Origin of the sequence: Exiguobacterium sibiricum 7-3 (genome assembly GCF_000620865.1) — a bacterium.
Taxonomy (GTDB): Bacteria; Bacillota; Bacilli; order Exiguobacteriales; family Exiguobacteriaceae; genus Exiguobacterium_A; species Exiguobacterium_A sibiricum_A.
The window spans coordinates 550,328-607,998 of the sequence record NZ_KK211190.1; the positions used below are offsets into that span (position 1 = coordinate 550,328).

General features: G+C 48.3%; 54 protein-coding genes (2 of these 54 running past the window's edge). 37 read left to right on the top strand and 17 right to left on the bottom strand.

Annotated features, from left to right (window positions below):
- Both bcp and P402_RS0103745 read right to left on the bottom strand, forming a co-directional pair.
- Nucleotides 1–90, bottom strand: the 5' portion of a protein-coding gene (bcp, locus tag P402_RS0103740) for a thioredoxin-dependent thiol peroxidase (protein ID WP_026827482.1). The gene continues 360 nt to the left of window position 1, outside the view; only the first 90 of its 450 coding nucleotides appear in the window; it begins with the start codon at nt 88–90; its stop codon lies beyond the left edge, outside the window.
- A 12-nt stretch (nt 91–102) separates the two neighbouring features.
- Entirely contained in the window at nt 103–969 is an 867-nt protein-coding gene (locus P402_RS0103745) for a hypothetical protein (protein WP_026827483.1), read from the bottom strand.
- 113 nt (nt 970–1,082) lie between these two features.
- Here P402_RS0103745 and P402_RS0103750 point away from each other — a divergent pair, with 113 nt between their 5' ends.
- The 9 genes from P402_RS0103750 (at nt 1,083) to rlmD (ending at nt 11,905) form a co-directional block, all read left to right on the top strand.
- Nucleotides 1,083–1,370, top strand: coding sequence for a HesB/YadR/YfhF family protein (locus P402_RS0103750; protein ID WP_012371380.1), 288 nt, complete (start codon nt 1,083–1,085; stop codon nt 1,368–1,370).
- Between the two features lie 127 nt (nt 1,371–1,497).
- Nucleotides 1,498–3,042, top strand: coding sequence for an L-glutamate gamma-semialdehyde dehydrogenase (pruA, locus tag P402_RS0103755; protein WP_026827484.1), 1,545 nt, complete (start codon nt 1,498–1,500; stop codon nt 3,040–3,042).
- A 72-nt stretch (nt 3,043–3,114) separates the two neighbouring features.
- Nucleotides 3,115–4,626 (top strand): sodium/proline symporter PutP, encoded by a 1,512-nt coding sequence (putP, locus tag P402_RS0103760; protein WP_026827485.1) that lies wholly within the window; start codon nt 3,115–3,117, stop codon nt 4,624–4,626.
- Between the two features lie 151 nt (nt 4,627–4,777).
- Nucleotides 4,778–5,998 carry an Nramp family divalent metal transporter gene (locus P402_RS0103765; protein ID WP_026827486.1) on the top strand — a complete coding sequence of 407 codons (1,221 nt, stop codon included), beginning with the start codon at nt 4,778–4,780 and terminating at the stop codon, nt 5,996–5,998.
- A gap of 201 nt (nt 5,999–6,199) precedes the next feature.
- Nucleotides 6,200–6,490 (top strand): Asp-tRNA(Asn)/Glu-tRNA(Gln) amidotransferase subunit GatC, encoded by a 291-nt coding sequence (gene gatC, locus P402_RS0103770; RefSeq protein ID WP_026827487.1) that lies wholly within the window; start codon nt 6,200–6,202, stop codon nt 6,488–6,490.
- Between the two features lie 16 nt (nt 6,491–6,506).
- Entirely contained in the window at nt 6,507–7,949 is a 1,443-nt protein-coding gene (gatA, locus tag P402_RS0103775; RefSeq protein ID WP_026827488.1) for an Asp-tRNA(Asn)/Glu-tRNA(Gln) amidotransferase subunit GatA, read from the top strand.
- 13 nt (nt 7,950–7,962) lie between these two features.
- Nucleotides 7,963–9,396: an Asp-tRNA(Asn)/Glu-tRNA(Gln) amidotransferase subunit GatB gene (gene gatB, locus P402_RS0103780; RefSeq protein ID WP_026827489.1), complete on the top strand. Its 1,434-nt coding sequence runs from the start codon at nt 7,963–7,965 to the stop codon at nt 9,394–9,396.
- Between the two features lie 146 nt (nt 9,397–9,542).
- Nucleotides 9,543–10,511, top strand: coding sequence for a diacylglycerol kinase (locus P402_RS0103785; RefSeq protein WP_012371373.1), 969 nt, complete (start codon nt 9,543–9,545; stop codon nt 10,509–10,511).
- 29 nt (nt 10,512–10,540) lie between these two features.
- Nucleotides 10,541–11,905 carry a 23S rRNA (uracil(1939)-C(5))-methyltransferase RlmD gene (gene rlmD / locus P402_RS0103790; RefSeq protein ID WP_026827490.1) on the top strand — a complete coding sequence of 455 codons (1,365 nt, stop codon included), beginning with the start codon at nt 10,541–10,543 and terminating at the stop codon, nt 11,903–11,905.
- A 79-nt stretch (nt 11,906–11,984) separates the two neighbouring features.
- Here rlmD and P402_RS0103795 read toward each other — a convergent pair whose 3' ends face one another.
- The 3 genes from P402_RS0103795 to P402_RS0103805 all read right to left on the bottom strand — a co-directional run bounded on the left by P402_RS0103795 (nt 11,985) and on the right by P402_RS0103805 (nt 16,766).
- A complete protein-coding gene (locus tag P402_RS0103795) occupies nt 11,985–13,178 on the bottom strand; it encodes a CDP-glycerol glycerophosphotransferase family protein (RefSeq protein ID WP_026827491.1) in 1,194 nt (397 codons plus the stop codon).
- Between the two features lie 21 nt (nt 13,179–13,199).
- The gene (locus P402_RS0103800) at nt 13,200–14,354 is read right to left on the bottom strand and encodes a helix-turn-helix domain-containing protein (RefSeq protein ID WP_026827492.1); all 1,155 of its coding nucleotides are present in this window, start codon (nt 14,352–14,354) and stop codon (nt 13,200–13,202) included.
- Between the two features lie 165 nt (nt 14,355–14,519).
- Complete coding sequence (locus P402_RS0103805; RefSeq protein WP_026827493.1) at nt 14,520–16,766, bottom strand: methyl-accepting chemotaxis protein; 2,247 nt, start codon at nt 16,764–16,766, stop codon at nt 14,520–14,522.
- Nucleotides 16,767–16,942: 176 nt separating this feature from the next.
- Between P402_RS0103805 and P402_RS0103810 the strand changes: the two genes are divergently transcribed.
- Both P402_RS0103810 and P402_RS0103815 read left to right on the top strand, forming a co-directional pair.
- Entirely contained in the window at nt 16,943–17,365 is a 423-nt protein-coding gene (locus P402_RS0103810; RefSeq protein ID WP_012371366.1) for a CBS domain-containing protein, read from the top strand.
- Between the two features lie 128 nt (nt 17,366–17,493).
- Nucleotides 17,494–20,295: a putative bifunctional diguanylate cyclase/phosphodiesterase gene (locus P402_RS0103815; RefSeq protein WP_026827494.1), complete on the top strand. Its 2,802-nt coding sequence runs from the start codon at nt 17,494–17,496 to the stop codon at nt 20,293–20,295.
- A 188-nt stretch (nt 20,296–20,483) separates the two neighbouring features.
- On the opposite strand, the gene P402_RS0103820 is transcribed toward P402_RS0103815, so the two are convergent.
- Entirely contained in the window at nt 20,484–22,190 is a 1,707-nt protein-coding gene (locus tag P402_RS0103820; RefSeq protein ID WP_026827495.1) for a M3 family oligoendopeptidase, read from the bottom strand.
- Between the two features lie 174 nt (nt 22,191–22,364).
- On the opposite strand from P402_RS0103820, the gene P402_RS0103825 reads away from it, so the two are divergent.
- From P402_RS0103825 to P402_RS0103860, 8 genes are all read left to right on the top strand, one after another.
- On the top strand, nt 22,365–22,868 hold the full coding sequence (locus P402_RS0103825; protein ID WP_026827496.1) for a PTS sugar transporter subunit IIA: 504 nt from the start codon (nt 22,365–22,367) through the stop codon (nt 22,866–22,868).
- A gap of 159 nt (nt 22,869–23,027) precedes the next feature.
- Nucleotides 23,028–23,792: an ABC transporter ATP-binding protein gene (locus P402_RS0103830; RefSeq protein WP_026827497.1), complete on the top strand. Its 765-nt coding sequence runs from the start codon at nt 23,028–23,030 to the stop codon at nt 23,790–23,792.
- Nucleotides 23,779–25,695, top strand: coding sequence for an FtsX-like permease family protein (locus P402_RS0103835; RefSeq protein WP_026827498.1), 1,917 nt, complete (start codon nt 23,779–23,781; stop codon nt 25,693–25,695). The genes P402_RS0103830 and P402_RS0103835 overlap by 14 nt, the downstream gene beginning before the upstream one ends.
- An 82-nt stretch (nt 25,696–25,777) precedes the next feature.
- Nucleotides 25,778–26,464, top strand: a complete 687-nt coding sequence (locus P402_RS0103840; RefSeq protein WP_026827499.1) for a response regulator transcription factor — start codon at nt 25,778–25,780, stop codon at nt 26,462–26,464.
- Entirely contained in the window at nt 26,461–27,453 is a 993-nt protein-coding gene (locus tag P402_RS0103845) for a sensor histidine kinase (RefSeq protein ID WP_026827500.1), read from the top strand. Before P402_RS0103840 ends, P402_RS0103845 begins: the two co-directional genes overlap by 4 nt.
- Nucleotides 27,446–28,210 (top strand): ABC transporter ATP-binding protein, encoded by a 765-nt coding sequence (locus P402_RS0103850; RefSeq protein WP_026827501.1) that lies wholly within the window; start codon nt 27,446–27,448, stop codon nt 28,208–28,210. The genes P402_RS0103845 and P402_RS0103850 overlap by 8 nt, the downstream gene beginning before the upstream one ends.
- Entirely contained in the window at nt 28,176–30,110 is a 1,935-nt protein-coding gene (locus tag P402_RS0103855; RefSeq protein ID WP_026827502.1) for an ABC transporter permease, read from the top strand. Before P402_RS0103850 ends, P402_RS0103855 begins: the two co-directional genes overlap by 35 nt.
- A gap of 25 nt (nt 30,111–30,135) precedes the next feature.
- Nucleotides 30,136–30,765 (top strand): helix-turn-helix domain-containing protein, encoded by a 630-nt coding sequence (locus P402_RS0103860; protein ID WP_026827503.1) that lies wholly within the window; start codon nt 30,136–30,138, stop codon nt 30,763–30,765.
- A 120-nt stretch (nt 30,766–30,885) separates the two neighbouring features.
- Here the strand turns inward: P402_RS0103860 and P402_RS0103865 are convergent, their stop codons facing one another.
- The 3 genes from P402_RS0103865 to P402_RS0103875 form a co-directional block, all read right to left on the bottom strand.
- Complete coding sequence (locus tag P402_RS0103865; RefSeq protein ID WP_026827504.1) at nt 30,886–31,317, bottom strand: hypothetical protein; 432 nt, start codon at nt 31,315–31,317, stop codon at nt 30,886–30,888.
- 66 nt (nt 31,318–31,383) lie between these two features.
- A complete protein-coding gene (locus tag P402_RS0103870) occupies nt 31,384–32,586 on the bottom strand; it encodes an ABC transporter permease (protein ID WP_026827505.1) in 1,203 nt (400 codons plus the stop codon).
- A complete protein-coding gene (locus P402_RS0103875; protein WP_026827506.1) occupies nt 32,576–33,469 on the bottom strand; it encodes an ABC transporter ATP-binding protein in 894 nt (297 codons plus the stop codon). Before P402_RS0103875 ends, P402_RS0103870 begins: the two co-directional genes overlap by 11 nt.
- Nucleotides 33,470–33,646: 177 nt before the next feature.
- Here P402_RS0103875 and P402_RS0103880 point away from each other — a divergent pair, with 177 nt between their 5' ends.
- Entirely contained in the window at nt 33,647–34,585 is a 939-nt protein-coding gene (locus tag P402_RS0103880; RefSeq protein WP_026827507.1) for a ring-cleaving dioxygenase, read from the top strand.
- Nucleotides 34,582–35,181 carry an alpha/beta hydrolase gene (locus P402_RS0103885; RefSeq protein WP_026827508.1) on the top strand — a complete coding sequence of 200 codons (600 nt, stop codon included), beginning with the start codon at nt 34,582–34,584 and terminating at the stop codon, nt 35,179–35,181. Before P402_RS0103880 ends, P402_RS0103885 begins: the two co-directional genes overlap by 4 nt.
- A 60-nt stretch (nt 35,182–35,241) precedes the next feature.
- Here P402_RS0103885 and P402_RS0103890 read toward each other — a convergent pair whose 3' ends face one another.
- The gene (locus P402_RS0103890; protein WP_026827509.1) at nt 35,242–35,715 is read right to left on the bottom strand and encodes a hypothetical protein; all 474 of its coding nucleotides are present in this window, start codon (nt 35,713–35,715) and stop codon (nt 35,242–35,244) included.
- A 363-nt stretch (nt 35,716–36,078) separates the two neighbouring features.
- A complete protein-coding gene (locus P402_RS0103900; protein ID WP_026827510.1) occupies nt 36,079–36,819 on the bottom strand; it encodes an SGNH/GDSL hydrolase family protein in 741 nt (246 codons plus the stop codon).
- A 43-nt stretch (nt 36,820–36,862) separates the two neighbouring features.
- Here P402_RS0103900 and P402_RS0103905 point away from each other — a divergent pair, with 43 nt between their 5' ends.
- Both P402_RS0103905 and P402_RS0103910 read left to right on the top strand, forming a co-directional pair.
- Nucleotides 36,863–37,930 carry an acyltransferase family protein gene (locus tag P402_RS0103905; RefSeq protein WP_026827511.1) on the top strand — a complete coding sequence of 356 codons (1,068 nt, stop codon included), beginning with the start codon at nt 36,863–36,865 and terminating at the stop codon, nt 37,928–37,930.
- 51 nt (nt 37,931–37,981) lie between these two features.
- Nucleotides 37,982–38,314 (top strand): Asp23/Gls24 family envelope stress response protein, encoded by a 333-nt coding sequence (locus P402_RS0103910; protein WP_235188816.1) that lies wholly within the window; start codon nt 37,982–37,984, stop codon nt 38,312–38,314.
- Nucleotides 38,315–38,364: 50 nt separating this feature from the next.
- Here P402_RS0103910 and P402_RS0103915 read toward each other — a convergent pair whose 3' ends face one another.
- Nucleotides 38,365–39,123 carry an SLAP domain-containing protein gene (locus P402_RS0103915; protein ID WP_026827513.1) on the bottom strand — a complete coding sequence of 253 codons (759 nt, stop codon included), beginning with the start codon at nt 39,121–39,123 and terminating at the stop codon, nt 38,365–38,367.
- Nucleotides 39,107–41,467 carry an accessory Sec system translocase SecA2 gene (secA2, locus tag P402_RS0103920; RefSeq protein WP_026827514.1) on the bottom strand — a complete coding sequence of 787 codons (2,361 nt, stop codon included), beginning with the start codon at nt 41,465–41,467 and terminating at the stop codon, nt 39,107–39,109. Before secA2 ends, P402_RS0103915 begins: the two co-directional genes overlap by 17 nt.
- 276 nt (nt 41,468–41,743) lie before the next feature.
- Here secA2 and pgmB point away from each other — a divergent pair, with 276 nt between their 5' ends.
- Nucleotides 41,744–42,406, top strand: a complete 663-nt coding sequence (pgmB, locus tag P402_RS0103925) for a beta-phosphoglucomutase (protein WP_026827515.1) — start codon at nt 41,744–41,746, stop codon at nt 42,404–42,406.
- Nucleotides 42,407–42,553: 147 nt separating this feature from the next.
- On the opposite strand, the gene P402_RS0103930 is transcribed toward pgmB, so the two are convergent.
- The gene (locus P402_RS0103930; protein ID WP_026827516.1) at nt 42,554–44,035 is read right to left on the bottom strand and encodes an N-acetylmuramoyl-L-alanine amidase; all 1,482 of its coding nucleotides are present in this window, start codon (nt 44,033–44,035) and stop codon (nt 42,554–42,556) included.
- Nucleotides 44,036–44,360: 325 nt separating this feature from the next.
- Here P402_RS0103930 and P402_RS0103935 point away from each other — a divergent pair, with 325 nt between their 5' ends.
- The 4 genes from P402_RS0103935 to chrA are packed head-to-tail and all read left to right on the top strand — an operon-like array spanning nt 44,361 to nt 48,222.
- The gene (locus P402_RS0103935; RefSeq protein ID WP_235188817.1) at nt 44,361–44,729 is read left to right on the top strand and encodes a Rok-like winged helix domain-containing protein; all 369 of its coding nucleotides are present in this window, start codon (nt 44,361–44,363) and stop codon (nt 44,727–44,729) included.
- Between the two features lie 57 nt (nt 44,730–44,786).
- Nucleotides 44,787–45,830, top strand: a complete 1,044-nt coding sequence (locus P402_RS0103940) for a glycosyltransferase family 4 protein (protein WP_026827518.1) — start codon at nt 44,787–44,789, stop codon at nt 45,828–45,830.
- Nucleotides 45,831–45,885: 55 nt separating this feature from the next.
- Nucleotides 45,886–47,007, top strand: coding sequence for a DUF418 domain-containing protein (locus tag P402_RS0103945; RefSeq protein ID WP_026827519.1), 1,122 nt, complete (start codon nt 45,886–45,888; stop codon nt 47,005–47,007).
- Between the two features lie 54 nt (nt 47,008–47,061).
- Entirely contained in the window at nt 47,062–48,222 is a 1,161-nt protein-coding gene (gene chrA, locus P402_RS0103950) for a chromate efflux transporter (protein ID WP_026827520.1), read from the top strand.
- A 127-nt stretch (nt 48,223–48,349) separates the two neighbouring features.
- Here the strand turns inward: chrA and P402_RS0103955 are convergent, their stop codons facing one another.
- The 3 genes from P402_RS0103955 to P402_RS0103965 form a co-directional block, all read right to left on the bottom strand.
- On the bottom strand, nt 48,350–48,766 hold the full coding sequence (locus P402_RS0103955; protein ID WP_026827521.1) for a GNAT family N-acetyltransferase: 417 nt from the start codon (nt 48,764–48,766) through the stop codon (nt 48,350–48,352).
- On the bottom strand, nt 48,741–49,772 hold the full coding sequence (locus P402_RS0103960; RefSeq protein ID WP_026827522.1) for an LCP family protein: 1,032 nt from the start codon (nt 49,770–49,772) through the stop codon (nt 48,741–48,743). Before P402_RS0103960 ends, P402_RS0103955 begins: the two co-directional genes overlap by 26 nt.
- A 68-nt stretch (nt 49,773–49,840) precedes the next feature.
- Nucleotides 49,841–50,482 carry a YigZ family protein gene (locus P402_RS0103965; protein WP_026827523.1) on the bottom strand — a complete coding sequence of 214 codons (642 nt, stop codon included), beginning with the start codon at nt 50,480–50,482 and terminating at the stop codon, nt 49,841–49,843.
- Nucleotides 50,483–50,580: 98 nt separating this feature from the next.
- On the opposite strand from P402_RS0103965, the gene P402_RS0103970 reads away from it, so the two are divergent.
- The 9 genes from P402_RS0103970 to flgK form a co-directional block, all read left to right on the top strand.
- The gene (locus tag P402_RS0103970) at nt 50,581–51,753 is read left to right on the top strand and encodes a sensor histidine kinase (protein WP_026827524.1); all 1,173 of its coding nucleotides are present in this window, start codon (nt 50,581–50,583) and stop codon (nt 51,751–51,753) included.
- Nucleotides 51,750–52,445, top strand: a complete 696-nt coding sequence (locus P402_RS0103975) for a response regulator (RefSeq protein WP_012371334.1) — start codon at nt 51,750–51,752, stop codon at nt 52,443–52,445. The genes P402_RS0103970 and P402_RS0103975 overlap by 4 nt, the downstream gene beginning before the upstream one ends.
- A 134-nt stretch (nt 52,446–52,579) precedes the next feature.
- Nucleotides 52,580–53,425: a DegV family protein gene (locus P402_RS0103980; RefSeq protein ID WP_026827525.1), complete on the top strand. Its 846-nt coding sequence runs from the start codon at nt 52,580–52,582 to the stop codon at nt 53,423–53,425.
- A 159-nt stretch (nt 53,426–53,584) separates the two neighbouring features.
- The gene (locus P402_RS16200; protein ID WP_051525115.1) at nt 53,585–54,799 is read left to right on the top strand and encodes a helicase-related protein; all 1,215 of its coding nucleotides are present in this window, start codon (nt 53,585–53,587) and stop codon (nt 54,797–54,799) included.
- A complete protein-coding gene (locus P402_RS0103995; RefSeq protein WP_026827526.1) occupies nt 54,796–55,443 on the top strand; it encodes a ComF family protein in 648 nt (215 codons plus the stop codon). The genes P402_RS16200 and P402_RS0103995 overlap by 4 nt, the downstream gene beginning before the upstream one ends.
- A gap of 201 nt (nt 55,444–55,644) precedes the next feature.
- Nucleotides 55,645–55,866 (top strand): hypothetical protein, encoded by a 222-nt coding sequence (locus tag P402_RS16900; protein ID WP_152538817.1) that lies wholly within the window; start codon nt 55,645–55,647, stop codon nt 55,864–55,866.
- 36 nt (nt 55,867–55,902) lie between these two features.
- On the top strand, nt 55,903–56,151 hold the full coding sequence (gene flgM / locus P402_RS0104005; protein ID WP_026827527.1) for a flagellar biosynthesis anti-sigma factor FlgM: 249 nt from the start codon (nt 55,903–55,905) through the stop codon (nt 56,149–56,151).
- 95 nt (nt 56,152–56,246) lie between these two features.
- Nucleotides 56,247–56,654, top strand: coding sequence for a flagellar protein FlgN (locus P402_RS0104010; protein ID WP_026827528.1), 408 nt, complete (start codon nt 56,247–56,249; stop codon nt 56,652–56,654).
- A 12-nt stretch (nt 56,655–56,666) separates the two neighbouring features.
- Nucleotides 56,667–57,671 carry the 5' portion of a flagellar hook-associated protein FlgK gene (flgK, locus tag P402_RS0104015; protein ID WP_026827529.1) on the top strand. The gene runs 525 nt beyond the window's last position, so only the first 1,005 of its 1,530 coding nucleotides appear in the window; it begins with the start codon at nt 56,667–56,669; the stop codon falls past the right edge of the window.

Below are 57,671 nucleotides of genomic sequence, written 5' to 3' on the forward strand. Positions count from 1 at the left end.
AAAGTAGACAATAACTTTTTTCCCATGGAAATCACTTAATGAGATCATGTCTCCCTGCGCATTCGGGAGTGTAAAATCGAGTGTGCTCATGAATAATCCTCCTCAACCGAGTTCCATATTTAACTGGTCGGCATATTTTTCAAGTTTCTTTTGTAAACTTTCCTTTAACGGGTCGAGAGCAATCAAATATTTTTCGAAGTCCGTCCCGGCTTTAGCCGTCTTCAGCAACAAGGCTTGTTCTTCACGGTACCAGTCGGCATAATCTTCATAATAATGGACGAGCGTTTCTGGATTGCCTTTGTTACCAAGAGCAGGACCGTAAATCATTAAGATATTACTGTTCATTTCGAGTGCCATGTAATCCGTCTGGGCATTGACGCGTGTAAAGACCTCATCTTGCTCGTCTTCTTTTGTATTACCGACCGCTTCCGCCGCTTTGGCGTTAACCCCATATTCATCGGCATTAAAGGACTCAAACAGGGAGGCGAGCGTCGTAAAGACTTTGGGATTGAATTTCGTCGGGACGATGACGACTTTCCATTCTCCGTCCTGTTTTAGGAACAGTTTTGAAGCGCGGTTCGGTAAAGGAGACCCGTCTTCATCGTTGAACTCGTGAATGATGTAGGCGACGTCACCTTTCTGAAAACTTTTGACGACTTTACCCGGTTTGATTTTTAAATTTTTGGCACCGAGCGTCGTGGCCCGTAATAACTTTTTATCACCTGTATATTCAATCGAGGCAAGTGCATCAGCATCAGCCGTACCTGATTGACCAATTGTCTTTTGATACGTTGCATAAACATCGAGGACATCTTGACTTGCCTGTTTTGTTTGTTTCGTTTCCGTTGACTTCGGGGATTGAGTATCAGTTGACTTCGGGGATTCAGTATCAGTAGACGGAGCAGAATCGTTTCCACATCCGACGAGGATGATACTAGTTGACGCGAGTACCGTCAATAATCGTTTCATATTCCAGTTCCTCCTATATGAACAACATCAATACTTTGTGTCTTCACCATACAGGAAATTCGCTTTTTTGAGTAGGGAATAGGTACACTATCATAAAGGAGAGTGGGTTCAAGATGAAAATTCACGTAACAGACGAAGCATTACAATACTTCAAAGAAGAGATGGAAGCAAAGGAAGGCGATACCATCCGATTTTTCGCTAAATACGGCGGATCAACCGATTTAACGCAAGGTTTCTCAGTCGGAGTCCACATGGAGACCGTCGACCGGGCAGCGGTTGAAGAAACCGTCGACGGGATTCATTTCGTCGTTTCCGATCAAGATGACTGGCTGTTCCAGGGGCAGGATGTCGAAGTATCCGTCCAAAACGAAGAAATTGTCTTTTCGCAGGCGAAGCAATAAGCAGGACATGAAGGGGACCGAATCGGTCTTCTTCATTTTTTTGTCTAGAATAATTGTAAGCGGCGACATGCTTCTGTACAATGGAGAATGTAAGCGATTAAAAGCAAGTATAAAAGGGGGAATAGAGATGATTCCGTACAAACACGAACCATTCACGGACTTCTCACAGGAAGCAAACAAGAAAGCGTTCGAAGAGGCGCTTGACCTTGTATCGAAAGAGCTTGGGAAAGATTATCCACTCGTCATCGGGGGAGAACGTGTGACGACAGAGGACAAAATCGTTTCTGTCAATCCGGCAAACAAAGAAGAAATCGTCGGACGCGTTTCGAAAGCGACACAAGCACACGCTGAAGATGCGATGCAAGCTGCAGTCAAAGCATTTGAGACGTGGAAATTCGTCAATCCGAGTGTTCGTGCGGACGTCTTATTCAAAGCAGCGAACATCATCCGCAAACGCAAACATGAATTCTCGGCTTATCTCGTCAAAGAAGCAGGTAAACCATGGAACGAAGCGGATGCGGATACAGCAGAAGCAATCGATTTCCTCGAATACTATGCGCGTCAGATGCTCGTCTTAAAAGAAGGTAAAAAAGTCGAGAGCCGTCCGGGTGAATACAACCGTTACGACTACATTCCACTCGGTGTCGGTGTCATCATCTCACCATGGAACTTCCCGCTTGCCATCATGGCAGGAACAGCGGTTGCTGCGATCGTGGCAGGTAACCCGATCCTCTTGAAACCAGCATCAACGACACCGGTCGTCGCTGCCAAATTCGTGGAAGTCATGGAACAGGCAGGTCTTCCGGCCGGCGTCTTGAACTTCATTCCGGGACCAGGCGCGGAAGTCGGCGATTACCTCGTCGATCATCCGAAAACGCGTTTCATCAGCTTCACGGGTTCACGCGATGTCGGACTCCGTATCAACGAACGGGCTTCGAAATTGAACGACGGTCAAATCTGGCTCAAACGCGTCATCGCGGAAATGGGCGGAAAAGACACGATGGTCATCGACGAGTCGGCTGATCTCGACTATGCGGCAGACATGATTACAAAAGCAGCATTTGGTTTCTCGGGACAAAAATGTTCAGCTTGTTCACGTGTCGTCGCACTTGATTCGGTTTATGACGAATTGCTCGCAAAAGTCGTCGAAAACACGAACAAACTCAGTATCGGTAACCCGGTCGACGTGACGAACAACGTTGGACCTGTCATCGATGCAGCAGCTTTCAAGAAAATCACATCGTACTTCGATGTCGCAAAACAAGAAGGCCGGATTGCAGCGGGTGGTACAGCGGATGATTCGACAGGATACTTCGTATCGCCGACAATCGTCGCTGACGTTCAACCGACTGATCGTTTGATGCAGGAAGAAATCTTCGGACCGGTCGTCGCTTTCACGAAAGCAAAAGACTTCAAAGAAGCGATCGATATCGCAAACAACACGGAGTACGGTTTGACGGGTGCGGTCATCACTCAAGATCGTACGAACCAGGAATACGCACGTGCGAACTTCCATGTCGGTAACCTATACTTCAACCGTGGTTGCACAGGCGCAATCGTTGGGTACCAGCCGTTTGGCGGATTCAACATGTCAGGGACGGATTCAAAAGCAGGCGGACCGGATTACTTGACTTTACACCTTCAAGCAAAAACTACTTCTGAAATGTTCTAAAATGATGTTTAATAGATGAAACGGGTATGCGACCTGCATACCCGTTTTTCTTTAGAAAAGGGGGAGCACGAGATGAACGGAATGTGGTTCGCAATTTTGTTGTATCTGGGTTTGATGGTCACACTAGGCGTCGTCGCGTATTATCGGACAAAAAACATGAACGATTATATGCTGGGAGGACGAACAATCGGACCTGTCGTCACAGCGCTCTCAGCCGGAGCGAGTGATATGAGTGGATGGTTATTGATGGGATTACCAGGCGCCATGTTTGCAACTGGTCTGTCCAGTGGATGGATTGTCATCGGGTTACTGCTCGGTGCGTATGCCAACTGGTTGCTCGTTGCACCACGTTTACGTGCTTATACGGCACATGCCGGGGATGCGATTACGATTCCCGACTACTTTGAAAAACGGTTCCATGATAAAAGTGGTGTTCTGCGTACAGTTTCAGCTGGAGTTATCTTAATATTCTTTATAATGTACGCTTCAAGTGGTTTTGTTGCCGGCGGTCGTTTGTTTGAATCCGTCTTCGGGCTTGAATATACAACCGGCTTATGGATTTTGGCAGGTGTCGTCATTGCCTATGTCTTCCTGGGCGGGTTCCTCGCAGTCAGTTGGACGGATGTCGTTCAAGGAATGATCATGGTCATCGCCTTGCTGATCGTTCCAGCCGTGACGCTTGCGCTCAGCGGTGGGATCAATGAGACGCTTGAGACGATTCGTTCGACGGATGGTTCGAAACTCGAGTTGTTCAAAGGGACAACCGTGATCGGCATCGTTTCCTTGCTTGCTTGGGGTCTCGGTTACTTTGGTCAACCGCACATCATCGTCCGTTTTATGGCGATTCGAAACCTGCATGAAATGAAATCGGCTCGTCGGGTCGGAATGATCTGGATGACGTTTTCGATTGTCGGAGCCATGGTAACGGGATTATTCGGATACGCCTATTTCACACAACAAGGCGGAACACTCGATAATCCGGAGAACGTCTTCATTCAACTGTCACGTGATCTGTTCCCGGGTTTCATCACAGGATTATTACTCGCAGCATTACTCGCGGCGATCATGTCGACGATCTCGACGCAACTGCTCGTCTCGTCGAGTGCTGCAACCAATGACTTCTATCAGCGTTTCCTAAAACGGAATGCGTCAGATAAAGAGTTAATGGTCATGGGGCGGATCATGGTTCTCGTCGTCGCACTGCTTGCGATTGCCCTGTCATTTGGTGCTCAAAAATCCATCTTGACGCTGGTCGGATATGCATGGGCGGGATTCGGTGCTGCGTTTGGACCAGTCGTCTTATTCAGCCTGTTATGGCGCCGGATGAACAAACATGGTGCACTTGCCTCGATGATTACGGGATCGGTCGTCGTCATCGCCTGGATTTTGGTGAAGATGTATGTCAAAGATCTTCCGTTTTACATCTCGGAGATGTATGAGATGATTCCTGCGTTCATCGCGTCTACCGTCGCACTCGTCGCCGGCAGTCTTTTGACGAAAGCACCAAGTCAAGCGATGTATGATGAATTCGATGAAGTGCAGGCTCAACTCAAAGGAGCGGAACAACAACGGAAAGTCGTTTGATGATCACAAAAAAGGATGTCCGGTGCCTCGTGCGCCGGGCATTGTTTTTCTATAGAAGAAACTAACTAAGTGAACATATCTTTATGTAAAGCACATATGTTGCCTATGCGCAAAAAAAGCGTATACTAACAACTAAAGAGAGGTGAGGCAAATGGCGAGTCAACCGATCGTTCCAGTGGAGCGTTTGAAAAAAAGGCACTATATCGGACCGGCATTCGTGGCTGCCGTCGCTTACCTCGACCCGGGGAATTTCGCGACGAACATGACAGCAGGAGCACAGTACGGATTTTTACTGCTATGGGTAATTGTCGCTGCCAACCTGATGGCTGTGATGATTCAGACACTGTCGGCGAAACTGGGTTTGATCAGCAATACGAGCCTTGCGGAAGTCATCCGGGATGAACTGTCGCCGGTCATGCGGATCATTTATTGGGCGCAGGCCGAACTCGTTGCCATGGCAACAGATTTGGCTGAATTTGTCGGAGCTGCACTCGGCTTTAATCTGTTGTTCAGCATTGATTTGAAAATCGCCGCCTTGCTGACAGCAGTTGCTTCGTTCGTCATCCTCGGATTCGAACGGAAAGGGTTACGGCATTTTGAAGCCGTCATCGGAGCATTGGTCCTTGTCATTGCTCTGGCATTTGCGATTCAGGTCATCGAAGTCAAACCGGTCCTGCGGGACGTCGCCGGGGGATTGATTCCCGGATTTTCCGGAACGTCGAGTATTGTCCTGGCAGCGGGGATGCTCGGGGCAACGGTCATGCCGCATGCGATTTACCTCCATTCCGATTTAACGAAACGCCGGATGGGAAACATTGCTGATAAAAAAGGTTTGTTACGGATTCAGAAAATGGACATTTGGGCGGCGATGCTGATTGCGGGAGCGGTCAATGCCGCGATGCTTGTCATTGCCGCGACAGTTTTCTTCGGGACGAGCCAACAGGCCGAGACGCTGGAAAGTATTTTTCATGGACTCGGGACGTCTCTCGGGGGCGCAGCACCTTATCTGTTTGGCGGAGCGCTGTTGATTTCCGGACTGGCTTCATCGAGTGTCGGCACGATGTCCGGGGATGCCATCATGCGCGGTTTCCTGAAGATGGAGATTCCGATCTTCCTCAGACGCAGTATCACGATGTTACCGGCGATTATCTTGCTGTTATCCGGATTTGATCCGACACGTGCCTTAATTTGGAGCCAGGTCGCATTATCGTTCGGGATTCCGTTTGCCTTGATCCCGTTAATTCGTGCGACATCAAGTGAACGGATCATGGGCAAATATAAAAACCGGACGCTGACGAAAGGTGTCGCTTGGACGATCGTTAGTATCGTTATCGTCTTCAACATCTATTTGTTAGTTGATCTTTTATTTTGAATAATCAGATTTCTTGTTTTGCTTATCGGTAGCCCGGGTAATTCATTACTAGAAGCTTTCTGCCCGGAAGCTTTGCTACCCCTATAAGGACGATGGTGCGGACCTCCCCCCGATGCACCATCGTCTTTTTTGTCTGGACAAAAAGTGCTATGATTAGAAATAGTGTAAAATATATTGAAAAAGTTCCGGAGGTGGAATCAGATGGCAAAGATTAATGAAGAACAAGTCCGCCATGTGGCGCATTTAGCACGTCTCGCCGTAACAGATGAAGAAGTCCAACAATTTACCGTTCAACTTGAGAAGATTCTCGGGTTTGCTGAACAATTAAATGAGCTCGATACGACAGGCGTCGAACCGACGACACACGTCCTCGATCTCAAAAACGTCTTGCGTAAAGACGAAGTACGTCCGTCGCTTCCGCGCACGGAAGTAGAACGACTCTCACCTGATTGGGAAGACGGACAAGTCCGTGTCCCGGCAGTATTCGAATAAGGAGGAGACCACCGATATGTCACTTTTTGAACATGGTGTAAAGAACTTACACACACTCGTCAAAGACGGAGAAGTCAAAGTATCCGAGCTTGTCCAGGAATCGTTTGACCGGATTGACCGCGTTGACGGAAACATCGGCGCATTTTTATCATTAAACGAAGATGCTTTCGAACAAGCAAAACGGATGGACGAGATTGCAAAGCACGAAGCGAACCCATTATTCGGGTTACCGATTGGTGTCAAAGACAACATCGTCACGAAAGGGATGACGACGACGTGTGGTTCGAAGTTCCTCGAAAACTTCGTTCCGGCGCATGATGCGACGGTCGTCGAGCGTCTGCATGAAGCAGGAGCCATTACAATCGGGAAACTCAACATGGACGAGTTCGCGATGGGCTCATCAAACGAAAACTCGGCCTACAAGCCGGTTCGTAACCCGTGGAACACAAAACACGTACCGGGCGGTTCGTCAGGCGGATCAGCAGCAGCTGTCGCGGCAGGCGAAGTCTTGTTCAGCCTTGGTTCTGATACGGGTGGTTCGATCCGTCAACCGGCTGCTTACTGTGGTGTCGTCGGCTTAAAACCGACATACGGTCTCGTCTCGCGTTACGGTCTCGTTGCCTTCGCCTCATCACTTGACCAAATCGGTCCATTGACACGGACGGTCGAAGACAATGCGTACTTATTGAGTGCGATTGCCGGACATTGTGACATGGATTCGACGTCAGCGAACGTCAACCCGACGGATTACACACAAGCACTGACAGGGGATATCAAAGGACTGAAGATTGCCGTTCCGAAAGAGTATTTCGGCGAAGGAATCAGTGAAGGCGTTAAGGAAAATATCCGTGCCGCAATCAAGAAACTTGAATCGCTTGGTGCGACGGTCGACGAAGTCTCACTTCCGAACTCGAAATATGCGCTCGCGACGTATTATTTGCTCGCTTCTTCAGAAGCATCATCGAACTTGGCACGTTTCGACGGAATCCGTTATGGTGTCCGCGCGGAAGCTGATGCACTCGAAGATGTCTTCAAGTATTCGCGCGCTCAAGGTTTCGGTGACGAAGTCAAACGCCGGATCATGCTTGGCACGTATGCCCTCAGCTCAGGCTATTACGATGCCTACTATAAAAAAGCACAACAAGCACGGACGTTGATTAAACAAGACTTTGACCAGGTCCTTGCCAACTACGATGTCATCATCGGACCAACTGCACCGACTCCAGCCTTTGAACTCGGGGCACAGAACGATGATCCGGTCACGATGTATGCTAACGATATCCTGACGATTCCAATCAACTTGGCAGGTGTCCCGGCGATTTCGGTTCCAGCCGGTCTCGTCGACGGATTGCCTGTCGGTCTGCAAATCATCGGAAAACACTTTGACGAGGCGACGATTTATCGTGCTGCGCATGCATTCGAGCTTGCGACCGGTGGATTCGCGCTTCCGAAGTTATAAAGGAGAATGCCTTATGAACTTTGAAACGGTCATCGGTATTGAGGTCCATGCCGAATTAAATACAAATACGAAGATGTTTTGCGGCTGTGCCCGGGAATACGGAGCGGAAACGAATACGAAGACGTGCCCGATCTGTCTCGGACATCCCGGTGTTCTGCCGAAAATTAATGAAAAAGCAGTCGAACTGGCCGTTCGTGCTGCCATGGCCTTGAACTGTCAGGTTGCCGATCAAACGAAATTCGACCGGAAAAACTATTTTTATCCGGATACACCAAAAGCGTATCAAATTTCGCAGTTTGATCAGCCGATCGGTTTTGATGGCTACATCGATGCGGAGGTCGACGGCGAAACAAAACGTTTCCGGATCGAACGCGTCCACCTCGAAGAAGATGCCGGGAAGATGAACCACACCGGTGCCAACCATTCGGTCGTCGACTTCAACCGGACCGGCGCACCGTTGATTGAGATCGTCAGTGAAGCCGACATGCGTTCAGCAAAAGAAGCGGTCGCGTACCTCGAACGTCTTAAAGAAGTGTTGCAGTATGCCGGCGTCTCGGACGTTAAGATGGAAGAGGGATCGTTACGGTGCGACTGTAACATCTCCGTCCGTCCCTACGGACAAGAGAAATTCGGTACAAAAACCGAGCTGAAGAACTTGAACTCGTTCGGAAACGTCTTAAAAGGTCTGGAATACGAAGAAGACCGTCACCGTAAGTTGTTGTTATCCGGCGGTGTCATGCGTCAGGAAACACTTCGTTTTGACGAAACGAAAAAACAAACGGTCTTGATGCGGGTTAAAGAAGGAGCATCTGATTACCGCTACTTCCCGGAACCGGATCTCGTTAAGTTGGTTCTTGATCATGACTGGAAAGAAGCAATCCGTGCCGGTATCCCGGAATTACCTGATGCCCGCCGTGTCCGCTACCAGGAAGCGCTTGGTCTGTCCGCCTATGATGCAAAACAATTAACTGTCACACGTGAGATGGCCGAATACTTCGAAGCGACGATTGCAGCCGGTGCTGAACCGAAAGCCGCTGCCAACTGGACAGTCGGGGAAGTCCAAGGTCACTTGAACAAATCGACGGAAACGTTTGACACGATCAAGTTGACACCAGCCCGTCTCGCGGAAATGATCGAATTGATTGCCGGCGGCACGATTTCATCAAAAATCGCGAAACAAGTCTTCACGGCCGTCATCGAGCAAGGCGTCGAGCCGCGTGCTTACGTCGAAGAACAAGGACTTGCACAAATCTCGGACGAAGGACTCCTTCGCGGACTGGTTGTCGAGATGTTTGAAGCAAATCCGGCGGTTGTCGAAGAACTCGTCAACGGCCGTGACCGGAAAAAAGGTTTCGTCATCGGTCAAATCATGAAAAAGACAAAAGGAATGGCGAATCCGGCATTGCTTGATCAACTGTTCTACGAAGAACTCGAAAAATTAAAATAAGTTCTGTTGAAGCACTGATTTCCTCTCTTAAATCAAGGGAAGGAAGCAGTGCTTCTTTTTTTGCCTTTGTAATGTGCCAGAACTTCATGTAAAATAAAACAGTTATGTATCAAATGGATCGGTTGAGTAAAAAAGGAGAAAATCTTATGAGACCTAGAGCGCGAGTGATTTATAACCCGACTTCCGGGAAAGAGATGGTAAAGCGTAATCTGCCGTATATCTTGGACCGGCTGGAAGCAGCGGGTTATGAGACTTCCGTCTATTCGACGAAAGCGGTCGGTGACGCGACATATGAAGCAGCACGGGCCTGTGAAGCCGAATTTGACCTTGTCGTTGCTGCAGGTGGAGATGGTACGTTAAACGAAGTGATCAGTGGCATGGCCTCGTATCCGGTTCGTCCGAAACTGGGTGTCTTACCGGTCGGAACGACCAATGACTTCGGTCGGGCGATGCGGATTCCTTTGACGATTGAGGGTGCGATGGATGTCATCTGTACCGGGTACACGATGCCCGTCGACATCGGGAAGATCGAAGGGACGACAGGTACCCACTACTTCATCAACATCGCAGGTGGTGGCATCATGACGGAACTCTCGTACGAAGTTCCATCAAAACTGAAGACGGCACTCGGACAGTTGGCGTATTACGTCAAAGGGATGGAAAAACTCCCGCAAATCCGTCCGACCTATGTCGAGCTCGAACACGAACGCGGGATTTTTAAAGGCGAAGTCATGTTATTTTTGACTTCGAACACCAATTCTGTAGGCGGTTTTGAAAAACTTTCACCGAATGCTTCCCTCAATGATGGACGCTTTGATTTATTCATTTTGAAAAAATGTAATCTCGTTGAGTTAATCCGTGTCATGCGGTTGGCGTTAAAGGGAGACCACTTCTCGGATCCATGTATTGAACATGTGACGACGTCGTTTGTCCGGATGCGAAATACATCCGAGATGAGCTTGAACATCGATGGCGAGTTTGGCGGAATTTGTGAAGGGGAGATGACGAATCTTCAATCACATTTCGACGTCATGACGCCGAAGTTCCGGATCGACGAGATGGAAACGATCAATTTACAGCTACAGGCACAAGAACAGGAAACGAATCTCGCGTAAGACGCGGGATTTTCTAGGAGGAAAATAATATGATTCCAGTACAAAAAAACGATGAGCACGTCGTCGATATCGTCGACTTGACGCACGACGGTTCAGGGGTTGCCCGGATTGACGGCTACACAGTCTTCATTCCCGGTGCCCTGCCGACGGAACAAGTCAAAATCAGAATTACGAAAACGACGAAATCATACGGCTTCGGACGGATTATCCGTCAAAAAACGAAGAGTGTCGATCGTGTCGAGCCGCCTTGTCCGGTCTATAACCAGTGCGGCGGTTGCCAACTGCAGCATCTCTCATATGACGCGGAACTGAAATTCAAACACAACCGTGTCCGTGACGCTTTCGCGCGTCTTGCCGGTCTTGAGATTCCGGTCCACGAAACGATGGGTATGGAAGATCCATGGGGTTACCGCAACAAGGCACAAGTGCCGGTCGCGTTCCAATCCAACAAGTTAATGGCCGGTTTTTATCAAAAACGCAGTCACCGGATCATCGACATGGATTACTGTCTGATCCAAAATAAAGAGAATGATGATGCAATTCAAGCCGTCCGGAAAGTACTGGCTGACCTGAAGGTTCCGGCTTACGATGAAAAGAAAAACAGCGGTGTCATCCGTCACATCATGGCACGCCACGGTTACCATACAAACGAATTGATGATCGTCCTCGTGACGAAGGTCAAACAATTGCGCGGTGCTGATAAAATCGTCGAAGGCATCTTAAAAGCTGTCCCGAACGTCACATCGATCCAGCAAAACATCAATCCGGATGAGACGAATGTCATCTTAGGAAAACGTAACATCGTCTTACATGGACCATCTGTCATCCGCGATCAAATTGCCGGATTGACGTATGAAATTTCACCGCATTCGTTCTTCCAGGTCAATCCGTTACAAACGGAAAAACTGTACGGAAAAGCGCTGGAATACGCTCAGTTAACTGGCGATGAAATCGTCGTTGATGCATACTGCGGAATCGGTTCGATCTCATTATCGCTCGCGCAACAGGCGAAACACGTCTACGGTATCGAAATGGTCCCACAAGCGATTGACGACGCACGCCGGAATGCAAAAGCAAACGGGATCGACAACGTATCGTTTGAGTACGGAACTGCAGAAACGGTCATGCCGGCACTCGTTAAAGGCGGCATCAAGCCTGACGTCATCGTCGTTGACCCGCCGCGTAAAGGCTGTGACGAAGAATTCCTCCGTGCTGCTGCTGAAGTCGCACCGAAGCGGATCGTCTACGTCTCTTGTAATGCATCGACACAAGCGCGTGACGCGAAGCTTTTGGCTGAACTCGGCTACAAGCTGATGGAAGTCACACCGGTCGATATGTTCCCACACACGACACACGTCGAGAGCGTTGCCTTGTTCGTACGTGAAGAAAACTAAGTGCCTCTAAACTAACAAAAAACGAGAATCACTTACCGGAAGAACGGTAGTGTGATTCTCGTTTTTTTATGTGAAATTTTTACTGGATCTTAGAAGCGAAAAGCGCATCAACAACCCGTTGACTGGATTTCCCGTCATCCAGGCTGCAAAAGCGTTCCTGGAACGCTGCGTATTTATCTTCGTACTGTTTGGATTGTATTTCGATGTTTTCAATATAGTCGATGACCTGGTCACTTTCTTTTAACAGAGGACCGGGAACGACCGCTTCAAAATCAAAATAGAATCCCCGGAGGACGGAAGCATACTTCTCTAAATCATACGTAAAGAATAACATCGGACGGTTCAAGTGAGCATAATCGAAGAAGACGGACGAGTAATCCGTAATCAACAGATCACTGATCAGATACAGCTCCGCGATATCACCGTAAGCGGACACGTCGTATGCAAAACCGTCAAACGCTGTCAAATCAAGGTATTCAGCAATCAAGTAGTGCATACGCAACAGAACGATATGGTCGTCACTCAAACGGGCTTGCATCTGTTCCAAATCCAGCTTGAGATTAAAACGGTATTGTCCCTTCGTCACGAATTCGTCGTCACGCCAAGTCGGTGCATATAAGATGACTTTTTTGTCAGGCGGCAATTGTAACGACTGCTTGATCTGTTCGGCTTGTTGCTGGCGGTCAGGCGCATACAACAGGTCATTTCGCGGATAACCGGTTTCAAGAAGCAGTCCCCGAAAATCAAAGGCCCGTTTGAAGATGGCGCTGGAATAGAGGTTGGGTGAAAGCAGATAGGTCCATTCCCGGGCCTGGGCAGAAAAGTTCTTTTTATACTGTTCGGTATTCGTACCCGGCATATGGACCTCGTCCATGTCGAGTCCCAGCCGTTTTAAAGGAGTGCCGTGCCAGGTCTGTAAATAAATCGTTTCCCGTCGTTTTTTTAAGCTGAGCGGCTGACGCGTATTGAAAATCCAGTACTGCGCCCGGGCCATCAGGTAATAGTATTTCGGGCTATTCCGCAATACCCAGTTCGGACAAACTGCCTTGACTGCAGCAGTCGGTTCTTTGGCAAAAATCCAGACGAGTTCAAGTTCCGGATGCTGTTTTTGGAGCGTCAGGTAAAGCGCCTTCGGATTATCGGAATAACCGCGTCCTAAAAAACTTTCAAACAGGACAAGGTTTTTTTGAACCGGAAGCTTTTGAAACAGTCGATAGAGAAGTAATCCTTTATGGATTTTCTTGCGACGGATCTTCGTAAGTAGCTGTGTCATGTCATACTCCTTTAAAAAAGATTAAAAATGATGTTGTCTGTAATGAGTCGGCGTCTCGCCCGTCGTCTGTTTGAACGCTTGACTGAAATGGCTTTGACTCGAGAAATGTAACTTGTTCGAGATGGTCAGCAAGGAATCATCCGTCGAACGCAACAGACGTTTCGCTTCACGGATCCGTTCACGAATGACATAGCGTGCAAGCGGAAGTCCCGTCTCTTCCTTGAACAGGACGGATAAATAATTCGACGAAACGTGAATCGCTTGGCTGATTGATGAGACCGACAACGGATCATAAAGATGTTGCTGGATGTAACGGATTGCGGCAAGTACATGCGGCGAATGGCGTAACTCCTGAATCTGTTTGACGGCTTCGGCAAAACTGACGGTAATCCGGACGTGACGGTTTCGCAGTTCGGAAATACTGGTTGCTGCCTCGATCGATTCAATCATCCGGTCACTGAGCATAAAGGCCTCATCCGGTTCCAGTCCGCCGTTAATGGCAGCCCGTGCGCTCAACAACACCGTGCCGAGTAGCAGATTTTTTTCAGCCCGCAATGGTTGATGACGTGCGAGTGATCCAAATTCGCCGTAAGCGGGTAGGGAATAGGTCGTCGCCAGGCGTTCGCTTTGTCCGGAAGAAATCCATTCGATGATCTGTTGCTCCCGCTCCCAGGCCTTGATGTAGGCGGTCGTTGCCGTATGCGGGGAAACATCGGCTATCAATGGAATTTCCTGATCCCCGCTTTCCGATTCGGTCCGGATGTCCCGTTTGGCGAGTTGCTGACCGGTCAATAGACGGTGGACTAAATGAGCACAGTCAATCAATCGGTTTTCCGTCGTCCGGGTCAACGTTTTATAAAATTGATGGAAGGTTTCATCCTGAATGTGCGCACGGAACAGGGCCGACTGGAGTAAGACCGGACCAATCCGGTACTGGCCTTGTTCCTCGACAGGAATAAACAGGTAAGCTGTGCCATCTTTTAAGGTATACAGGAGCGGTGTCTGATCCGGTTCCGGCCATTCCTGTTCAATCGATAAACGGCTCGGATGCGAAGGGGCAGCAGGACTGATGTCCAGTTCCTCACCGGTCAGGGACTGGTACGAAACAAAAAAACCAGTTGTCCCGTAAAGACTCTCTGCGATTTGAGTCAAATCTGCTGTTGATAAGGGCGACACTGGAATTCCTCCGTTCTTTGGAAACGTGTTGTTTTCAGTTTACGTCGTGTCTGGGTGATTGTATAGCAAGAATCAACTGGACACCGGGACATTCAAAAAATCAAAAGACATCAACGGCCTAAGTGCTCAGGCGGTTGATGTCTTTTCGGTCGTAAGGGAAATCGATTAACGGTGAGCGTCGTCATGCGAGTCTGAGTCGACTGGATCAGCCGATTCGCTATCAGTTGACACGGGCTCATTTTCAGACAGCTCATCAAGCGAGGCTGCAGCCACTTCGTCGTAAGACCTGTCAGGAACGATGGATTCCGGTCCTTCGGCAGGCGAGAGAAGCTCGTCCTCGACGGTCGTTTCATCGACTTGGAAATCGACCGTTAAGGCATGAAGTTCCGTTGCAATTTGAGCGAGATGAGCAGCGGCCGTCGTGACCGCTTCGATTGTTGCATTGGTTTCCTGGATGCTTGCGGCACTCGTCTCGATTCCCGCAGCATTCTCTTCCGTCAGGGCAAGGATGGTTCCCATCGCATCAGAGACTTCTTCGGTGGCAGTGGTCAGCGCGCTGATGTCACCCGTCAAGGACTCTGTTCGTTTCGAAACGTGCTGGACGGAACCGGCAATCTGCTCGAAATCGACACCGGTCGTCTTGACGGATTCCAGTGATTGTTTTAAGTCATCCATGACGCCGTTCATCGCACCCATCGCCGTCTGTGTTTCATGTTGGATATTATCGAGTAACTGTTTAATTTGTTTGGCGGACTGATCACTTTCTTCAGCAAGTTTACGTACTTCGCTCGCAACGACGGCAAACCCGCGTCCTTGTTCCCCGACACGTGCCGCTTCGATGGCAGCATTTAAGGCCAACAGATTAGTTTGACTCGAAATGGCCTGTAACGTTCCGAGTATCTTGCCGATTTCTTCAGACCGATTGCTGAGGAAATCGGACGTATTCTGGATTTCCTTCTCCAGCGAGTCGGAATGCTGTAATAAATCCGTGATGGTTTGTTTCGTTAAGCTGCTGCCGCGTGTCGCTGCTTCCGCGACAGAAGCGACCTCGGACAGCGTTTGGGCAGCGGTAGCCTGCATCGCAACAGACCGTTCTTTAACGCCATATACCGCATGGGAGGAGCGTTCTGCTTGTTTCGTTTGTGTCTCGCCGGCGGCAGCGATTTCTTCCATCGTCTGTCCGATTTGAACCGATGCATTTTGAACGTGGGTCGCATTTGATGACAAGTCTTGTGAAGCATCACGGACGGTTCCTGCTGACTGTGTCATCGCGGTAATCGTTTGACGAAGTTTTTGGCGCATGGCGTCAAAGTTGTCGCCGAGATCCGACAGCTCGTCGCGCATCCATCGTTTTGGACGGGTCGTTGCGCGTAAATCACCGTTTGCGATGGCTAACGTTTCACTGCGAAGACCGGCTAACGGACGATTGATGGAACGGCCGATGAGCCAGGCGATCAAAGTCGCCAAGGCGATCGCAATGACAAAGTTGATCAACGATTGTGTCAGCATTGCATCCTTAGGCGCATACAACGAGGCATAATCGAGAACGACAGCTAGTTTGAAGCCGGTCTTCGAGGACAGTTGCCAGATGACGACCGATTTTTTTCCGCCGACCTCCATGATCGTCGAACCGGATTCCTGGCTGATCATTTGTTTAGGTGCTTCAAAGTACGCTTTTCCATCTTCACGTAACTGGTCGACTTTCTTAAAGAAATAATTTTTGTTCGGATGCGTGACGATCTGACCGTCTTTTGTATAGCTGAAGACGAATCCTTCCTGACCGATTTCAATCCGTTTCATGTCTTCCGATAAACGGTCGACACTCTTGTAGACGGATAATACCCCTTTGATGTTCGCTTGCTCATCGAGCGTCGCTTTTGAAAAGCCGATGACCGATAGTTTAGTTGCTTGATCATAGTACGGTTCGCTCATCGCGACCGTACTCGAATTTTCCAACGCCTGTTTGTACCAGACGTCCTGGCGGGGATCGTACCCCGACGCGGCTTCCTGTTTCGGCCAGTTTAAATAACCGCCCTTGATATCGGCATACTGGACAAAGGAATTTTCGATTTTGGATGAACCGTATTTTTCAAGGACGCTGTAGATATCTTTCGCTTTTTGGGAGGGCAGTTCCGTCCCCGGTTCCGGCGTGTTGCGTATGTAATTCGGTAGTTGTCCGTTTGTCCGGTTGAACGGAAGACCTGCTAACAGCGTTGTATCTTTTTTCGTGTCATCGATGATGCGGGAAAATGATTGCTCAAGTTGTTTTAAGGCAGTTTGGGAGGTCGAATCGACCAGGCGTTCGACGGTCTGACTCGTCTGATCGTAGGAAAACCAGGTCGAGACTCCTAACGTGAGGGCCGGTAATAAAATCAACCCGACGAAAAGACGGCGTGTTATCGGAAGGCGCATATGTAATTCTCCTATCTTTTGAAATAGTCTTTAAAATCTGTCTATTCTGATTATCGGAAGGGTAGTACTAAATATGAAGGAATTGTGGGGAGATTTTCATGATTTGGGAACTGAACGTAACCGGAGTTCATGATAAAATAGAAGGGGTGTCTCAGAGTGGCTAGGGAGGAACAGAAATGAATATTGCTTTTTTCTTATTACCAAAAGACGAAGTTAAATACTTAGATCCGGAATCAACGGTCAGACAAGCACTTGAAAAGATGAAACATCATCGGTTCACGTCGGTCCCACTCGTTGATGACAAGGGAAAATATGCAGGAACCCTGACGGAAGGTGACGTCCTGTGGGCGCTTGAAAAAAATCTTGAACATGCGGATTATGATCATGTGCTGCAAACCCGGTTAACGGACATCAAACAGCGTGTCCGGTACAAGCCGGTCTCGATCACGGCACAGATGGAAGAGATGATTGAAGTCATCACCGATCAAAATTTCGTACCGGTCATCGATGATGGAAAACACTTCATCGGAATCATTCGCCGACGCGATATCATTGACTATTTTGCTAAAAAAGTGGCTCGGGAAAACGTTCAATACTGAAATCTAGTAAAAAAAGCACTAATTTTCACGGAAAGTGAAAAGAAGTGCTTTTTATTGACCCTTTTTCACTTCACGAACCGGTTGCATTGGACGATATAGAAACATAATGACAAGTTAGGGAGGACGATGTGTTGCGACGTTTATCACCAGTCTCCATCGTAGAAGCATTCCGAAAACGCTCCTACTACAAAACGTTCTCATGGATGATTTCAGTTATTGGTCTGTTAGCGTTATTAATCGCGGCGCAACAACTAGTTAAAAATCTTGAAGACGGGTATCAGTTCAAACGATCAAGCGGTATGATGGATATTTTTGAACGACTCAATCAAGTCGAACGGGATTTGACGAGTGAGTATTACCTCACCTTAAGTGAAACGACGGAAGATGCCGTTCCGGCACGGACCGATACGTGGCAACAAACAAAAACTGAACTGAAAGCGCTGGAACGACAGCTGAAAAAAATACAGATGGAAGGACCTGCCGAAAAAGATCTTTTATCTGAAATCAGCCGTTTGCAAGCTGGAGGATATGAGTCGGATCATCAATTTTTCCGGGCAGCGACTGCGTATAAAAGTGAAGTGTTGTTCAACCAACTGTATTTAAGTGGAGAGACGGGGACCTATTATTCCTTCTTCTCGAATCTCTTTTTAATGCAGGAAGAATTTGGACGGGCAGGGCAGTTCTTAGTGAGTGCGAATCAAGACGGGCAAGTGGATTCGATTGATTTACTGCGACTTCGTCAGGTACGTCAAGAGTTGAATTTGCGGAACAACGCGTTAATCCAGTCCCTTTATGCGACGATGCGACCGGAAGATGAAAATCGTCGCCGTGATATTTCCGTCATGAGCAACCAGATGTACGCCTACTTACGGATGATGGATGCGACAATCAATCAACCGGAACTCCGGCAATATGGAACGATAGATGAAGTGGCGGGTCGGTATCAGGCAAGTATGTATCGCTCATTTGACCAAGGGATTACTAATGTTCAGAGCGAAATGACCGAACACGGGACAACACTCATCCGAAATGCCTGGTTGATGTTTGTTGCAACTTGTTGTGTCATCCTGTTGCTGCTTTGGTTAACGTTATCCTTATTGCGGGCATTCCAAAAGGACTTACATATTTTACAGGCAGAAGCAGACTTTTTTGCGGAAGGTCCGAAGCAGTCGCATCATCAGGTGCCGGAATCAAATGACTTTCATCCTGTCGTCGCAGCTTTCCGGACAATGACGACGATCATTTCTGGATTGTTGGATTATAACGATAAAAAAACGAAGGAAATCAAACAAAAGAAAGCAGAAATTGAGTCCTTATTTTCTCAAAATACGAATCCAATCGTCGCGCTGTCGTCTGATTTTCAATTGCTTAGTAGTAACGACCGTTTCAAACACCTGGCCCAATCATCTGAATTGATGACGATTGAAGAACTGATTCATCCGGCAGATTTAAATCGGTTTCGACGGGCACTCAATCGGGCGATTGAAGGATACAGTCAGACAATCCGTTGCCAAATGATTTTCAAACAAGACATCCGAAATATGTTCGTCAACATCATTCATGTCCCCTCGAAAAATGACACCGGGACGGCACTTTATTTGACCTGTCATGACGAGACGGATCAATTCAAACGAGAAGAGCGGATTACGCAATTGGCATTGTATGATGTGCTGACATCCTTGTTGAACCGGAACGGGTTTGAACAAAAGATGGAAGAAGCAATCGCTGCGCCACAGCCGGGAGAGCTGGTCACGATCGGTGTACGCCAGTTCAGACGTATCAATGATATCTACGGGCACAGTGCCGGAGATCAAATCTTAAAGGAACTGGCGAATCGTTTACGGCATCATTTCATCGGTACAGGTTCGGCAGCCCGGATCGGCGGCGATGAGTTTGCCGTCTTGATCTTCCAACAGGAGATCGTTGATTACCGGGACCTTAAAACAATCTTGGAACGTCCTTATCAAATTGATGGTGAAAAAATCGATGTCAGCATCAGCATGAGTATGGTCCGTTATCCGGATGACGCGGTCGCGGTGACATCGCTGCTGTCTTCGGTCGACATCGCGATGCAACATGCCAAACGGGAACAAACAGGTGGACCGATTTGGTTTGAATCGTGGATGAGTGAAGAATACCGGGAGTCAGTTGTCCTGGAAGCGGAGTTACGGGAAGCGATTGCCCGAAATGAACTGCAACTGTTTTATCAGCCTCAAGTCAATCTGAAGACAAAAACGGTCGACGGATGCGAAGCCTTGCTACGCTGGTTCCATCCAGAGCGCGGCATGATTAGTCCAGCCGTTTTCATCCCGATTGCCGAACGATCGATGTTGATTGAAGAAATCGGGATGTGGGTTGTTCAGGAAACTGTCAATCAGGTCAGACGATGGGAAGGGACGCCGCTTGAGTCACTTCGTGTGTCTGCCAATCTATCCGTCAAAGAGCTGGTTTCCGGACGGATCGTCGAGCTGTTGACCGATGTCAGGGATCGTTATCCCGGGATTGAGCAACGTATGGAGCTTGAAATTACAGAATCCTTTGGTGTCTTTTCCGATACGCGTGTATTCGATGCATTGCAGACGCTGCATCAGCTTGGCTACCGACTGGCGATTGACGACTTTGGTACCGGCTATTCCTCTTTGTCGTATTTAAGCCGTCTTCCGATTCAACGTCTGAAGATTGACCGCTCGTTTATCAGTGGAACGGATGCCTGTTCGAACGCGCCGTTAATCGAGACAATCATCCGACTCGCCCATACGTTAAAGTATGATGTCGTGGCGGAAGGAATCGAACAAGCAGAACAGGGAGAGAACTTACGAAAACTGGACTGTGAATATGGTCAAGGTTTCTATTATTCCCGTCCGATTCCAGCCGATGAATTTGAGACCTGGTATAACGGGTATCAAGAGGGTGTCAAACTGTCTGGATGATGTCCGGCTAAATTATGCAAGGTGACCGTTTCTTCTTTAATTTGAGGAAGCGGTCTTTTTTCGTTTGAACGTGACCGTCTTTCGGTTATTGCAGGGAAATCACAGATTGCAACAAAAAACGAACCGAGGGATACCCCTAATAAGGGATCCTTCGGTTCGTTTTTTTGATGTTCTTTCTTGCGAATCAATCAAATACGGTCGAGTGCGAGATCATCCGTTTCTGATAAATAAGCTTTGATGGGCTCGACGGCTGCACCGACCGTTCCAGGAGCGAATGGTGATTTCAGTCCGGCACGTTCGACGAGCGTCAGGAAGCTTTCCGATCCGCCGGCCTTACAGAGCTCGAGATATGATTTCCAAGCAGCTTCCCGGTCTTGCTCCATCCATGCATAGAACTGGAAGGCACAGACTTGCGCAAGCGTGTAATCGATATAATAGAACGGGCTGCCGAAGACATGCCCTTGCTGGTGCCACCAAGCCCCTGAATCGAGATAATCATTTTCTTCATAGTTCCGGTGGGGCAGATATTTCTTCTCAATATCACGCCATGCCGTCCGGCGTTCTGCTGGTGTCAGTTCCGGTTGATTGTAGATGACATGTTGGAACTCATCGATGGCGACTCCGTAAGGTAAGAACGTGACGCCACCGGCAAGGTGACTGAACTTATACTTAGCCGTCTGATCCCCGAAGAACTCTTCCATCCACGGATAGGCGAAGTATTCCATCGACATCGAATGGATTTCACACGCTTCGTACGTCGGGAATCCATATTCCGGGACCGTAAAGTGACGGCTTTCATAGACTTGGAACGCGTGTCCGACTTCGTGTGTCAGGACATCAATGTCACCGGCTGTTCCGTTAAAGTTCGAGAAGATGAACGGAAGTTTTTCGTCGGCAATGTACGTACAATAGCCGCCGCCGGCTTTCCCCGGCTTCGCCGTCAAGTCGAGTGCACCGCGTTCTAACATGTACTCGAAGAACTCATTTGTTTCCGGTGACATGTCGCGGTACATTTTCTTTCCGCCTTCGATGATGAACGCTTCTTCCCCTTGAGGCGTTGCATTTCCGGATTTGAAAGCAAATCCTTCATCGTAATAATAAAGGGAATCGACACCGATCCGGCGTTGCTGACGTTCTTTGAGGGATGTGGCGATTGGAACAATCGTCTCGAGAATTTGTTCCCGGTAGTTTTCGACCATCGATTGATCATAGTCGACACGAAGCATCCGGGCATAACCGAGTTCGACGAATGACGGGAAGCCGAGTGTCTTCGCGATATCAGTCCGGACATGAACCAACTTGTCGTAAATCGTATCAATCGCATCACCATGTTCTTTGAGGTAGCCGTAACGCGCTTCAGAAGCTGCTTTTCGGACAGTCCGATCGGCCGACTGTAGGTATGGGCCAAACTGGGACAAGTTCAATGTCTTGCCGTCAAATTCGATTTGCGCTGCCGACATCAACTTCGTATATTCACTTGCCAAACGATTTTCTTCCTGGAGTTTCGGAATGATGGCGTCAGAGAACGTCTTCAAACTTGCTTCCGCCAGTAAGAAAAGCTGTTTCCCCCATGTTGATTCGAGCGAAGAACGGAGGGGATGAGTCGTCAACGTTTGATAATAACTCGAGACGTATCCTTGATAAACCGGACCGGCTTCGTCAAAGAAACCTTGTTCCGTTTCGTAAAACCCATCACGTGTATCGATCGTGTGACGGATCTCCACCAATTGACTGGCTGTTTCAAATTGATTTCTAAGGGTATTAATCTCAGAGATGGCATTGTTTGCTGTATCTACATCTGTTGCTTCACGCAAACGAGCGATTGCAGCATGCATAGAAGTTTCAAGGACGTTCAGGTCAGGACGGACATATGTAAGTTCTGAAAATGTTAACATGTAAGCGCCTCCTTGTGATTTCTAACTATTATCACACAAAAATACTTGCAAAACCAGAGTTACAAACGTATGCTTTTTGTGAGAACGTGAGCGAGTTCGTATTTAACTGGCTCCTATAAAAAAATCGAATCTTCTTTAAGAAGAAAACGATCGAGAAAGTAGAGGGATAGTATCATGGGATTCTTTAAAAAATTGTTTGGTGGTAATGATGAAGGAAACACGAAAATTGCTTCTGCCCTTACAGGTAAAATCGTCAGCATCGAGAACGTACCCGATCAAGTCTTCTCACAAAAAATGATGGGCGACGGTATCGCGATCGAACCAACAGAAGGTAAAGTTGTTTCACCGATCAACGCAACGGTCGAAACGATTTTCCCGACAAAACACGCAATTGGTCTTAAAGGCGAAGACGGACTTGAGTTATTGATCCACGTTGGATTAGACACAGTTAACCTTAAAGGTGAAGGTTTCACAGCACACGTTCAGTCTGGCGATAAAGTCAAAGCCGGTGACGTTCTTGTTGAGTTCGACCTTGATTTCATCCGTGCCAATGCACCATCAACAATCACACCAATCATCGTGACAAACCACGATCAATTTACACTTTCTGCAGTACCAGCTGAAGGAACATCTGTTGTCGCAGGCGAAACAGAACTCTTCAAAGCAACACATAAATAAGCTCGCAACGAATCAGTCCCCTTGTCCTAGACGAGGGGATTTTTTGTCGTCTCATACCCGAGCTTACTGTTTTGTAAGATGAATGAAAGTCTAGCCGATTCTTTGAAAGGCATATTGCTTCGTATACTAAAAGCAACATGAAGAATACGGGAGGAATACATGATGAAAGCCATCTTACACGCAGAACAGATTACGAAAGTCTATCATACGAAAAATGCCCGCCACGAGGCCCTCCGGCCAACGACACTGACGATTCACGATGCAGAATTCGTCAGCATCATGGGGCCGTCAGGAGCTGGGAAATCAACTTTGTTAAATCTGTTGTCAACGATTGATCAACCGACGGACGGTACGATTCAGATTAACGGGGAAGAGGTCACCGCAATGAAGGAAAAACAGTTGGCCCGCTTTCGGCGGGAACAGCTCGGTTTTATCTTTCAGGATTTCAACCTGCTCGATACGATGACCATCGAAGAAAATATTGCCTTGCCGCTGGCGTTACAACAGGTCCCGAAGGCCGATATCTTGGTGCGTGTCGCATCTGTCGCTCGGGAACTTGGAATCGAGGAGTTACTCGCAAAACGACCGTCTGAACTGTCGGGTGGTCAAAAACAACGGACGGCCGCCGCACGCGCCATCGTTCATCAGCCGTCACTGATTTTAGCGGATGAGCCGACCGGAGCCCTCGATTCAAAATCAGCAACGGGTCTGCTTGAAGCGATGGCCGGTCTGAACGAACAGGGGGCGACGATCTTGATGGTGACGCATGATCCGATGACTGCGTCGTATGCGGAACGGGTCCTGTTCGTCAAAGACGGCGAATTGTTCCGGGAAATTCATCAGTTTGGGACACGTAAGGAATTTTTCGAGCAAATCATGGAAGTCCAACGTGAACTCGGAGGTGTGGTTCGTGAACTTGTTTAAGTTAGCTTTCCGGAATTTAAAGAACATCCGTCAGAACGTGATGTATCTCGGTGCGGTCACGTTTGCGATATTAATTTACTATACGTTTTTAGCAATCCGCTCCAATGAAGCGATGTTGCAGGCTAATGAATTATACGGGAAACTCGGGACGGTCTTTACAGGGTCAAGTGTGATTCTGGCACTCTTTTCCGCCATTTTCATCTGGTATTCGAGTGATTTTTTCTTACGACGCCGGAAACAGGAAATCGGGCTGTATGCGTTACTTGGTCTCGAACGCCAGCAAATTGCGAAGTTGCTGTTTCTTGAGACGATGGGGTATGGATTGATTGGTCTGTTGATTGGAGTTTTGCTTGGTACGATTGCTTCGAAGTACTTTGTCCAACTGTTGGCGTACGTGATGGGGATGACGATTGAAGCAGATTTTTCAATCAATGCCGGTGCAATCGGTCAGACGGTTGTTGTCTTCTTGACGATCTTCCTTGTGATTGCACTTCGTTCAGCCCGGACGATTTACCGGTTTACGTTGATTGAACTGTTTAAGGCGAAGCAACAGGTGGAGACAGTCCCGAAAGTACATCCGATTCTTGCCGTGTTATCAGTGATGTTGATCGGGGTCGGCTACTACTTGACTGGAAAACCGTTACTGGAACACTTCACGGTCGTTGCACCCATTTTGATGATCTGTATCATCGTCGGTACGTTCGGAACGATGAGCTACTTCACGATTTTTTTACTGCGTGTACTCAGTAAACGTCTTCGGCATTACCGTGGCACGAACTTGATTTTACACGGGCAATTGATGTCACGGATTAAATCCAATGCCGTCATGTTGTCGACAATCACCGTCATCACTGCCGTCACGCTGACGACCGTCGGGACAGCAACGTCGATCTATTATTATATTGACCGGACAGTCGAGGAACAGATGCCGTACAGTTTATCGATTGCGACACAGCAACAAGCCGCAGAAAAATTGATCCGGTCATCGAACCAAACGATTGAGTCGCGGACAATGGTCAACGTCAAGACGGTTACTCATTCGATGAAGGAGTTGCCAAACCCGTTGTCCTTTACAACGTCCTACCAGACATTCGGATTTGACGGGGAGCCGGGACAGTTCAGCTATATCAGTTATTCCGATTATCAGAAGTTGGCCAAAAATAATGGGAAAACCCTCTTACCGGAGCCGGGTACAGGCGAAGCGATTGTCCTTGAGACGTTCAAAGGAAATGACTTATTGAAGGAATCCGTTCAGTCACCCATCGGAGTGACGTTTAAGGACACGCATTCGTCCTTTCGGATTACCGGTGCGACGAATCTACCACTCACTCAACTGTATGCGAAAAAGCGGTTGGCCTTTGCTGTTTCGGATGATACCTTTGCCATGATGCCGGAAAAAGCAGCCATGTTGACGAACTATCAGTTCTCTGATGAGCGGTCGGATGACGGGCTGATCAACCGACTGGAACAGTTGTACGGTAAAAAAGCAGAGACGGAGATGGCAGCCTATTATCCTGTCTACGCCATGACGACCGCGACGACCGGGCTGCTTGCCTTTGCTGCCGGATTCCTTGGTCTCGTCTTTTTACTGGCGACCGGATCCATCATCTACTTTAAAATGCTTGCGGAAGCAGAAGAATCGAAACAACGGTTTGCTATCATCCGAAAGGTTGGTGTTGATCAGCAAGAGCAGACCGGTATCATCCGTCGCTCGGTCGGATTCATGTTTGTCTTGCCGTACTTGCTTGGTTTAGTCCACAGTCTGTTTGCGATGCAGGTTCTGCAAAAATTATTGAACTATGATTTGCGGTTACCGATGTCGCTTGCAATCGGTTGTTATACCGTCGTTTATCTCTTATATTATCTCGTCACGGTGCGTGCTTATCGACGCATCGTCATCTAATTCAAATGGGCGGGAAACGAATAATCGTTTCCAGTCCATTTTTTGTTCGGTATCATGGAGAAAGAAGGGGTTGAATCTGCAGATGGAAACAATTTTATTAGTCGAAGACGATCAACAGATTGCGCTGTTATTAAAAGAACTGTTGGAACGGTACGATTTTAATGTCATTCACGAAGATGGATTAGGAGATGTCGTCGCTCGATTCGAAGAAACACAACCGGATGTCATCCTGCTGGATGTCAACCTGCCGAAGTTTGACGGGTTTTATTGGTGCCGTCAGCTCCGGATGAAGACGCGGGCGCCGATTCTGTTCATCTCGGCTCGTGTCGGAGAGATGGATCAAGTCATGGCACTCGAATATGGAGCAGATGACTATATCGTCAAACCATTCCAGGGAGCCGTCGTCATTGCGAAAATCAAAAGTCAGATTCGACGTGCTTACGGGACACTGTCCCAGGAAAGTGACGAGCGGACGGTCAGCCGTGCCGGTCTTACGTTGTATTTGGATCGCTATATCGTCGAATATGAAGAACGGTCGATTGAGCTGTCCAAAAAAGAAGGATTGATTTTAGAGATGTTGTTGACGGTGAGTCCACGCATTGTCAGTCGGGGTGACTTGCTGGAACGGATTTGGGATGATGAAGCGTTCGTCGATGAAAATACGCTGAATGTCAACATTACCCGTGTACGGAAACGATTGGCGGAAATCGGAATCGGCGGACTGGAAACTGTCCGGGGAGTCGGCTACAAACTGGTCTTGGACAAATGAGACTTTTTTTCAGACATACGATTCCGGGTATTCTTTTCTTCAGCGGACAGATGGTAGCCCTGTTCCTCATCTTATGGTTATATGACCTCTATCGTCCAGCTGCCTTTTTTTACATCGCTCTCTTAAATGCAATCGCCTTGCTGATTTATTTAAGTTACCGCTTCTTTAGTATGTTGCCGTTGCTCAAACGCTTGCAGACGCCGATTCAATCGGTCGCCGAACCAATCCGGGCGGACAGCGACGAACCGCTTGCGGCAGCCGTCGAGCACTTTTTAGAACGGCAGCAGACTGTCTTTCGGAACAGTCTGTTTGCGGAGCGGCGGAAAGAAAAAGAACGACACCGGTATGTCGATCAATGGATCCATCAAATGAAGACGCCGCTTTCGGTCATCGAATTGATTCTCGAACATCCAGGGGAACAGTTTCAGGCGGACTTACGCCATGAAGTCGACCGGATGCGAATCGGACTGGATCAGATGCTGTATTCGTCGCGTCTCGAAGCGATTGAAACGGACTTGAAGGCGGAGCGTTTAAATCTTCGGACGTTAGTGACGAGCATCATCAATCAGGAAAAACGGCTATTCGTCAAAAACAAAGTCTATCCGAAGCTTGAGCTTTCAGCTGATCTTTACATCTATACCGATTCGAAATGGTTCCGTTTTTTAGTGTTGCAATTGATAACGAATGCCGTTAAATATACGACCGGTCATGGTCACGAAGTCTACATCCGGGCGGTCGAACAATCCGGAAAAATCGTGTTGACGATTGAAGACGATGGTGTCGGGATTCCGAAACGCGACGTTCCGCGTGTCTTCAATGCGTTTTTCACGGGCGAAAATGGACGACGCTACGGAGAATCGACCGGGATGGGACTGTACTTCGTCAGTCAGATTTGTCTAAAGCTCGGACATACGATTGAACTCGACAGCACGGAAGGTGTTGGAACGACCTGTCGTCTCACGCTTGTAGGAGGGAAACAAGATGATTGAAGTCAAACAGTTAGGAAAAGTCTATCCCGGAAAAGTGACGGAACAACCGTTGACGGATATCAATTTCCGGGTCGAAGAAGGGGAAATGGTCGCCGTCATGGGACCATCCGGCAGTGGGAAATCAACCTTGATCAATCTGCTGGCGACGCTCGATCAACCAAGTTGGGGATCCATCTTGATTGAAGGTATTGATACGGCAACGTTCAAACGGAAAGAGACAACCCGCTTTCGGCGTGAGACGCTCGGGATCATCTTTCAGGAGTTCAATCTGCTGGATTCGTTGACGGTGGCTGAAAATATGCTCGTCCCCTTGATGCTCAGCGGTAAAAAAACGAAGGAAGCCCGGGAAGAGATGCAACATCTCGCGAAACGGTTGCAGATTGATGAATTGCTCGATAAACAAGTCGATGAAGTGTCCGGCGGGCAACGGCAACGGACAGCAATCGGGCGCGCCCTGATTCACGCGCCGCGTCTGATGCTCGCGGACGAACCGACGGGGGCTCTTGATTTTCAGGCGACGAAACACGTCATGGAGTTACTGGCGGAATTGAATGCTGCAGGTATGACAATGGTCATCGTCACTCATGATCCGACAGTGGCATCGTATTGTAATCACGTCCTGTTCCTGAAAGACGGCAGCATTCAGACGGAATTGTTCCGGGATGAACCACGCCGGGTGTTCTTTCAGCGTGTCATTGAGTCGCTCTCGTTATTAGGAGGGGATGAACATCACTTATCTGCAATACGCCCTACGTAACATCAAGCGGTATCAGCGTCTCTACTACGGATACGCATTGACGATCATCGTCGCGATGACGATTGCGACGAGTTACTGGAATCTCGTCGTCAGCGAATCGTTTCAGAATATCGCCAAAGTCTTAAGCCAACTGAATCAGGTCATCGAACTGACGATGGTATTTGTGTTCATTGCTGAAGTCATCATCTTATTTTTTAGTATCCTGTTTATTTATTCGACGACGTATACGATGCTCGAACACCGGAAAAATGATTTACGGATTATGCGGACGCTCGGAAGCGGCTTTTCCCATTTTTTAAAATATTTTATGATTGAAATCCTGATTGTTGGTGGTTTGGCCATTACGGGCGGCATCACGCTGGGGGTTGTCCTGACGAAACTGATGTTACTCTCGATTGAAAAAGTCATGTTCTTACCGCGGCTGACGATTGAGATTTCTATCACCTCCTTTTTAGTATTGATCGCAGGTGCACTACTGACACTGTTGATTGCGACAGTCCTCGCGATTTATAAATTCCGTCCAGACCGTCCTGTCCGGTCCCATTCGCGCTTTCGGATCCGCTTTGGTCTTACGATGCAGGGAGTGGCAGTGCTCATCCTCTTTTATGGATATTTCATGGCGCTGACACAACAAGATATCTTTCTGCTCTTCTTTCCTTTCATCATCTTCGTCGGCTCGTTCTTTTTCTGTCGTCATGTCATCCCGATGGTACTCAAACTGTATCGTCCGCGACGGTTGTCGTTACGAAAGTTAATCGTCTCGGAAATCGCGATTCAGTTAAAGACGAACAGTACGCTGGTCGCGCTGGGGACAATCTTGACCTCCTGTGCGTTGACGGCCGTCGGTCTCGTCTTTATCTTTCAGCTGATCGGATTTGATCTCTCGTCGAACAATCAATTCGGACTGGTCTATTACGAAGAAGTTGCCGTCCCGTCCGAGCGTCTGGAAAAACTGGAACGGACGATGGTAAAAACGTTTCCGGACAAATACCGGCAGGATGTCCGGCTCAAAGGAGTCAAGACCCGGTACATGATTCCGTTATCGGATTATAACGAACTGATGAAGCATCTAGGTCACGAGCAACGGACGCTGTTGACGGACAAACAGACCTTCATGATTCCGGCCCGTCCGGTTCAAGTCAAGGAAGTGACACCGACGATGCAAAAAGCAAAAGCCGAGATGAAGCAAGCCGGCTACCAACTTGAACCGATGGCGGAACATCGTCTGTTATTCGGATACAATGACCGGATTGAAACACTATTCGTCGTCAGTGACCGTGCTTTTGCCATGATGGATCGTCCAGTATTCCATATCCGGGTCTTTGATACACCATCGTATGCCGATTACGGGACGGACCGCTGGACCCGTTGGATGTCGATTGTCCGGGAAATTCAGTCCAAAGCAGAGCTCGGCAAAAAAACTCCGGTTCCGTACCAGATAATCAATGAGACGGAAGACAAACTGGACGGGATTCGCATCATCCGCCTGGTCTCGTTTGTCGTCATCCTGTTGACGATCTGGCTGTTTGTCATCAACGCAAGTTTCTTGCACGTCTGGATGCAGATGACGGCAGAACGTGAACAAAAACGCTTAAAGACGTTATTTGCACTCGGTTTCAGTAAACGGAGTATCCGTCGGTTCCTGTTCGTGAAATACGGTACCGTTTTGATGGTCCCATACTTCATTTCCATCTTCCATGCCTGGTTGCTCTTTCAGGTCATCTTATCGGAAGAGGGACTGAAAATCGGTCCATTTCTTCCTTTGTCCTTTGTTTGGATCGGAATCGTCACCTGCTGTTATTTCATCAGTATCTTGCCTTTATGGGTCCGCTATCCGCGGCATCTGCTGAAAAAATCGTGCGAAAGTTCGATGTATCCGATACCCGATTCAAGGGTATGATAATAGCATAGCGAGGAGGGATAACATGCTGGACCATTCACCTTACCGGGGATACGGTGACCGCATCCGAATCTTACGAGAACGTGCCGGAATTTCAATCGACCAGTTGGCGGGAAATCTTGGGGTTGCACCCTATTTTATTCGTCGTACGGAACTCAGCGAAGTCTATCCAACGAAAGCGTATATCGAATCTTTGGCGGAGGCCCTGCATATCGACTCCAGTTACTTGGCACGACACATCTGGACCGGGGAGTCCTTGAAGTTCGTCATGCAGGAAAGAACGCCGCTCGAAGAAATGCGATTGGCGTATGAACAGACGATGGGACAAGACGAAACGATGATTGAACAACAACTGGAAGAACGGATGCGCCTGTTCGATTTAATGTATGACGAAGACGTCAAACGGATTGAACAGACGATGAATGCGACGGAACAGCGGATTTTTCACGAATTAGTGGAAGCAGTCATGGAGGCGGGGGAATTGCAACGGGAAGAGGCGACCGAGACGTTCGAACTGTTTGCGGACAAACTCCCGACGATGCTTCAACTCGATGAATACCTCAACCGTCTGACGGAAGAAACCGAGACGACAGCAACCGATTGTTATACGAAGTTCAGTCAATCAGTTGACCGGGCACGTTATCACCGGAAGTAAACGATTCGAATGGAAAGATAAACAAACGAGGAAGGCGGATGTAATATCCGTCTTCCTCGTTTGTATGAACACTGACGTTCAAGTCAGTTCTGTTTTTAGATGGATTAACTTTTAAATGGATTAACGCTGTGGCGCAGGACGTGGTGACCGGCGTCCTTTTTGTCGTGTCCGTCCAATCAAGAAACCGATGAGGGCATTGGCGATGACAAGCACCCAGCCGACATAACCGAAGTTTAAAGTCAGACTACCAAGCATGGCCTGCCATTTTAAAATCATCATGAAGTCTCCGCGAATCAGGAAACGAGCGACACAAACGAGTAACACCGTCGTTCCGCCGATAAAAACGCCGATCCAACTACCGTATAAACGAGAGGACTGGACGCGTACAGCGACGAAAGACCAATAAAATAAACTGACGATGAATGTCACTCCGCCGTAAGCGAGGACCAGCTTCCATGTCTCACTTGCTTGTGGAAATTTCGTGAACATGACAAGGGACGAGACGATGGCGGCAGCTGTGAATAAAATCGCTGCCCAAAAACGAGACCGCATAACGTAATTCCTCCTCAAGGCTTTTTCTCACCTAACGATAGCGGAAACGGTTCGTCTTGTAAACTACTACTGGCGTCCACCTAAAATACGACGCAGTTGCTTCAACGGATTTGATCCATAAAAGAGGACACCCCCGCGATAGAATCGTGTTCCGACAAACAGAGCGAGTGCGATACTGATCCCCATCAGGATGAGGGATAAAGCAACTTGCCAGACCGGGACTTCCGTCAGCATGACGCGCAAGAACATCAACATCGGGGTAAAGAACGGCACGAATGACAGGATGACGACTGCCTGGTTCGTGGGAGCATTCAAACTGAAAATCGATACCGTGAAAGCGGCGACAATCAACATGATGACCGGCAAGGTGACCTGTTGGGCATCTTCAACCCGACTGACGAGCGAACCGAGTGCAGCGAGGAGCGTCGCATACAGCAGATAACCGAGTAAGAAAAAGACGAACAGATAAACAATCGTCTTGACGCTCAGCGAATCAAGCGACAGCTGATCAAACAGACTGCTGCTTTGGGCACTGTAATAGCCGACTCCGACGAGTAACGACAATTGAATCAGGCTGACGGTGGCAATCGATGTGATTTTCGCCAACATATGCTGAATCGGACTGGCAGCAGAAATCAACAATTCCATGACACGTGATGATTTTTCATTGGCGATTTCCGTCACGATCATGCCGCCGTAGATGGCAATCGTAAAGTACATCAGGAACAGCAACACATAGACGAGAGCAGACGCAGCGAATAATTCGTCCTCGCTTTTACCGCCGGTCGATGTCAATTCCTGTTTAACGTCGATCGGAGCGGCAAGCGAAGCAAGTAATGCCGGATCGACATCGGCTTTAGTGATGATCGTCTGGTCGCGGACTTGTTTTAAAGCAGTAGACAATTGTGTCTGCAACTCCTGTTCTGGACTAGCACTGATTAACGTCACCCGGTACGGATCATCAGACAATAAGGCGACTGCGTCATACGTTCCTTTGTCAACGACTTGTCGTGCCTGTTTCAGGGAATAGTCTTTTTCGGTGATCTTTGTTTTGATGCCGACCTCTTTTAAGACAGGAATGATTGGAGCCTCGAGGGAGCTGACGACTGCGATTTTCGGATCGTCTCCTGAGAACCAGTCGATGATCCGCTCGATGTTGCTGAATCCGACGAGGAACACAATCATCAGGACGGTCGAGATGAGAAAACTTTTCGCCCGTAATTTTTGAAACAGACTAAAACGATACAATGTCAGGAATTTACGGTTCATAACGTTTTCCAACCTCCTCGATGAAGATGTCTTGCAGGGATAATTGATCCCAAACGAATCGTTCGACATGGAATCCTTTTGTAATCAAATGACGGAGCAGGGAGTCGGCAGCTTCTTTTGATTCGACTTGTAAACTGTGACCGGTTCCGTCCGATTCGACTTGAAGGATGCCCGGCAACGCATCCCAAAGCAGGGCAGGCGCATCCGTCGTCAACAAAACACGTGTCTTGCCGTATCCTGCCTTGATCTCCGGAAGATAACCGGCGACGACCGGTTTCCCGTGATCGAGAATGGCGACGTGTTCGCACAGTTCTTCGACATGATCCATCCGGTGGCTTGAGAAGACGATGGTCGTGCCTTCTGCCGTCAGTTTCCGAACCGCTTTTTTCAGTTGTTCGACATTGACGGGATCGAGTCCGCTGAATGGTTCATCTAAAATCAGCAAGTCAGGTTTATGTAGGACGGCAGAAATCAACTGGATCTTCTGTTGATTTCCTTTCGATAATTGTTCGACGCGCATCTTTTCATACTGTGGGATTTGGAAGTAGTTGAGCCATTCGAGTAAAGAGTGTTTGGCATCTTTTCGTTTCATATCACGTAGTTCGGCTAAAAAAATCAATTGTTCATCGACACGGATTTTCGGGTATAATCCGCGTTCTTCGGGAAGATAACCGATTTTAGATAAAGGAATCGGTTGTCCTTTCCAGGTGATGGATCCTTCCGTCGGTTGTAATAAACCGAGTAACATCCGGAACGTCGTTGTTTTTCCGGCACCGTTTGCTCCGAGTAATCCGAAAATCTGTCCTTCCGGTACTTCGAATGATAAATCATCGACGGCTGTGAACGCACCAAATCGTTTGGTGATGGCTTTAATTTCAAGCATGGAATCAGTCCTCCTTCATTCAAATGAAATACATAATCAAGTTCAAGTGTCTATTGTCTTTACGAGAAAATGGGAAAAAGGTTCCAAAACGATGACTCAAGCATAATTGTTTACTTTTAGTAAATTAGTTACTATTATTGTGTTAAAGGAAATGAAGAGAAGGGGGCGTGAACGCATATGAAAACAAAAGGCATTCATCATATTACGGCAATGGTCGGTAATCCACAGGAAAATCTCGATTTTTACGGCACGACGCTCGGATTACGATTCGTCAAGAAAACGGTCAACTTTGATGATCCGGGAACTTATCACTTTTATTTTGGCAATGAATCGGGTGCACCCGGAACGATCATCACCTTCTTCCCGTTTGAAGGCATTCAGCAAGGGCAAGTCGGGGCGGGGCAAGTCGGTACGACGGCATATGCCATTCCGACAGGTAGTTATGACTTTTGGAAAAATCGTTTAACTGAAAAACAGGTGACTTTCGAAGAAGCAGAACGCTTCGGAGAAAAACAACTCGCCTTCCAAGATCCGCACGGATTACAGATTGAACTGGTCGAACGAAGCAAAGGAGCAAACAGCCGCTTCGAAATCGACGGGATATCAACGGACGTCGCCATCAAAGGATTTGCCGGTGCGACCTTGTTGTCGCACGATCCGGCAGATACGGCACGTCTCTTGACGGAAGCGTTCGGATTAACGATTGCGAAACGTTCCGAGACGATGGATCGTTATGAAGCGGAAGGCGACTTCGGCAATACCATCGATATTTTGCATACGAACGTATCGGCTGGCCGTCCGGGTGCCGGGACAGTCCATCATATTGCATGGCGGGCCGACGATCAGGCACAACAACTGGACTGGATGAAACAAATCAATACATTCGGATTGATGACGACGGAAGTGAAGGACCGGAATTACTTTACATCGATCTACTTCCATGACCGGGGACGGATTCTGCATGAAATTGCGACTGACAATCCGGGATTTACGGTCGATGAAGCGTTCGAGGTACTTGGAGAAGACTTAAAATTACCGGAACAATTTGAAGCACACCGGGCGACAATCGAAGGACATGTCGCACCCATCACACTACCAAAGGGGAGACTCATATGATTCATTTATTTGAACCGGCTAAACGACCAGGCGCACCTATCTTTCTTTTATTACACGGAACAGGCGGGACCGAACAGGATTTAGTCGGACTCGTCCGACTCCTCGATCCGGAGGCCGGTTATCTGTCGGTCCGGGGTGAGGTGACGGAAAACGGGATGCCCCGATTCTTCAAACGATTGGCGGAAGGGGTCTTTGATGAAGCAGATCTTGCCCTTCGGACAGCCCGTTTGATTGAGTTCGTGAAAGAGATGAGCCGGACAAATGACTTTTCCCTTCAAGACGTCATCCCGGTCGGTTATTCGAACGGTGCGAACATCGCGGCGAACATGATGTTCGAAGAACGGTTGTTTGAACAGGCGATCTTGCTTCATCCGATGGTACCGCGTCGCGGCGTGACGTTACCAGATTCGTCGCAGATGCGAATCTTTATCGGGGCTGGAACCAATGATCCGATTTGCCCGGCTTCGGAAACGGAAGACTTAAAAGAGATTTTCGAACAGGCGGGGGCTACGGTCGATGTGACCTGGTCGAACCACGGTCATCAGCTCGTCATGCCGACCATCGAAGCAGCAGCAAGCTGGATCGCTCAAAAATAACAACACAAAAAAAGCATGGGATTCAGGAATCTGTCCTGGCATTCCATGCTTTTTTTGTGTTCAAGCAGGATGGTCGCTCTTAGGACGGGAATAGACGATGAGGATACCACGTTCGACAAGCTCGTTTGCAAGTGTCTCGATGGCTTCTGGTGATGCTTTCGTTTGGGTGATGTGTCGATAGAGATGACGGAGTTCGCGGCGCATCGGTTTACGGATTAACCACATGCTGTCGATGATGAGGCACCAGGTCACGACCGTTTCATGACCGATGTAAAATTGAGTTTGACGATTGAGATACCGGATCCACCATTCATCCCGGGCCATTTTCAGGACAACACCGGTTACCAGGAGAACAGCTAACATAAGCGGTACGCTTTCGTAGATGGGAAGGTTTGCTAGTCGGTCTCGAAGTCCAGTTACGAAACTGAGCATCATCCATCCAATGAGACCGATGACGAACCAATAACTAAAGTTGACTATACTTCGTTGTTGTTGCTTGATCTGAAGTCGGGGTTTCAGGATTGGGGTTGACATCAGAATCACCTCCTTGTTAAATAATCGAATTTTCTGACAATTTATAGTTGTCCTTCTACTATAGTTACTTTTTCCCGAAACGTCTAGTCGTTAGACATAGAAAATGTGTTTCTTTCTTGACGAATTTCGTGTACGCTAAAAAAAGAAAGTGAACGGTTACATACAAGGGGGAGAAATGATGGATCAAGTCGTATGGATTGCAGTCGGTATCGTCGCAATCGCTGTATTTTCAGCATCGAGCGTCGCCGCGTATATGGGTGTTAAAAACCAGGAAGACTGATAACACGGTGCCTGTCACCGCGTAGATGAACGTCGAAAAAGGAGATTCCGTAAAAATCGGAATCTCCTTTTTTCGACTGCCTTTTATTTGTTTTCCGTAATCTGAATCCGTTCCGCAAACGGTTTTAAAGCGTCGCTCCATCGCAGGTAGCCGCCACCGACCAAATGAAGACCGTCGTACGTCATCCGGTTTTGAAGATAACCTTGCTGATTCGTCAACTCCGGTCGTAAATCAACAAAGGGAATATCGGCAGATTCTGCAAGCTGTTCAAGATTTCGGTTCAAGGCTTCGACGTCACGATTGACGCGAACCGAATCGGAATATTTTGGTGCGACGGGTAACGTTGACTGAATGACGACATCAATGTTATTTTTTCGCAGTGTCGTCACGATCGTCGTCATGTTTTCCGTAATCGTCGGAATCGGGGTGAAGTGACGGATGTCATTGATGCCACCCATCAAGAAAACACGTTTGGGTTGCATCTCGACAATCAGGTCAAGCCGCGTCAAAAATCCTTCCGTCGTATCACCGGGAATCCCGAAATTGACAATCGTCGGATCATTGAGCAGGATCCGCCAATCACCAAAATTCGTCATCGAGTCACCGAGCATGACAGAATTCGGTGATTTTGGGTATTGATAAGTATGAAAGAGACTATTCAAACGGACGTAGTTCGGATTTTTCGTATATTGGAATGTCGTGATGGGTTGTGTGTTCGTCGCAGGAAAGGCCTGCTCGAATAGCTCGATCGGTTTGCGTCCGAGCAATAAGGCGAGGAGGACGACGTTTGCGACGACCGAGAGAATGACTAGTGCTTTTTTCATAAAACAATCGTTCCTTTCGAGGGAGTATAAGGGGTAGTGTAACATGAATCGAAATCCGTGGTTTGATAATATCAAAGGATTCCTTGTCATTTTCGTAGTGATTGGCCATATGCTGACGGATTTACGGTTTGATTACGATGGAAAATTACTCGAAACGGTGTACTTGATCATTTATTCGTTTCACATGCCATTATTTATTATTTTAAGCGGCTACTTTTTCCGTGAAAACAAGTACTTGCGTGTTATTCAACTGTTTGCCGTCTATTGTGTCTGGCAAATTTTGATTGGTTCATGGGCAACGTTTGGAGAAGGATTGCCGTTGTTGTCCGGACAAAATCTCGGAACACATCTGCTACGTCCCTACTGGGCACTCTGGTATTTATTCGTCATGGTCGTCTGGTATATCGTCACACCGTATGTCGTCCATTTACGCGGTTATGTCTGGTTCGGACTCGCCTTTGCTTTATTGTACGGCTTTGAACTCGAAAACACAGGCTTTTTGGCCTTACGTAAATTGATCATGTTCTATCCATACTTCCTGCTCGGGAATTACTTGTCGGAACATGAGTTCATCCGGATTTTCGAGATGCCGAAAAACTTCAAACGGAGAATGAATGTCCGGTTAATTGGCGGACTGGCATTCGCAAGTGTCATCGGTTTCCTTCTTTATGAAGCATGGCGCGATACGCCGCAAGAAATCGTCGCTTTAGCGAATGCATTCAAACACCGCTTCCCGTATGTCGAACAGTATGACAGTGATGCTTGGATTGGAGTGTTGAAGCACAGTGTCATCTACTTCCTGTCGATTACAGCATCACTTGGATTCATGATGCTCGTTCCGATGCGTCGTCTGCCGCTCGTGACACGGGCGGGTGAGCTCAGCTTGTATGTCTACCTGCTGCATGTCTTCTTCGTCATGGCATGGCGGCAATACGTGACAACAGCCTTCGTGCCGCAAACCTGGCTCGCCTTGCTCATCGTCATCGGTGTTGCCTTGCTGATTGTCGGCGTGATTATCCATCCGTTCGTCGTCCGTCTGATGCGTCCGCTGATTGAAATCGATATCCGTCCAATCGTCGAAGAACGACAAGACCTTTCAAAAAAAGGTTAAATGCTATACAATTTAAGGTAGAGCGATTAATAGATGAAGGGCGTGGAAAGTATGTCATATAACTTAAACAATGCGGATGGTGTCGTAAACGTTTCCCAACAAGTCATTGAAGTGATTGCCGGGGTAGCAGTTCAAGAAACCGAAGGGATTGCCTTTACACAAGACGATTCGAAGTTACAGGAAAAACAGATGGTCAAACTCGTGAAGGTCGAGGATGTTGACGGTGCGATTACGGTCAGTCTTTCGGTTCATATCAAATACGGGATGTCGATCATCAAGACGGCAGGAAAAGTACAGGAACGGATTGCGCAAGATATGGAGAACATGTTGGCATTCCAACCGAAAGCCATTAACGTGCGTGTAATCGGTTTATTAAAAGGATAATCAAAAATGGACTTCTCGTCATTGACGAGAAGTCCATTTTTTTGAGGAAATCATTCCGGCAGGTACCGTAAAGACAATGAATCACTCGGATGTGCTGTGTATTCAAAGCGCAGACGGATTGCTTGTTCACTTTGCGGCGACACGGTCACCGAGGCATGCCGGGTTGCGGCGACCGCTTGACCACCAAGCAGCAACTCAAACGAGAGGAAGTCGAGTTCAAGAGACTGTCCACTCGGATTGCGAACGAGAACGATTGCCTCGACGCTCTGTTCCTGCTTGAAAATCGAGACCGGCAACAGTGACCAACCATCTGTCGGCGGGGCAGGGTGAGAGAAAGCGATTTGTCGAATCAAGCGCTGTTCCGGAGCAGTGAACGAATCATCAATCACGAGATCCGTTAACTGTTCATTCGAGAAGACGAGCTCGAGCGGAGCATCCAATGTCGACAAATCGACGAACTGCTCTTCATCTGAAAACTCGAGCCAAAGCGGTAAGGTCGCTGTCGGAAGAAGGACCGGTACTTCCTCGATCGTAAACGTCTTCCTGGCGACGAGCTGATCACCTGACAGAACGAGGACGACAAGATCATTAAGCTGAAAAGAACGCGCGAGTGTATTTTGGAACAAAGCGATCAAATGCAACGGTTCGGTTTGTAATACTTGAAAAAGATGGATGGCTAACTGATCCTGTCCAAGTTTAGGTAACTGATTAAGTGCGTATCGAAAGACGTACTCGTCTTCTTTGACGATCGGCATATCCTCGGTAAAATAAAGCGCGGGTTGAATGTCAGAATCAATCGACGGTTGCATGAAGCAGTCCTCCTTGCAAAGTAGTCTCTTCCAGACGACATAGTCCAGACACGACTTGTTTTTCAAAACTGAAGATTGCATAACGGAAATAATCCATGCCTTCCCGTTCAAAAATCCGGACAGGCTGTTCCTGACCGTAACTGCGTAAATGAATCCCTTCCTTAAGCGAGTTCATCGCTGTTAAATGACTCGTCCACTGTTCGTCCAGTGCAAGTAACATGAAACGTCGTACCGTTTCTTCATCTTCGGCAATCTGCGACGCCATTTTTTGATCGACTGAACTAATCAGCGGCTCCATTTGCTGTTTGATGGTCTCGATCGAGTCGGCCAAGGGAAGTCCGATAGATTGATGCAGCAGCTGTTCCAGTTCCGTCGTCAATAATTCAATCGGCCACTCTTCCGGAACGAGATCATCCGTCAAGTATTGATCGAGATAGGCGTGGACTGTCCGGGCAGCAAATGGCTGAACGAATTGATCAAGCGTCGTCGAATCAACGATTTGATTGCGGAGACGGTAGATGGCAAGGCGTTGTTCGCTGATGACCTCTTCAAGTTGGACGAGGTCGTCACGGACGCTGCGATTGACGGATTCACACGTTTCCTGCGCATAGGCCATCAGTTGCTGAGCTTCTTTTGTACTGATCGGACCGCTGACAGGACCGAGTTTCTTTTTGACGCGCTCTAACCGTTCACGTGCAAAGCGTCGAGGCAGTTCATCCTCAAGCGACAGGTAGAACCTGGTCAGACCGGGATCTCCTTGGCGTCCTGCCCGACCACGCAACTGGTTATCAATCCGGACGGACTCATGCCGTTCCGTACCGATGACGAACAAGCCGCCTTGTGCCTTCGCCGCATCATCAAGCAGGATATCCGTTCCGCGTCCTGCCATATTCGTCGCAATCGTCACCCGACCGTGGCGGCCGGCAGACTCGATGATCCGAATCTCTTGATCGACGGTCTTGGCATTCAAAATCTCGTAGGGAATCTGACGTTGATCAAGGACGTCGGCAACCTTTAAGGATTGTTCAATGGAAGTCGTTCCGATTAAAACGGGTTGCCCCGTCAAATGAGCCGTTTCGGTCGCTGCCGCAATAGCTGAATATTTCTCGGGACTCGTCAAGAATAGGATATCGGCTTCGTCAATCCGAATTTTAGGACGGTTCGGTGGAATTGAGACAACATCCATCCGGTAAGTCTTCAAAAATTCATCGCGAGACGTGGCAGCAGTACCGGTCATCCCGCACACGTGATGATACAAGCGGAAGTAATGCTGAATCGTGATTTGCGCCGTCGTCCGGTTTTCTTCGGTCACGCTGACGTGCTCCTTCGCCTCGAGGGCTTGATGGAGACCGTCCGATAAACTTCGTCCTTCCATCAACCGGCCGGTGAATAAGTCGACGAGCGCAATCTTGTCGTCCTTGACGATGTAATCGACATCCCTTTGGAGAACGACGTGGGCTCGAAGTGCTTGGATGACATAGTGGAACAGGACGGCGTGCTCAGCGGCAAACAGCTGATCAATCCCAAAAATTCGTTCGATCGTCTCAATTCCTTGATCCGTCAAAGCGACTGCTTTGATTTCTTCATCGAACGAATAGTCTTCGTCTTCTTTAAAGTCTTTTACGACATGACGAACCAATTGTTGTAGTCCTTCATGGACCGTATCGCGTTCCGCCATGATGAGAGGTGTTTTTGCTTCGTCAATCAAGACGCTGTCGACTTCGTCAATCAAGGCGAAGCGGAGGGGGCGTTGCAGACGATCTTCTTGTCGCATGACCAGATGGTCGCGCAGGTAATCGAAACCGAATTCCGTTCCGACTCCGTATGTAATGTCAGACGCATAGGCCTGTTGTTTTTCTTCGAATGACAGTTCGGCTGAATTGATACCGACCGTCAAACCTAGGAAACGGTGGATCTGACCGATCTGTTCCGCATCACGCCGGGCGAGGTATTCGTTGACCGTGATGACATGGACGCCTTGACCGTGCAAAGCCTGGGTGAAACTTGCAAGTGAAGCGACGAGTGTCTTTCCTTCACCGGTCGCCATTTCGGCGATTTGTCCGGAGAGAAGGGCAAGTCCACCTAGTAACTGAACATCATAATGACGAAGTCCGAGTGTCCGCTTGCTTGCTTCGCGAACAAGTGCGAAGGCGGTCACTGTAATGGCTTCAATCTTCTCGCCGGCCTGGAGACGATTTTTTAAGGATTCTGTCAAAAGCCTTAATTCTTCATCCGTTTTTTGTTCCATTTCTGCTTCTAAGCTGTTAATTAATAAAACTGTTTTTTCGTAACGACGCATTCTGCGGCTCTGTTCATCTATTAATTGTTTAACACGCTGAAACATAGTTGGTCACTCCTTCGGTTCGACTGTCAAACTCGTTTTTATTATAACAGTTAAAAATTGTAAAACGAATAGTAAAGAACGAAATAAGTAAAACATTCCCTTAGAATTGAAAACGGTTTCTTTTTGGGGAGGTCAATCATTTTTATTTGTTTTTTGATAACGCTTGCAAAGGATGAAGGGAACAGGTAAAATAATTCTTGAGGCAAGTGCAATCGTTTGCGCAAATCATTCGGTTTCTTGTCTTTCATGTACGATGGATGAAAGGATGGATGTCGAATGGCACCAACGATTGAAGCGGTCATTTTTGACTTGGACGGCGTAATTACCGATACAGCCGAGTATCATTATCTGGCTTGGAAACAACTGGGTGAGGAACTGGACATCCCGTTCGACCGGGAGTTCAATGAAACACTGAAAGGCGTCAGTCGGACCGATTCGCTGGAGCGGATTTTAACACTTGGCGGAAAGCAGGATGCTTTCACGGAACAAGAGAAGGTTGCGCTCGCAACGAAGAAGAATGACCATTACGTCACGTTGATCCAACACATCTCAGAACAGGATCTTCTGCCGGGAATCATTGCATTCCTTGATGAAATCCGTGCGACTGGGCTGAAAATCGGAATGGCGTCAGCTTCTAAAAATGCGTTGACTGTCGTTGAGGCACTTGGAGTTCGACACTATTTTGATGACATCGTCGATGCGGCAACCGTTGCCCAGTCGAAACCACACCCTGAAGTGTTTTTACGGGCAGCAGAGGCGCTTGATGTCGCACCTGAACGTTGTATCGGTGTAGAAGATGCAGCAGCAGGAATTACGGCCATTCATGCAGCGGGTATGTATGCTGTCGGAGTCGGTCCGGAAACGACGTTACATGAGGCAGACTATCGTGTCGATTCGACGGATTTGCTTTCCCTTGAGCAGATTCTAGCTAGTCGCTAATGAACATCCGCCATTCCCTGATGGCAGATGGTTTGATCTGATCAATCTCTTTTCATGTGAGTATAAAAGGACCGCTTCCCTGAGCGGTCCTTTTGTCATATAAAAAAACGCTCGTTCCGACAAACGGAAGGAGCGTTTTTACAATACTTAGAGTGTCGCGAGGATACCGTCGGCAATCGCCTGGGCGTAACGCGCCTGATAAGAAGGGTCCGCCAGTTTCGCACGATCGGACGCATTCGATAGGAAACCGAGTTCCGCCAGGACGGCCGGTGCCTGCGTACCGCGAATGACGGCATAGTTGGCAAACTGGACACCGCGGTCACGCATACCGGCGTATGCTGTCAACCGTTGCTGGATTGCCTGTGCGAGTTGAACCGAAGTCGTTCCTTTATAGTAGTAACTTTCCGCACCGGACGCACTGGCGCCATTCGAAGCATTGATGTGGATGCTGACGAACCGTGACGTCGACAAGGCATTCGCCATCGCACTCCGGTCCCCGAGTGACGGATAATAATCATTTGTGTAACGCGTCAGCGTCAGATCGACTTTTCCCTGTAGAAGACCGGCGACTTGACGCGCGACAGATAAGACGATGTCCCGTTCTGCAATCCCTGCCCGGACGGCGCCGGGATCGTAAGCACCATGTCCAGGATCGAGGACGATCAATGGACGATTAGACGGACTAGGTTGGAAGAGCGTCAAATAAGTGGCTTCGACATATCCGCGTCGGCCGTCAGGTGTTTGGACAGCAACAAAACCACGTGTCTTATGAAGACTGTTCGTCACGAGAACCGGCGTACCGCGGCCGAGACGCGTGAGTTGTCCGCTGAGGACGGAAGCGGATGCCCGTAACGCGACGGTGCTGCCGGAATCAATCAGGACGTACATCTTGACACCACTGTAATCGGCATTTCCGGCAGACGGTACAGTCGAGGGAGCTGATCCTTTTTTCAAATAGGTGCCCATGACATATCCAGTTTTCCCGCCGTAAGTGATTTTATGCCAGTTGGAACTGATGGATAGGGACTGGACGACCTGATTGCTCGGAATCGTCATCAATAAGGCACCGGATGTTGCCGGGGCACTCCGGAAGTTCAGCCGTTCAGTCGTCGTGTAGGCTGTCGACGATGCCGTCACTTTCTTTAAATAGGCACCGGAGACAAAACCGGTTTGTTTGTTATACGTCACTTTGTACCAATTGCCGTCCCGGAAACTCGACGTCAGCGTCGTCTTGACCGGAATGGTCAGGAGGCGTGCTGAAGACGTCGAAGCTTCTTGACGCAACGATAAGGCATCCGTCGTCTGGTAGTTTGTTTCTTCAAATTTCGTTCCGCTGACGACTTTCGTTAAGTATTGACCGAGCACATAACCGGTTTTGCCGCTGTGCGTGACACGGTACCATTCACCGATCCGGTAGTTGGATGTCAGAGACGTCTTCTTTGGAATCGTCGTTAATTTTTTTGAAGAAACCGAGTCAGACGAACGCAAATTCAGTAAATCTGTTGTTTGATAGGTTGTTTTCGTAAACGTTATACCAGATGCAGCCGATACTAATGAGGACGGAAAAGCGATGGTGATCAGAAGAAAAAGTACCAGGGCCGATGTTAAGGCTTTAGTTAATTTGTCCATTAAATTTCCAGTCTCCTTTTAAGTAGAATGAATACGTATAAAACCTTACATAGTCAATTAAGCATTTTTGAAATAGTTTAATTTATAATTTATCTATTCCGTTCTTGCTCCTTTCTGTTAATATGAAGTGTAGTCAAGTAATAGACAATGTGAGAAAAATATTACAGAATAATTAAATATATAATAAAATTATATATTAAAGAGGCAAAAAGTAGCGTATTTTATTTCAAAAAACATACAATTGAAACATAACTGAAATATTTATGTTTAATTTAGGAAAGTGGGTTAACAAATGGGATCGAGTGAACATATCTACCGAGAACTGATGGAAATTGAAGAGGAATACCGTCGTCTGCAACGGCGCGCTGAGTATTTAATCGCGGAATTAAGCCGGGGAACAAGCGAGTCAACAAAAGAAATCGCCGTGACACAAGAACGTCCCCTCAAACAACGCCGTGTGAACCAGCGTTACCCGCTGGAAGTGTATGTCCACCAAATCAGTGACTTAATGCGTGAACGCGAATCGATGTCGGCACGTGATATCCAAATGGAACTGGAACTCCGGTACCGTCACCAAATCAGTAACATTTATCAATTGATGGCCAAAGTGGAACAAGCGAATCCTGCGATTAAAAAAGTCGGACGCGGCATCTATACATATGATCCATCTGCAGAAGTCCCAATCTTCATGTGAGCCGCTCGTCGGCTCTTTTTTTTTATGATATAATTCGCGCAGGAGCGTGATGTTATTATGTTATGGACGGCGTCCATTGTCTGTTTTATCGCGGCCTTACTGATCACACCCGTTGTAAAACGCTTTGCGATTGCAGTCGGTGCCGTTGACAGTCCGGACGCGCGAAAGGTACACGTACGAATTATGCCGCGTTTAGGCGGACTTGCGATTTACATCGCATTCATGATCGGTTACTTTATTTTGCAACCTTCCAGTCCCTATGCGACACATATCTTGGTCGGAGGCTTTGTCGTGATTTTGACGGGAGCACTCGATGACCGTTTTCAATTAAATGCCCGTTTGAAATTAATGGGACAGATCGTCGCGGCCGTAGTCGTCTTAAATGGCGGTATCCGGATTGAGTTCATCAATCTGCCGTTCGATCAACAACTGTTTCTCGGCTGGTGGAGTGTCCCGCTGACTTTCCTGTGGGTCATCGGTATCACGAATGCCGTCAACCTGATTGACGGGCTGGATGGACTGGCGGCAGGGGTGTCGAGTATCGTCCTGCTGACGCTGATCAGTCTGGCCGTCATTCAAGGGAACGTCTACGTGACGATTGTCGCGATTCTACTCTTGATGAGTACGTTCGGATTCTTATTCCACAACTTTTATCCGGCAAAGATTTTCATGGGTGATACCGGGGCGTTATTCCTCGGGTATATGTTAGGTGTCTTGTCGTTGCTCGGCTTTAAGAACGTCACATTGTTTTCGCTCGCGGTTCCGGTCATCCTGCTCGGTATTCCGATTTCCGATACCTTGTTTGCGATTGTGCGACGGGTATTGCAAGGAAAACCACCGTTTGCGCCTGATAAAGCCCATCTTCATCACCGGTTACTCGACCTTGGATTTACGATGCGGCAAGCAGTTCTCGTCATCTACGGATTGTGTGCTGTCTTCGGGATGACGGCGGTCCTCTTTTCGCAAACGACTTCACTTGGGGCATTAGTTTCCTTGTTAATGTTATTGCTGGTACTAGATATTCTAGTCGAATCGCTTGGATTACTGGGGGAACGTTATCGACCGTTACTGAATTTGTTGGAACGTATGACATCAAAATGACCAATCAGCCGCTCAAAGGAATTTGAGCGGCTGATTTGGCGATGGGAGAGTCAAGATGAATCCGATTGAACGAGCAGACCGAATTGTCTATCTGGATGTGTTGCGGGGGTTTGCTTTATGCGGAATCCTCTTTGTCAATATGCCAAGTTTCCTTGGGGAACGCTTCACGAGTGAGATGGGAACTGCCGATCAGGTGTTACGTCTACTTTTTGACCTGTTCATCCAAACGAAATTTTACACGTTGTTCAGCGTTTTATTTGGAGCCGGCTTTATCTTATTCATCAACCGGCTACGGGTGAAGAAAAAATCACTGTGGATTTTTGTCCGCCGCTTGATGGCCTTGTTTCTGTTCGGCGTCATTCATCTGTTGTTTTGGAGAGGGGACATCTTACAGACGTATGCCCTTTGCGGCTTGATGTTGCTTGCCTTTGTCCACACACGACCGGCGACGAAATTATGGATCGGTCTCGCCTTGCAACTGTATGTCTTCTTCCGTTATCTTTCAATTTATCAATATGCCCAGTCTGTCGGGGACCGGTCGATTCCGGATCCGGATACGACCCTGCAATCCATCGTGGCGGCACGTAACGTCATGGAATTCGTCACCTATCATGCGACCGTTCAATTACCGCACGGCTTAAATAATTCTTTGGCGATTTGGCCGGAAATTCTTTCCCTGTTTTTAATCGGGGCTTACTTAATGGAACGGTTCACGATCCGTCCGCCGGCGACCCGGACAATCGGTCTCGTGTTCGGTGTCAGTCTGCTGTTTTCGTTACCGTTGCTTTATCCAATCGTTCAGATTCATCAAGGACGTGTCCCGGATGGACTGATCAATTACTTTTTTGTCTGGCTCTCGGGCCGCACACTCGCTGTCGCATATGCGGCGGGGGTGGCCTTACTTGTCCGGTCAGGGCATCCGCTAATCGGGTTTCAAGTGTTGGGGCGGATGGCCTTGACGAATTACCTCACGCACACGCTTGTGTTTACACTGGTGCTGTTCGTGACCGGACGATACGGGTCGATTCCGCTCTGGCAAGGTACTTTGCTGGTCATCGTCATATTAGTCGTGCAAATCCTGTTCTCAAGCTGGTACTTGAAGCGGTATCGTCAAGGTCCTGTAGAGACTTTTTGGAGAACTGTCACATATGGCGGGAAAAAATCACGAAACACCTGAATGGTCACAGGAAATTTACAAATTTTTCGTATAATTTACCGTGGAGGTGGTGATATGAACAGATGGATCGAAATTTTTATCGTGTCCTTGAAGCTCGGATTAACATCATTTGGCGGACCCGTTGCCCATTTAGGGTACTTTTACGAGGAATACGTTAAGCGAAGGAAATGGGTGGATGAGAAGGCATATGCCGATCTCGTCGCCCTTTGTCAATTCTTGCCCGGACCGGCTTCGAGTCAGGTCGGGATGGGGATTGGCCTAGTGCGGGGAGGCATCGTCGGTGCGTTCGTCTCATTCATCGGCTTTACGTTACCATCAAGTGTTTTGCTGATCCTGTTCGCAGTGCTCGCGACCGAATTCGATTTGACGGAAGCAGGTTTCATCCATGGTTTGAAACTGGTTGCGGTCGCAATCGTCGCTGACGCCGTTCTCGGTATGGGAACCAAACTTGCGGTCGGGCCGAAACGGTTATTTTTAATGTTGCTGGCGTTGGCCGGTGTCTTGTTGCTCGCTCACCCGCTCGCGCAAGTCGGTGTCCTGTTGCTCGCGGCCGTACTCGGATTATGGCTGTTCAAGGAGGATGAACCAAAAAGCGGAGGGGGGCTGGATATCCGTGTCCCGAAATGGCTCAGTGTCAGTGCTTTGATGCTGTTCGTAGTGCTGCTCATCTTGACACCGTTCCTGGCTACGAATGCGATGGGAAATCTTCAACTGACGAGTATCATGTACAGTGCCGGTGCACTGGTGTTCGGCGGCGGACATGTCGTGTTGCCGTTTTTACAACAGTCCCTGGTGCCGGGCTTTTTGACAAATGATAGTTTTCTGGCTGGATATGCGGCAGCGCAAGCCGTTCCGGGACCACTCTTTACCTTCGCGACGTATCTTGGAACAGTCGTGAACGGACTGATGGGCGGGATTCTTGCGACTCTCGCGATTTTCCTGCCCGGTTTCCTGCTCGTCCTCGGTGTGCTACCATTTTGGGACCGTGTCCGTAGCAACAAACAGGTCGGACGAATGTTGATTGGTATCAATGCAGCGGTCGTCGGCATTCTGCTTGCTGCCTTATATGATCCGATCTTCACATCAAGTGTCAAAACAGGAATCGACTTTTTGGTCGCTTTCGGACTGTTCTGTTTGCTTCGCTTCTATCATCAGTCACCACTTCGTATCGTCCTCACCGGTGCTGCTATTGGAACGATCATGAGTTGGATTTGAAGCACGACCAAACAAATGGATTGTAAATGGCATGTAAAAAACGAACGCTTTTTCTGTTTAAAACAGGAAGGCGTTCGTTTTTTTGATTAGAATGAATTGTTGAAACAATACCCCGGTGAGTGGACCTTCAACCACGTTGAAGCGTTACGAGGACAATCGCGTCAAGGCTGACTTGGTCGATCTGTCGAAATCCGAATTGATGATACAAAGCGATTGCAGGTAGATTATCCGCGGCGGTAGAGACGAAGTGGAGCCGGTGTTTCGTCAAGGTGTGTCGGAGCAACTGTTTAGCGATCCCTTGACGAAAATGTTCCGGTGCGACCACTAAGCGTGTAATCGTCTCCTGTTCGATCGTCAAAGCGCCAACCAGTCGTTCGTCAAAATGCATGACGTAGCCGATCGGCTGCTCCTGAAACAATTCTGCTTCCGTCTGAAGAAGCGGTGGAAGTGAAGTCGCGCCGATTAAATCCGCCTCGACCCGGTAAGCCTGTTGTTGGAGCCGATAAAGTTCGGGATAATCAGTTGCCACCAGTCGTCGAATCATCGATAACCTCCGGTGTAGATGTTGATTCATCCGCTGTATCAGGCAAGTTCAACTGTTCTTTCAACATCGTTTTCGCATCGGCGAGGGAACTTGGATCGAGCTGATAATAGTAGGCACCGTTGATTTTGGTATCCGTTCCTTTTAAATCAATCCGGTTGACGGTGTTCAAAGATTTGACGAACGGTTGTAATTGAAAGGCTTCCGTCAGTGACATGTTCGTCGTGAAATTATCACCCGTCGCATCCATCAATTTATTCAGCTTTGTAATGGATCCAAAGGATGTCGATTGATCGATGATGGCCTGGACGACCTGTTGCTGTCGTTTTGTCCGTCCGATATCACCTTCCGGATCCTCATAACGCATCCGGGCGTAGGCAAGAGCTTCCTCACCGTTTAACCGTTGAAGACCGGGCTCGAGCTTGACGCCGCCCTTTTTATCGGAAGAGTTTAACGTATTGATCGGTAATTTGACATCGACTTCAATGCCGCCGACGGCATCGACAATTGCGACGACACCATTAAAATTGATGGAACCGTAATAATCAATCGGAATATCAAGCAACTTTTCGACGGTCTCAATCGTTGAATCAATGCCGCCGAACGCATAGGAATGGTTGATTTTATCTTCGTACCCGACAGATGGGATCATGACGAGGGAATCACGAGGAATACTCAGCAAATTGACTTGTTTATCCGTTTTATTGAACGTTGCGACAATCATCGTATCGGCACGGGAGGACGTATCACCTGGGCGTTCATCCGTTCCGACGAGGAGGACGGAAAAATGATCTTTCGTTAAGTCGACGGCAGCAGCCCGCTTATCTGATTTATCACCACGCGACAGTTCGACTTCTGATTGTTTGGCCGTTTGAAACGTTTTATTGGCGACATAGGCAAATGCAGCACCTCCGGCGATGAATACGACCAGAAAAACGGTGACGAACACTTTAAACCACGACCGCTTTGGTTTTGGTTTGGTAGAACGGGATCGTTTGGAATCATCCACGGTTCATTACTCCTTACTTTACTGAATTATTAAAAAACTTTTAAATTCTTTACAATCAGTATAGCAGGTCAAGGTTGAATGTCACGTTCGACATAGCGGGAATGGGTTTTCTCGAGCAGAGCCTGGCCGTTCGTCAAATTCGTCATCCACTCGAGGAAGGTGGGGACAACTGTCTCCTCGACCCAGACATCGATTTTGACATGATCGAGATAATGAATCTGATCGATGATATGTTCGGTTGCCCGTAATTCATTTTCAAGCTTTCCGAGCCAGGTGTAGTCGACCGTGATTTCCACTAAATCGTGGGCAATCCGTTCGACGATGCCGACAGCGTTCAAGCCTTCCGAGACACTGGAGCCGTACGCGCGGATCAATCCGCCGCCGCCGAGTTTGATGCCGCCGAAGTAACGGGTCACGACGACGACGGTATTCCGGAGATTCCGTTTCTTTAAGACTTCAAGCATCGGGACGCCTGCCGTTCCGCTGGGTTCGCCGTCATCGTTTGCTTTTTGAATCTCATTTCGCTCGCCGATGACGTAGGCGGAACAATTATGATTGGCATCCGAATGTTTTTTTTTGAGGTCCGCAATGAAGCGCTGTGCCTCTTCTTCCGAGGTGGCACGCGCCAAATATGTAATAAATCGTGACTTTTGGATAATGATTTCATGGAAACCGTTTTCTTTTACTGTATAATAATTAAATAATGTCATAATCAAAAATGTCCTCCTCGTTAACTAGTTCTTTCTAGCATAACGACGATTCGAGAGAGAGACAACCGTGGGGACTGGCAAGGAACGGAGGGAGTAGTATGACGAATGAGATGGGGGAGCGACTGTCCTTGAATGATATCGTACAGAACATCATTGGTGTCGTAGAAGAAAGCCGGGAAGAAATCGTCCGGATTACGGAAAGTTCACGGGAACAGTATGCTGAAATCCAGCAGGAGTTACGGGAACTGAAGACACGCGTTCACGACTATATTAAAGAAGCTGAACGGCTAGAACGACATATTAAGGATTCGAAAGCGCGACTCGTCATCGTGAGCAAGAACTTCGACAACTACTCAGAACAAGACATCCGGACTGCTTATGAGACAGCCAACGCACTCCAACTCGAATCGTTCATCAATCAGCGCGATGAGATGAACTGCCGGAAGCGCCGGGACGAACTCGAACGCCGTTTGATTCAACTGGATGAAACGATTGAACGCGCCGACATGCTGATCAGCCGGGTTTCGGTCGTGCTGAACTTCTTGACGGACGATATGCAGGTCATGAACGAAAAGTACGAAAAAGCGATGCAAAAACAGGAGATGGGCTTAAAAGTATTTCAGTCGGCAGAAAATGAACGGCGCCGCTTATCCCGCGACATGCATGACGGTCCTGCGCAGACACTTGCTCACGTTTTGATTCGGGCCGATTTAATAGAAAAGATCCACCAGCACAATGGCGCAGAAGCAGCCTTTGAAGAAATCCACCGCCTGCGGAAATTGATCCGCGATGGATTAGCCGACATTCGACGTATCATCTATGATTTACGTCCGATGACACTCGATGATCTCGGGTTCGTCCCGACACTCGAACGTTATTTACGACATATGCAGGAAATTTCCAACATCCCGATCCACTTTAATTACCTCGGGGGCGGCGAACGGATTGAATCCACCTATGAAGTCGCTGTCTTCCGAATTGTCCAGGAAGCGGTCCAAAATGCAGTTAAGCATTCCAAAGCAGGGGACATTCGTATTATCATAGAACAGTATCAACATTCTGTTCGGATCCATGTCAAGGATAACGGGATTGGATTTGATTTTGATTCGATCGTCGAATCGTGTGATGAGTCATTTGGACTGATCGGGATGCGGGAACGGATTGAATTGATAGATGGTGAGTTTGAGATTGAGACACAGCCAGGTAAAGGGACAGTCATCAAGGTAAGGATTCCGGTTGAGGAATCCGGAGTGAGAGGAGAAACACTGTGAATAACGAGCAAGTAAAAGTAGTCATCATCGACGATCATCAGTTATTCCGGGAAGGCGTCAAACGGATTCTTGATTTCGAAGAAGAGTTCGTCGTCGTCGCGGAGGGCGAGAGTGGAGCAGACGTGATTCCACTCGTTGAAGCGCATCAGCCAGATATCGTCTTAATGGATATAAATATGCCGAAAGTCAATGGCGTCGAAGCGACGAAACGTCTGATGGAAGTCCATCCGGAAGTCCGGGTCATCATTTTGTCGATTCACGATGACGAGACATATGTCATGCACGCGCTTGGTGCAGGGGCAGTCGGTTATCTCTTAAAAGAGATGGCGACGGATGAACTGGTCAATGCCATCCGGTCTGTGTACCGGGAAGGCGGATACGTCCACCCGAAAGTCACACCGAACTTGTTACAGGAGTACCGTCGTCTGATGAAGATGAAGCAGACGATGTCTTCGCAACCGATTGAAAAACGTGTCGCCGAAGCACCGTTACATGTGTTGACACGCCGGGAATGTGAAGTCTTACAGCTGCTCGCGGACGGCTTCTCGAACCGGGCGATCAGCGATACGTTGTTCATCAGTGAGAAGACCGTTAAAAACCATGTATCCTCCATTTTACGTAAGATGAATGTGCCCGATCGAACCGGCGCTGTCGTCGAAGCGATTCGCCGCGGCTGGGTCGTCGTCGTTTAACATCAGGACGGAAGCCGATTCGGCTCCGTCTTTCTTTTTTTTAGACTTCAACCTGTGATATGATAAAAAACGATTGTGACCTGTCAGAATACCTTATGTCACGACGGAACTCTTAAAAGCGAGGAAATTCACGAATGAGCCAGATTGTGATTTTAACGGATAGTACTGCCTATCTGCCAACTACCTATTGTGAAGAAAACAATGTCCATGTTGCACCGCTTAGTGTCATCTTCGACGGAGATGCGTATCGTGAAGGACTCGATATTTCCGTACCTGATTTTTATCAACGTATTCAGACGGGGAGTTTACCGACGACCTCACAGCCGAACATCGGCGATCTCGTTGATTCGTTTGAGCAACTTCCGCAGGGGACGGACATCATCGGCATCACGTTATCAAGTGGAATCAGCGGGACATACCAGGCCTTACATACGATCAACATGATGGTCGAACACGTCCAGGTCCATCCGATTGATTCACGGATTTCCTGTATGCCGCAAGCCTTTTTAGTCAAGGAAGCGGTTCGGATGCGTGACGCAGGCGCGACAGCGCTTGAAATCGTCGCCCGTCTCGAAGCGTTAAAAGAAGTCATCCGCGCGTATTTCGTAGTCGATGACCTGGAACATCTGCAACGCGGCGGACGTCTCAGCATGACGCAAGCGGTCGTCGGTTCGTTCCTGAAAATCAAACCGGTTCTTCATTTCGTCGACGGAAAGATTGTACCATTTGAAAAAATCCGGACGTTTAAACGCGCGGTCAAACGGATTGAAGAAATGATGGAAGAAACGATCCGCGGAACGGGTGCCGGTTATGTCATCGGCGTCATTCACGCAGAAGACTCGTCCAAAGCGGAAGCGGAAATTGCCGTCTTGCAAGAACGATTCCCGGACGCCCGGATTGAGATGAGTGTGTTTGGTCCGGTCATCGGGACCCACTTAGGACCCGGTGCGATCGGCATCACCTGGTATCAAGAAGCGTAAGCCTGTGCTGTCCGCAGGACAAACACGAAACAACGGCGTATCTGCGAAAGCAGGTACGCTTTTTTCGTTCCAATATCCCGAATTAGCGCTTACGAACGCGAGCAGGAAGTTTGTCCGTCTTGCCGAAAAGGTGAATCAGTCAACGAAAGGAAGTGGCTTATGGATTTACGTGGACGATTGATTCCGGACTACAGGCTCGACACGGCGGTCGATTATCCCCTTGAATACCGACCGGCTGTGACGTGGCGTTGCGAGCGGTGCGGAAAGTTACCGACCCGGGGACCGTGTACGTGCGGCAAATGCTGTTATTATTGCAGACATTGTTTGATTTTTGGAAAACTGCGGACGTGTGACCGTCTTGTCACGGACCCACGCCCGCTCGATCCTGTCCGTCCCGATCGCCATACGGAACTGAATTTGACGAGTGATCAGCAACGAATCGCCGATGCGATTATCCGGACGATTGATCAACAAGCGAAGCTGCTCGTCCATGCCGTGTGCGGCGCCGGGAAAACACCGATGTTGTTTCCGGGTATCGAACGGGCGCTCTCTACGAATCGCCGTGTCCTGATCGCGACGCCGCGTGCCGATGTCGTCCGGGAATTGGCGGAACATTTGAGACGGGCTTTTCAACAGGCGACCATCGTTTCACTGTTCGGAGGATCCGCAGATCGATTGGGGCTTGGCGACATCACGATCAGTACGACGCACCAATTGATTCATTACCGTACTTGTTTTGACGTCGTCTTCATTGATGAGGTCGATGCTTTTCCTTATCGAACCGATCGGACCTTACACCGCTATGTTCGTCAGGCGGCAGCTCCCGGTGCTTCCTTGATTTTACTCAGTGCGACGCCCTCGTTTCGCGATTTACGACTGCCGACGATCCGCTTGATGCGCCGCTATCACGGTTTTCCGTTACCGACACCTCGTCTGCAGATTCCTTACACGAAACACGACGTCGTGAACTGGCTCCGGATGCATGAGACAAAACCGCGTTTACTATTCGTCCCGCAAGTCGCCGTGCTTGAGACATGGCAGACTTTTTTGCATCAGCAAGGGATGAACTGTGAAACCGTCCATGCGGCTGATCCGGACCGTGTCAAAAAAGTCGCGCGTTTTCGCCAAACGACCGGTATTCTGTTGACGACGACGATTCTCGAACGGGGCGTGACGATAGTGGATGTTCAAGTGGCGGTTCTCGATGCCGATCAGTCCTTCAGCAGTGCCGCCTTGATTCAAATCAGTGGACGTGTCGGACGAAGTGCTGATTTTCCGCAAGGAGACGTCGTATTGTTTGCGAATGACCGGTCCGATGCGATGTATCAAGCGATTGACCAAACCAAACGAGCGAACCGGGAGGGATTTCAATGAACTGTCAGTTATGCGGACAGGACTATTTACCCAGTTGGACGTTATCAAATGTCTGGACTAGGCAAACCCTGTGTCCGACCTGTAAAATAGAATTTGTAAAAAGAGGGGAATGCGGAGAGTGTGAGGATTGCGGCAAACCAGGACCGTTGCTCTGTTCGGATTGTCAGAACTGGCGTAACAAGGGACAACAACTGGTCACGCACCCGTTATTTCTTTATCAGACGCAAGCAAAGGCGTTCATGAAACGGTATAAGTTTCTCGGGGACACGGCTTTGCTCGACGTGTTTAAAACAGAGCTTAAGAAGGTAAAAGTCAAACAGGACTGGATTGTCCCGATTCCGCTTAGTCCGGCTCGGTTGCGCGAACGCCGCTTTAACCAGGCGGAACTGATGGCGCGGATGATGCGGGGACGGGTCCGGCTTGTGCTGGAACGGACGGACGGAGTCGCGTTCAGTCATCTGACGCGGCATGATCGACTTGAACGGGACAATCCGTATCACGTCATTCAGCCGGTGACCGGAAAAACGATTTTGTTGGTCGATGATGTCTATACGACCGGAATCACCTTGCACCAAGCGGCTTCCCGGCTGTATGAAGCCGGTGCGAAAGAAATTTCTGCGGTAACTTTATTTCGAAGTGTTTAAAAAATCTTCATTCCTGCCGATATTCAATATGAGGTGAAGGAAATGGATGTATTAAACTGCAAAACTTGCGGGAAGTTATTTGTTCGTCAATCTTCTGATCTGTGTGTCGATTGTATCAGAAAAGATCATACTGATTTTGAGAAGGTGCGTGAGTTCCTGCGAGAACGGCGAAAAGTCCGAACCTCACCTAAAGATGTTGAGATGGCTATCGGAGTAAAGAGAGAAGCGGTCTTCCGTTACATCAAAGAAGGGCGATTGTTGATCTCTGAGATTTCTCAGATGGAGATCATGTGTGAGAGTTGCGGGAAGCCCTCCCGTGATGGCACGATTTGTGCCGAATGTCGTGAAAAGTTACGACGTGACCTCGCCCAAGCGATGCTTGATTCTTCTACCCCTTCGAAACCGCGAACGTATCGAACTTGAATTAAGAATCTTGTAGTCTAGAAAGCAGGTGTTCACATGCGAATTGATTCTACGAAGTGGGTTAACATGCCTAAAACGTACGAAAAAAATCAAAAAGTAGAAGGAACAGAACCAACACGTACCAGTCGGCCGGATGAAGTCACGATTTCAAGCGAAGCGCGTCTGCGTTTTAACGAAACGACGCCTTCACGGACCGAAAAAATCGAATCTCTTCGACAAGCCATTCAGGACGGAACCTACAAACCGGATGCGAAGAAAATTGCGGAACGTTTCTTGAACTTGTAAGAAGATTAACCTAAACAATAGAGGCGACTCGGGGCACGGATGCGCGGGTCGCTTTTTATATGAACGAACACAGACGGAAGAGGAGGACAGGACGGATGGAACTCATCGATCAGCTGACGGCGGAACATGCCGCACTACTTGAATTGGCAGAAGAAAAAAAGCAGGTCTTGATTCAAAACGATATGCAACGTCTTTCGCAACTCGTCAAGGAAGAGCCGATTCATTTAAAACGAATCGAACAGTTGGAACAGCAACGCCTGACGCAGATGGGCACGATGACGATGACGGAGTGGCTTCAAACCCACCCGGAGGATGTCAATTCCATGCGTCGGTTGCTCCAAACGATTGGTCAGTTAAAAGTACTCAACGAGTTGAATGCTGAGCTACTCACCCAGTCGTTACATTACTTAAACTGGCATCTTGAATTGCTGATACCAGAAGCAGATGATTTTACATATGGTCAGTCCGCGCTTGATCGCGCACATTTCAATCGAAATGCATAAGGAGGCAAATACATGGGATCAACATTCATGGGGCTTGAAACCGGTCGCCGTGCACTGACGACGAACCAGTGGGCGCTTCAGTCGACCGGAAACAATATCGCCAACGCAGGAACGGCCGGCTTTTCGCGGCAACGTCTTGTCATGGCGACGACGGAACAACTGTCGATGGCAATCGGAACGGGGAAAATGGGTCAGATTGGTACGGGTGTAAAAGGTGAACTCCTCGAACGTGTCCGTGATGTCATGCTCGATAAACAATATCGAGACGAGGCGACGAAGACATCTTACTATGGTACAAAAGAAGCAGCATTCGGACGGATGGAAGACGTCATCAATGAACCGTCGGACACCGGTTTGTCAAAAGCATTTGACGGGTTTTGGGAATCCCTTCAGACCTTATCAACGAATCCCCAGGATTCAGGTGCCCGGAGTGTCGTCCGTCAAAAAGCGGAGACGTTGACACAAACGTTTAATTATATGGCGAAGGCACTTAATCAAGTACAAGGTGACCTGAAAAGTGAAATTGAGGTCTCAACAAAAAAAGTAAATGATCTATTCAAAAAGATTCATAATATCAATGCAGAAATTCACACGGTCGAACCGCTTGGTGTGTTACCAAATGCACTTTATGATGAACGAGACCGTTACTTTGATGAACTTGCAGAGTACGTTGATTTTGAAAAGGTATCAGTCGACGGTGATGCGATTCAGCAAGGAACACTTGGGAATACGGTTAAAACGGCAGAAGGTCGGATCGATGTTCGAATCAAATTACCGAATGGTGACAAATTGCTTGCAGTGGATTCGGATTTACCTAAAGCAGGAACGTTGACCTTTACAACAGATGACAATGGTCTCTATACAGGATTCAAAACAGATTCACAAACGATCTCATTTGACGCAGCCGGCGGTTTTTCATCAGGTCGATTAATTGGTCTGATTGAGATGTATGGACACGTTGAGGATGGTCAAGCAACGGGTGAGTATGTCAATATGCAGGGACACCTGGATGAGATG

Bases quoted from the DNA above. Each gene is read 5' to 3' on its own strand.
- P402_RS0103745 (WP_026827483.1), bottom strand. From the start codon at position 969: ATGAAACGATTATTGACGGTACTCGCGTCAACTAGTATCATCCTCGTC.
- P402_RS0103750 (WP_012371380.1), top strand. From the start codon at position 1,083: ATGAAAATTCACGTAACAGACGAAGCATTACAATACTTCAAAGAAGAG.
- pruA (WP_026827484.1), top strand. From the start codon at position 1,498: ATGATTCCGTACAAACACGAACCATTCACGGACTTCTCACAGGAAGCA.
- putP (WP_026827485.1), top strand. From the start codon at position 3,115: ATGAACGGAATGTGGTTCGCAATTTTGTTGTATCTGGGTTTGATGGTC.
- P402_RS0103765 (WP_026827486.1), top strand. From the start codon at position 4,778: ATGGCGAGTCAACCGATCGTTCCAGTGGAGCGTTTGAAAAAAAGGCAC.
- gatC (WP_026827487.1), top strand. From the start codon at position 6,200: ATGGCAAAGATTAATGAAGAACAAGTCCGCCATGTGGCGCATTTAGCA.
- gatA (WP_026827488.1), top strand. From the start codon at position 6,507: ATGTCACTTTTTGAACATGGTGTAAAGAACTTACACACACTCGTCAAA.
- gatB (WP_026827489.1), top strand. From the start codon at position 7,963: ATGAACTTTGAAACGGTCATCGGTATTGAGGTCCATGCCGAATTAAAT.
- P402_RS0103785 (WP_012371373.1), top strand. From the start codon at position 9,543: ATGAGACCTAGAGCGCGAGTGATTTATAACCCGACTTCCGGGAAAGAG.
- rlmD (WP_026827490.1), top strand. From the start codon at position 10,541: ATGATTCCAGTACAAAAAAACGATGAGCACGTCGTCGATATCGTCGAC.
- P402_RS0103795 (WP_026827491.1), bottom strand. From the start codon at position 13,178: ATGACACAGCTACTTACGAAGATCCGTCGCAAGAAAATCCATAAAGGA.
- P402_RS0103805 (WP_026827493.1), bottom strand. From the start codon at position 16,766: ATGCGCCTTCCGATAACACGCCGTCTTTTCGTCGGGTTGATTTTATTA.
- P402_RS0103810 (WP_012371366.1), top strand. From the start codon at position 16,943: ATGAATATTGCTTTTTTCTTATTACCAAAAGACGAAGTTAAATACTTA.
- P402_RS0103820 (WP_026827495.1), bottom strand. From the start codon at position 22,190: ATGTTAACATTTTCAGAACTTACATATGTCCGTCCTGACCTGAACGTC.
- P402_RS0103825 (WP_026827496.1), top strand. From the start codon at position 22,365: ATGGGATTCTTTAAAAAATTGTTTGGTGGTAATGATGAAGGAAACACG.
- P402_RS0103830 (WP_026827497.1), top strand. From the start codon at position 23,028: ATGATGAAAGCCATCTTACACGCAGAACAGATTACGAAAGTCTATCAT.
- P402_RS0103840 (WP_026827499.1), top strand. From the start codon at position 25,778: ATGGAAACAATTTTATTAGTCGAAGACGATCAACAGATTGCGCTGTTA.
- P402_RS0103845 (WP_026827500.1), top strand. From the start codon at position 26,461: ATGAGACTTTTTTTCAGACATACGATTCCGGGTATTCTTTTCTTCAGC.
- P402_RS0103850 (WP_026827501.1), top strand. From the start codon at position 27,446: ATGATTGAAGTCAAACAGTTAGGAAAAGTCTATCCCGGAAAAGTGACG.
- P402_RS0103855 (WP_026827502.1), top strand. From the start codon at position 28,176: ATGAACATCACTTATCTGCAATACGCCCTACGTAACATCAAGCGGTAT.
- P402_RS0103860 (WP_026827503.1), top strand. From the start codon at position 30,136: ATGCTGGACCATTCACCTTACCGGGGATACGGTGACCGCATCCGAATC.
- P402_RS0103865 (WP_026827504.1), bottom strand. From the start codon at position 31,317: ATGCGGTCTCGTTTTTGGGCAGCGATTTTATTCACAGCTGCCGCCATC.
- P402_RS0103870 (WP_026827505.1), bottom strand. From the start codon at position 32,586: ATGAACCGTAAATTCCTGACATTGTATCGTTTTAGTCTGTTTCAAAAA.
- P402_RS0103875 (WP_026827506.1), bottom strand. From the start codon at position 33,469: ATGCTTGAAATTAAAGCCATCACCAAACGATTTGGTGCGTTCACAGCC.
- P402_RS0103880 (WP_026827507.1), top strand. From the start codon at position 33,647: ATGAAAACAAAAGGCATTCATCATATTACGGCAATGGTCGGTAATCCA.
- P402_RS0103885 (WP_026827508.1), top strand. From the start codon at position 34,582: ATGATTCATTTATTTGAACCGGCTAAACGACCAGGCGCACCTATCTTT.
- P402_RS0103890 (WP_026827509.1), bottom strand. From the start codon at position 35,715: ATGTCAACCCCAATCCTGAAACCCCGACTTCAGATCAAGCAACAACAA.
- P402_RS0103900 (WP_026827510.1), bottom strand. From the start codon at position 36,819: ATGAAAAAAGCACTAGTCATTCTCTCGGTCGTCGCAAACGTCGTCCTC.
- P402_RS0103905 (WP_026827511.1), top strand. From the start codon at position 36,863: ATGAATCGAAATCCGTGGTTTGATAATATCAAAGGATTCCTTGTCATT.
- P402_RS0103910 (WP_235188816.1), top strand. From the start codon at position 37,982: ATGTCATATAACTTAAACAATGCGGATGGTGTCGTAAACGTTTCCCAA.
- P402_RS0103915 (WP_026827513.1), bottom strand. From the start codon at position 39,123: ATGCAACCGTCGATTGATTCTGACATTCAACCCGCGCTTTATTTTACC.
- secA2 (WP_026827514.1), bottom strand. From the start codon at position 41,467: ATGTTTCAGCGTGTTAAACAATTAATAGATGAACAGAGCCGCAGAATG.
- pgmB (WP_026827515.1), top strand. From the start codon at position 41,744: ATGGCACCAACGATTGAAGCGGTCATTTTTGACTTGGACGGCGTAATT.
- P402_RS0103930 (WP_026827516.1), bottom strand. From the start codon at position 44,035: ATGGACAAATTAACTAAAGCCTTAACATCGGCCCTGGTACTTTTTCTT.
- P402_RS0103935 (WP_235188817.1), top strand. From the start codon at position 44,361: ATGGAAATTGAAGAGGAATACCGTCGTCTGCAACGGCGCGCTGAGTAT.
- P402_RS0103940 (WP_026827518.1), top strand. From the start codon at position 44,787: ATGTTATGGACGGCGTCCATTGTCTGTTTTATCGCGGCCTTACTGATC.
- P402_RS0103945 (WP_026827519.1), top strand. From the start codon at position 45,886: ATGAATCCGATTGAACGAGCAGACCGAATTGTCTATCTGGATGTGTTG.
- chrA (WP_026827520.1), top strand. From the start codon at position 47,062: ATGAACAGATGGATCGAAATTTTTATCGTGTCCTTGAAGCTCGGATTA.
- P402_RS0103955 (WP_026827521.1), bottom strand. From the start codon at position 48,766: ATGATTCGACGACTGGTGGCAACTGATTATCCCGAACTTTATCGGCTC.
- P402_RS0103965 (WP_026827523.1), bottom strand. From the start codon at position 50,482: ATGACATTATTTAATTATTATACAGTAAAAGAAAACGGTTTCCATGAA.
- P402_RS0103970 (WP_026827524.1), top strand. From the start codon at position 50,581: ATGACGAATGAGATGGGGGAGCGACTGTCCTTGAATGATATCGTACAG.
- P402_RS0103980 (WP_026827525.1), top strand. From the start codon at position 52,580: ATGAGCCAGATTGTGATTTTAACGGATAGTACTGCCTATCTGCCAACT.
- P402_RS16200 (WP_051525115.1), top strand. From the start codon at position 53,585: ATGGATTTACGTGGACGATTGATTCCGGACTACAGGCTCGACACGGCG.
- P402_RS0103995 (WP_026827526.1), top strand. From the start codon at position 54,796: ATGAACTGTCAGTTATGCGGACAGGACTATTTACCCAGTTGGACGTTA.
- P402_RS16900 (WP_152538817.1), top strand. From the start codon at position 55,645: ATGGCTATCGGAGTAAAGAGAGAAGCGGTCTTCCGTTACATCAAAGAA.
- flgM (WP_026827527.1), top strand. From the start codon at position 55,903: ATGCGAATTGATTCTACGAAGTGGGTTAACATGCCTAAAACGTACGAA.
- P402_RS0104010 (WP_026827528.1), top strand. From the start codon at position 56,247: ATGGAACTCATCGATCAGCTGACGGCGGAACATGCCGCACTACTTGAA.